We start from the raw sequence: 55,563 nt of genomic DNA, 5'->3' as shown, positions 1-55,563 counted from the left end.
AGCGGTCGGTCTCGGCGTCATAGACCATGGGCTCGGTCAGGCGGCCGGTGGCTTCCAGGTCGTAGTCCGACGCCTCGGCCCATTCCTTCAGCGTCTTCGCGGCTATGACCTCGGGCGTTGCGCGCCGCGCGGTGGCTTCGGCGGCGACGGCCTTGGCGCCGTTCTCGCAGAACTCGAAGGTGGAGCGGTGGTCGCGGTCGGGCCAGGCGCAGCCGGGGCAGTCGAAGCCGTCGGTCTGGTTGGCATGCAGCAGCGTCTTGGCGCCCTTCACGGCCACGCCCTGCTCGTTCAGGTGCTTGGCCACGCTCTTCAGCGCGCCCCAACCGCCGGCGGGGCCGTCGTACAGCTCGATCTTTTGTTCGCTCATGTCAGTGGTGCCCGGCCGCCCGAAGCCGCTGACGCACCCCCTCGGGGGGCAGTGAGCAGCGCGAACGTGGGGGCTGTAAGGTCATACACCAAGAAAAAGGCCCCGCGCCTTGCACAGGCAGCGGGGCTTGTCAGCCTAGCAGGACCAGATCAGTTGAAGAACTTGCCCACGTTGATCAGGGTCTTGTACACGCCCCAGGCCAGTGGGATGCCCACCGCGGCCCAGGCCAGCGCCACCACCGCGGGCGAAGTCGCGGCACTGGCGCCCGACCCCGAACCCACCTCGGCAGCCGCAGCGCGCTCGTGCGCCAGACGCTTTTCCTCGGCCAGCTCGGCCTCGGTCATGAAGTGCTTGTCGGCCACCGGACGGATCATCAGGTTGGCGATCAGGCCGACGACCAGCATGCCCACGAGGATGTACATGGTCTGGTTGTAGACCTGCTCGCGCGGCAGGCCCAGCTCCAGCTGGTAGTCGCGCATGTAGTTCACGACGACGGGGCCCAGGATGCCGGCCGTGGCCCAGGCCGTCAGCAGGCGGCCATGGATCGCACCCACCATCTGCGTGCCGAACAGGTCGGCGAGGAAGGCCGGCACGGTCGCAAAACCGCCGCCGTACATGCTCAGGATGACGCAGACCGCGCCGACGAAGGCGAGCTTGGAGCCGGCGGCAGCGCTGCTGGGGATGCTGGCATACATCAGCCCGCCAAGCAGGAAGAAGACGACATAGGTGACCTTGCGGCCGAGCTTGTCCGACAGGCTGGCCCAGAAGAAGCGGCCACCGATGTTGAACAGGCTCAGCAGCGCCGTGAAGCCGGCGGCCACAGCGGCGATCTTGGCCAGTTGCGCCTTGTCCAGCTCACCGAACTTGGCCGTCAGGCCGATCAGCGAACCGCCGAAGACTTCCTGCAGCATCGGGCTGGCCATGCCGATGACGCCGATGCCGGCCGACACGTTCATGCACAGCACGATCCAGACCAGCCAGAACTGCGGAATGCCCCAGACCTTTTTCACGTGCACGTGGCGCTGCGTGATCATGGCGTTGCTGCCCTGGGCGACCGGTGCGGTCCAACCGGCCGGCTTCCAGCCCGTGGGCGGCACGCGATAGCCGAATGCGCCGCCGATCATGAAGACGAAGTAGACGAGGGCCATGACGATGAAGGTCTGCGTCACGCCGACGTCGGTGGCCGTGGCGAAGGTCTTCATCAGTTCGGCCGCCAGCGGCGAGCCGATCATGGCGCCGCCGCCAAAGCCCATGATGGCCATGCCGGTGGCCAKGCCGCGCTTGTCCGGGAACCACTTGATCAGCGTACTGACCGGGCTGATGTAGCCCAGGCCCAGGCCGATGCCACCGATGACGCCGCTGCCCAGGATCATCAGCCAGAACTGGTGCAGATGAATGCCCAGCGCCGAGATCAACATGCCGCCGCACCAGCACAGGGCCGACACGACACCGGCCTTGCGCGGTCCGGCGCGTTCGAGCCAGCCACCCCAGATCGCCGCGGAGCAACCCAGGAAGACGAAGAACAGCGTGTACATCCAGCCCAGCGTCGAGACCTTCCAGTCGCAGCCACTGACGAAGAGTTCCTGGAAGAAACCCACGTCGGCGCCGCACTTGATCGCCTCCTTGATGCCCAGGGCCTTGGACAGCGGCAGCCAGAACACCGAGAAGCCATAGGCCATGCCGATGCACAGATGGATGGCGAGGGCCGCCGGCGGCACCAGCCAGCGGTTGAAGCCGACGCCGGCAATGGTTCTTTCCTTGTCGAGCCAGCCCGCACTCCGACCCGGACCGGGTACGGCATCCAATCCCACTGAAGACATGGTGTTCCCTTCGACGTTGATGTGAATCTCGTGCGCAACCACCATCAGCCCGCCCGAGGCGGCGCAGGATACGGGTTGCTTTGTGACGAGTCCGCCGTTGAAGTGGCGATCTAGGGAAAAACCTAGCGCGTCGTGCGGAAAATCCGGGCAGATGGCACGGTTGGATGGGCGGCTATCCTGCTGCGCCATGCGACGCGTATTGATCATTGACGACCACCCCGGCGTGGGCCAGGCGCTGGAACTGCTGCTGTCCCTGCACGACATCGAGGCCAGCATGGCCACCAGCCCCGAGGAGGGCCTGGCCCTGCTGGACAAGCGCGCCTTCGGCCTCGTCATCCAGGACATGAACTTCACGGCCGACACGACCTCGGGTGAGGAAGGCGAGCAGCTCTTTCGTGCCATCCGCGCGCGCCGCCCCGACCTCCCCGTCATCCTGCTGACGGCCTGGACACGGCTGGACGCGGCCGTGGCCCTCGTCAAGGCCGGCGCGGCCGACTACCTCGCCAAACCCTGGGACGACGCCAAGCTGATCGCGACCGTCGAGAACCTGCTGGAGCTGGGCGAGGCCAACCGCGAAATCGCGCAGCTGCGCGAGGCGCGGGCGGCCAGGCGCGCAGCGCTGGCACGGCGCTACGACCTCGCCGGCCTCGTGTTCGGCTCCGATGCGATGGCCAATTTGCTCGAACTGGCCGGCCAGATCGCCGCGGCACCGGTGCCGGTACTGATCACCGGGCCGAACGGCGCCGGCAAGGAACGCATTGCGGCCTTCGTGCACACCAATTCAAGCGCGCATGACGGTCCTTTCGTCGCGCTGAACTGCGGCGCCCTGCCGGCCGACCTCATCGAGGCCGAGCTGTTCGGCAGCGACAGCGGCGCCTACACCGGTGCGGCCAAGGCGCGCGTGGGCCGCTTCGAGGCGGCCGATGGCGGCACCCTCTTCCTCGACGAGATCGGCAACCTGCCGCTGGCCGGCCAGGTCAAGCTGCTGCGCGTGCTGGAGACGGGCCAGTTCGAGCGCCTGGGCTCGAGCAAGACGCGCCAGGTGCGGGTGCGCGTGCTGAGCGCGACGAATGCCGACCTGCGCGCCATGGTCAAGACCGGCGCCTTCCGCGAAGACCTGTTCTACCGCCTCAACCTCATCGAGCTGAAGCTGCCGCCCCTGGCCGAGCGCCGCGACGATGTGCTGCCGCTGGCTGAACACTTCCTGGCCGGCCGGGCGCGTTTGAGCGAGGCCGCGCGCGAGGCCCTGCTTGCCCACCGTTGGCCCGGCAATGTGCGCGAACTGAAGAACGCCGTCGAACGCGCGGCGCTGCTGTGCCAGGGCGGTGAGATCACGCCGGCCCTGCTGGGGCTGGAGGAAGCCAATGGCAATGGCGGGGGCGCCTGGCGCAACCTCGACGAGCCCAGCCGCGAGGCCGTCGTCGCGGCGCTGAACGCGGCAGGCGGCGTGGTCAGCCGCGCGGCCAGCCAGTTGGGTCTGTCGCGCCAGGCGCTGTACCGGCGGCTGGAGCGTTATGGGATAGACCTTTGATGCCGCTGTCGCTGCGCGCACGCGCACTGCTGGCACTCGGCGCGGCGGCGGTCGTGCCGCCCCTGGTCATCCTCGGCGTGCGCCGAGCGGGCCTGGATGCAGGCATCGCGCTGGCCGTGGCGGTGATCGTCATGCTGCCGCTGATCGGCTGGTTGGCGGCGTTCTGGCTGACGCCGCTGCTGCGGCTCACGCGCGCACTCGAAGGGGCCGTGCTGAGTTACCGGGACGGCGACTTCAGCCTCAATCTCGCGCCAGACGGCCCGCGTGAGCTGATCGAGCTGACGCAACTGCACGCCGAGCTCGGCCTGGCCCTGCGCGAGCAGCGCCAGCACCTGGCCCAGCGCGAGCTGCTGCTGGACACCGTCGTGCAGAACACGCCCGTCGCGCTGGTGCTGACGGCGCCGAGCGAGCGCATCGCCATTGCCAACCTGGCCGCACGCCAGTTGCTGGGCGACGGCCGCAGCCTGACCGGGCTGGACTTCACCACCGTCATCGCCCACCTGCCGGAGGCGCTGCGCGAGGCCCTCGCCGGCGACGGCGACCGGCTTTTCGCGGTGACGCTCCCCGATGGATCGGAGGAAACCTTCCACCACAGCACGCGCACATTCAGGCTGCAGGGCCAGCCGCATCGGCTGCGGCTGCTGCGGCGCATGACGCGGGAGCTGTCGCGGGCCGAAGTCGCGACGTGGAAGCGCGTCATCCGCGTGTTGAGCCACGAGCTGAACAACTCGCTGGCGCCGATCTCGTCGCTGGCCCACAGCGGCGCGGAGCTGGCGCGGCGCGGCAACACCGAGCGCCTGCTGCAGGTACTGGCCAGCATCGGCGAGCGCGCGGCACATCTGCATGTCTTCCTGAGCGGCTACGCGGCCTTCGCCAAGCTGCCGGCACCGCGCCGCGCCGCGGTGGACTGGTCGGCCTTTATCGCGCGGCTGGCGACGCTGGGCGAATTCCGCGTCGAGGGCGCGCCGCCCGATCAGCCCGGCTGGTTCGATGCGGCCCAGATCGAACAAGCCCTGCTCAACCTGATCAAGAACGCCCATGAGTCGGGCAGCGACCCCGACGAGATCCTGCTGCGCCTGGCCAGCCAGGGCGACGAGCTGCGCATCGAAGTGCTGGACCGCGGCCCCGGCATGAGCGAGGCGGTGCTGGCCCAGGCCTTGCTGCCCTTCTACTCCACCAAGCGCTCCGAACCCGGCTCCCAGGGCGGTACGGGCCTGGGGCTTGCGCTGGCACGGGAGATTGCCGAAGCCCACGACGGCCATATCGCGCTGGCCAACCGGGACGGTGGCGGGCTGCGCGTGACGATCCGGCTGCCAGGGCGCGCCGTCCTGTCGAATGGGGATGCCAAGACAAGCAATTAGTGACAGAGTGCACAACTTGTTTCAGCGGGCCACCGCCGGCTCGCTGCCTTGGGAGCCGTGCCATGTCTCTTCGTGCCTTGACCCTGCTGGGTCTCGCTTCCCTCGCCTGCACCGCCCAGGCGCAGTCGCAATACCGCGTCTTTGCCGAGGCCTACAGCGGCTACTACAACAGCATCCAGACAACCAGCCCCGTCTTTGGCCTGGACGCCGGCGGCAACCCGAACACCGTCTACGGCAGCGTCTATTACGGCTCCGACTACCGCAGCGGCGCCGCCTACGATCAAGCCACGCCCCTGCCCAATGTGACGGCCGGTGGCGTCTGGGCGGGTGACGCCAGCCAGGGCATGACGCCCGTCACCGCCAATGCCTACGGCATGACGGACTGGGGCAGCAACCACGCCAGCGCCTCGCTGGCCGGCTTCACGCCGGTGAGCCAGAGCTACGACGGCCAGTTCGTCGTCGGCGCGACCAGCTGGCCCATGCACGTGGAAAGCAACAACCTGACCTATGCGGTCGGGCGCTCGGCCTGGGAAGAGCTTTACCAGATCGGCGGCGGCACCGGCACGGGCACCTTCACCGGTACCATCCACATCGACGGCAGTCTCGCCGGCATCACGACGGGCAATGGCGGCGCGTCCATCGACTGGTCGCTGCGCTCCTTCTCCAACCAGGTCGTCGCGTCGGTCTACGCCTCCTACGACGCGGGCTCGGACCACTGGAACAAGAGCGTCTACAGCGACGGCCTGTGGACCTACACGGATGGCAACGGCACGCTGACGATCAACGAGGATGTCATCGGCAGCTACAGCTTCACCTATGGCACGGCGCTATACCTGAAGTCCGAGCTGAGCACGAGCATCAGCGGCAACGGTGCCGCGGACTTCTCCAACACCGTGCAGTTCACGGGCATGCAGTTGCCGCAGGGCTCGACGGTCTATGTGATGTCTGGCGCCGCTGCGGCGGACTACGGCATCAGCTTCGCCGGCAATGGCAGCGGCACGATCTGCCAGAACCTCGCCTGTGCGACCGGTGGCGGCTTGCCGATTCCCGAACCCGAGACCTATGCGCTGCTGCTGTCGGGCCTGAGCGTCATCGCCTGGGTGGCGCGTCGCCGCCGCTGAACTGAAGCCCCTCGCCCGCGGGTACGCGGTCGGGACCACGCTGCGGCTTGAGCCGCAGCGCTTCGGCAGGCACATCACGCCCACTGGGCGTGATGTGTCCGGCCTCAGCCCCCCAGGGGACGGCGATGTGCTTGCCGGCTCGACCGGCAAGCACATCGCCAACGGCGGGCCGGCTAGGTGAACTGGAGTCGGACACAAGCAGTCCCTGCGGACTGGTTGTGCCTACGGAAGGCCATGGGCCTCTGGCCCATGGCAGGCCCGGCGCTCGGCCCGCAAGCTTCATAGGTCAGATCAGCAGGGCCGCCAGGCCGCTGAAGCTGAAAAAGGCCAGGCCGGTCGACGCCAGGATGATGCGCGCGATGCGGCCGTTGTCTGCGCCGTAGCGCTCGGCCAGCAGCGACACATTGCTGGCGCTGGGCAGCGCGGCCGCCAGCGTCAGCGCAACCAGCTGCGGCCAGGCCAGCGGCGCCCCCAGCCAGCGCGCCGCGGCACCCAAGGCGAAGACCAGCGCCGGATGCAGCAGCAGCTTGATGGCGGCCACGGGCAGGTAAAGCGCCGCCGGCGTCACACGGCCGGCCTTGCGGTTGGCACGGCCCGAGCGGCTGAGCACCGCGCCAATGGAGAACAGCGCCACCGGCGAGGCCGCATCCCCCAGCATGGCAATGACCTTGGCCAGCGGCCCAGGCAACACCAGGCCGCTGACGCCCAAAGCCGCACCCAGGGCAATGGACCAGGGCAGCGGATTGGAAGCGGCCGCCTTCAGCGCCTGCACGAACGCCGCCCGGCCGGCATGCCCGCTGGCGCCAGCCTGGGCCAGGGCGATGCACAGCGAGCTCGTCACGAAGAGGTCGGCCAGGATGGTGCTGACGACAGCCCCGCCAGCGGCATTGCCCAGCAACGCGACGATCAGCGGCACGCCCATGAAGCCGGTGTTGGGGAAGGCCGCCACCAGGGCGCCAAAGGCCGCGTCCTTCATGCCCACTCGCTCGGACAGCGTCGTTGCCACCGTGAAGAAGACGATCAGCAGCGCCGAGCTGAGATAGACGCCGAGCAGGGCCGGGTTCAGCAGCTCCAGCAGCGGCGTGTCGCGCCCGAAGCGGAACAGCAGGCAGGGCAGCGCAAAGAAAAGCACGAACCCATTCAGGCCGGGAATGGCGCTGTCCGGCAGCAGACCGCGCTCGGCGGCCAGCCAGCCGCACAGCACCAGCGCGAAGAACGGAAAGGTCGTGGCGAGAACGGCAAGCATTGTCCGGGGGCGAGTATCCAGGGCCGTGAGCGAATGCGCGGACCGGCCCGCTTTGTAACAAAGGGGGATGGCAGCCCCCTGGGGTCACCCCTAATATGCCGCGCCATGCGCATGCCCAATCTCTCCCTGCCACCGCCAGCCGCCGCCGCGCCCCTGGACGAAGGGCAGGCGCTGGGCGTGTGGCGGCTGGAGAAACCGCTGGCCGACGGCGAGCAGGCCCATGCCGGCCAGTGGTACAGCGCCCACCATGCAATGGCCACGGAGCAGAAGGCGGCCGTCCTCGTGCTGGACCGCAGCGACCAGGGCGCCGGCGTCATGCTGCGCTACGCCGACCAGGCCGGTGACCTCGCCAAGCTGCAGCACCTCCACATCGCCGTGCCCAGCGACAGCGGCGTGACACCCGATGCCCACCCCTATCTGATCGTCGAGGGGGAGCATGGCGAGCCGGTGCTGCCGCAGTTGCACCAGTTGGGGCTGCGCCAGCGCGTCGAGTTGCTGGTGCAGCTCTGCGAAGCCCTGCGCTCGGCCCACCAGCAGGGCTGGCTGCTGGCCGAGATCGACCCCGCCATGATCTGGCTCGGCCCCGAAGGCGGCGTGCGCCTGATGGGCCTGGGCCTGACCAAGATTCCCGACCCGACCGACCCTTTCGACCGCGGCCTGAGCCTCGGCGCTTCGCCGGCCTTCGTGGCGCCCGAGCGCCGCAACGGCGAACCACCCACTCTCGCCAGCGAGATCTATGGCCTGGGCGCCCTGGCCCGCGTCTTCATCTGCGGCTGGGAGGACACACCCCGGGGCTTGGCGCCGCTGCGTGGCAGCGTGGCCGAGGCCTGGCCGCTGATGAAGTCGGCGCAGCAGATCAAGCTCGATGCCCTGCTGCGCGGCACCATGGCCGAATCGCCCGAGCTGCGCACGCGCGGCGCCGAGGGCCTCGCCGACGAACTGCGCGAGTGGCTGGGCCTCGCCCCCCCACGCAGCGCCGGCGGCGCTGCCGAACCCGGCCCCGCCGTCGAAGCCAAGGCTCGAGCCGCCTGGTGGAAGCGCTGGCTGTGGCTCGGCGCCGCGGCCGGTGTGGGCCTGCTCGCCATGGCGGCCCACGTTTCGGAGCCGTCTGCCCCCACGGCCGGCACCCGCGGTCTGCCCCAGGGTTGAGCTTTCCGGACGTTGGCTAGGGATGTCGCCGCAGCGGCCCCTCGGCCAACATGCGCGCCCTACCAATGCTGGAGCACCGCCATGGCCCGTTCTCTCCTTGCGCCTTTCGTCGCCGTCGCGCTGTCGCTGGCAACCTCGGCTGCGATGGCCGCCGGTTTCAACACCGATGCCGAAGGCTGGACCACCAGCAACGGTGGCGCCCAGGTCTGGATGGCCAGCGGCGGCAACGGCGGTGGCTGGCTCCAGGTCACCGACATCACGGACGACGACTTCCTGCTGAACGCGCCCACTGCCTGGTTGGGCAACTGGTCGGCCTTTGCCGGCGGCACGCTGTCCTTCGACGCCAGGAACATCAACGGCGATGCGCCGGACTGGGCGCCTTTCGGTGAAGTGACCATCATCGGGGCCGGCGGCGGCGTGGTGTTCGACATGGTGGCCGCGAACAACCCGCCGGCCGATGGTCAGTGGCATCACTACAGTTTCGTGCTGCCGTCCTGGCAGGTGCTGGCCAACGTGACCAGCCTGACGATCAAGGGCGAATTCCATGCTGGCGTCACCGAAGTGGTCGGCATCGACAACATCCAGGTCACGGCCGTGCCCGAGCCCACCCACGCGGCACTGCTGCTGGGCGGCCTGGGGCTGCTGGCGGCGCTACGGCGCAGGCGCTGAACCCGTTCAGCCGGCCCGGGTTGCCCGCGATGCACGGCCTTCGGGGCTCGGCAACAATGCGCGCTTCTCCGGAGGTTTCATGGCCCGCCCGCTGCTTGCGCCGTCATACGCGACCCGTTTTGTCCCGATCCCTGCCGGCTTGAACCGGCGGGCGTGCTGATGGCCGCGGTCGGGGCCGCCCCTGCCACCCAGGGCCTGATGGGCCTGGGCGAACTGCAGCTCAAGCTGCCCGCCACCAAGACCCAGTGGCTGGCCCTCGCGGCCGGCGTCGGCTTCGGCCTCGTGGGCGCCGAGCTGGCCTGGCACCACCCGCTGTCGGGGCCGCTCGCACTGGCTGCCTGGGGCGCCGCTGTGCTGCTGGCGGCGCTGTTCTGGGTCAAGACGCCCGTTCTTGTGCTCGCGCCGCTGCCGCTGGTCGGCCTGGCCCCCTGGACCGGCTGGATCAGCTTCGAGGAGATGGACCTGCTCGTCACCGCCTGCGGCTGCGGCGGTTATCTGGCCTATGCGCTGCAGCTGAACGCGCGCGACCGCGCGCCGGCCTGGCGCCACGGCCTCGTCTATTCGCCGGTCGTCGTCGTGCTGATGATGGCCCTGGCGCTGTCGGCGGCCTGGAGCATCAGGCGCGGTTTCGCCGACGCCGGTGGCTTCACCTTCGGCTGGTTCCATGGCTATCACGAGGCGATGAACTCGGTGCGCAACGCCAAGGCCATCTTCCTGGCGCTGGCCCTGCTGCCGCTGTGGACGGCCGCAGCCACCGCGCGTCCAAGAGGTTTCTCGCGCGGCCTGCTGCTCGGCCTGGTGCTGGCCCTGGCCGGCGCCAGTGCCGCCGCGCTGTGGGAGCGCCTGGCCTACCCCGGCGTGCTGGACTTCTCGACCGACTACCGCACCACGGCCCTCTTCTGGGAGATGCATGTCGGCGGCGCGGCCCTGGACGGCTTCCTGGTGCTGACCCTGCCCTTCGCTCTGCTGGCCCTGCTGCGCACGCGCTCGCCCTGGCGCTTTGCCATCGGCCTGGTCATCGCCCTGCTGGCGGCCTATGCCTGCCTCACCACTTTCTCGCGCGGCGTCTATCTGGCGTTGCCGCTGGCTCTCGTCCCCATGGTCATGCTGGCCGATGCCCAGCGCCGCCGCGCCGCAGCCTCGGGCCCGGAAAGCAGCCAGATCGACAGCACGCTGGGCGCTGTCGACGAGCCGCTGCCGCGCCTGGCCAAGGTCGGGGCGCTTGCCATGGCCGGCGCCTTCGCGCTGGCGGCCGCTCTGATATTCGGCAGCGGTGGCTACCGCGGCCTGCTGGCCCTGTTCTTTGTCATGGTCATCCTGCTGGCCATGCCGGCCAGCCTGTGGCTGCCCACCTTGAGCCAGCGGCTGACGGCGCTGATCATGGGCGGCCTGCTGGCCCTGTTGCTCGGTGGCGCGAGCTGGGCCTTGTCCATGGCCGTGCCGAAGGCGGCCTATGTGCTCAACGTCGTCGCGCTGCTGTGCTGCGCCGCGCTGCGCTGGCGCGACCAGCCGGGGCAGGCACGGCCCCTGTATGTGCTGCTGGTCGCGACGGCCTGGTTCTGGCTGCTGGCCACCATGGTCATCGTGGCCGACTACTGGAGCGGCACCACGGGCCGCTGGACGGCGCTGGCAGCAGGCCTGGCTCTGGCCGGCGTGTGGGCGGCCATGCTGGTGGAGCCGCGCCTGTGGCCCTTGCAGGGCAAGGACAGCCACGGCGCCGCGGGCTGGCGCAAGCGCGCCCTGCTGGTTGCCGGCCTGCTGATGGTGATGGCCATCGTCGCGGCCCTGGGCGGCGGCGCCTATCTGCGTGACCGGGTGGCCACCTGGAAGGAGGACGGCCAGACCCGCCTGACGCATTGGCGCGAGGGCCTGCACCTGCTGCACGGCGGCCGCCAGTGGCTGCTGGGCAAGGGCGCGGGGCGCTTTGTGCCGAGCAATTTCTACGAGGGCCCGGTCAGCAGCCAGGTGGGCGACTACCGGCTGCGCCACGACCCGACCGAGTCCTATCTGGCGCTGGCCGCCGGCAAGCATGCGCTGGGCCGCGGCGAACAGTTCCGCGTCAGCCAGCGCATCACCGCACCGGCGGCCGGGCCTGTTGCCATCACCCTGGTGCACCGCACGGCGGCCGACGCGAATCTGGTGCTGCAGATCTGCGAGAAGAACCTCATCTACCCGGACAACTGCCACAGCGTCGAGCCGATGCTCAAGCCGCTGCGGGCCGAGGCGCCGGCGGAAGGCGGCGCCGAAGCCACGGCGCCTGCCGCGGCAACAGCCGGCATGGGTGCCTGGCAGACCAGCGAATTCAAGCTCGGGCCGGTGCCAGCGCTGGGCGGCGACTGGTGGGCCCCGCGCTTCGTGACCTTCTCCATGGCGCTGGACACGCGCGCGGCGCGCGTCGACATCGCTCGCATCGCGATGCAGGACGCCCAGGGGCGCCAGCTGCTGGTCAATGGCGATTTCAACCGCGAGATGGCACGTTGGTTCTTCTCCAGCGACCGCCACCACCTGCCCTGGCATATCAAGAACGCGGCCCTGCACGTGCTGTTCGAGCAGGGCCTGGTGGGCCTGGCCCTGCTGGGTGGGGCCTACCTGCTGGTGCTGGTGCGCCTGAGCTTCGGCCGCGGTCGCGACCATCCGCTGGCGCCGGCTATCGTCGCCGCGCTGATCGGCTTAGGTACCGTGGGCGCTTTCGACAGCCTGCTGGACGTGCCCCGCGTCGGCTTCGTTTTCTTCACGCTGCTGCTACTGGGGCTGGGGCTGCGGGCCTTGCCAGGGGAAGGGGTAGCGCGAGTGGCATGATGTGCGCCCCTCGTCCAAGGTGTACCTTGGCCGGTCCCCCTACGGGACGGCGATGCTTGCGGCGTTGAACCGCAAGCACATCGCCAGCGCGGGCCGGCTTGGGAGCGGCCCGTCGCTCGGCCCGCAAGCAGAGCCGCCACCAAAGACATGTCATCCCCGCCCGCCGCTGGCCTCAATCCGGCCCAGCTCGAAGCCGTCTACCACCTGAGCGGTCCCTGCCTCGTTATCGCTGGCGCGGGCTCGGGCAAGACGCGCGTCATCACGACCAAGATCGCGCAGCTGCTGGTGTCCGGCTACCGGCCCAGCCAGATCGCCGCCATCACCTTCACGAACAAGGCTGCGCAGGAAATGCGCGAGCGGGCCAAGGCACTCGTCGGCAACAAGGCAGCCAAGGACCTGGCGATCTCGACCTTCCACTCACTGGGCGTGCGCCTGCTGCGCGAGGAGGGCTCGCGGGTCGGGCTGAAAGAGCAGTTCTCCATCCTCGACAGCGACGATGTGCTCAACGTGCTGAAGGACGCCGGTGGCACGACGGACGTGAACCAGGCGCGGCGCTGGCAGTGGACCATCTCGCTGTGGAAGAACCAGGGGCTGGACGCGGCCCAGGCAGCGCAGGTGGCCAAGGACGAGGATGAACGCTCGGCCGCCGCCGTCATGGTGCGCTACCAGGAGCGCTTGGCCGCCTACCAGGCGGTGGACTTCGACGACCTCATCACGCTGCCGCTGAAGCTGCTGACGACGCACGCCGAAGCGCGCGCGAAATGGCAGGACAAGCTCCGCTATGTGCTGGTGGACGAATACCAGGACACCAACGCCGTGCAGTACGAGCTGCTGAAGGCGCTGGTGGGCGAGCGCGGCATGTTCACGGCCGTGGGCGACGATGACCAGTCCATCTATGGCTGGCGCGGTGCGACCATCGAGAACCTGAAGCGCCTGCCGATCGACTACCCCAAGCTGAAGGTCATCCCGCTGGAGCAGAACTACCGCTCCACCGGCAGCATCCTGCGCGCGGCCAACAACGTCATCGCCGGCAACCCCAAGATCTTCGAGAAGAAGCTGTGGAGCGAGTTCGGCGACGGCGAGCCCATCGCGCTGCTGGAGGCTGACGGCGAGGAGCACGAGGCCGAGCGCGCCGTGGCGCGCATCCAGCAGCTGCGTGCCGATGGCAAGGGACCTCAATACCGCGACTTTGCGATCCTGTACCGCGCCAACCACCAGGCACGCATCTTCGAGCAGGCCCTGCGCCGCGCCCAGATCCCCTACAAGGTCTCGGGCGGCCAGAGCTTCTTCGACAAGGCCGAGATCAAGGACCTGTGTGCCTGGCTGCGCCTGCTGGTGAACCAGGACGACGACCCGGCCTTCCTGCGCGCCGTGACGACGCCCAAGCGCGGCATCGGCCACCAGACCTTGGGCGCCCTGGGCACCTTCTCGGCGCAGTGGAAGTGCAGCATGTTCGAGGCCCTCTTCTCCGAGAGCCTGGCCACTTCGCTGACCAAGCGCGCCCTGGACGGCCTGCACGAGTTCGGCCGCACTGTGAACGAGCTGCAATACAAGGCCAAACATACCGAAGGCCACACCGCGGCTCACGCCATGCTGACGGAGTGGCTCAAGGACATCGCCTACGAGGCCCACCTGCTCGACAACGAGGAGAACGAGAAGGTCGCGCAGGCGCGCTGGGGCAATGTGCTGGACTTCGTCGACTGGATCGCTAAGCGCTGCGGCGGCCAGCACAGCGAGGAAGGCGGCGTCAGCTTCACCGAACCCAAGCAGAGCGTGCTGGACGTGGCGCAGACCATCAGCGTCATCCTGTCGCTGGCCGAGCGCGGCGAAGACCAGGATCAGGTCACGCTGACCACGCTGCACGCATCCAAGGGCCTGGAATGGCCCCACGTCGTGCTGGCTGGTGTCAACGAAGGCCTGCTGCCTTTCAAGCGCGAGGAAGCCGAGCTGACGGCCGAGGCGCTGCAGGAGGAGAGGCGGCTGATGTACGTGGGCATCACGCGGGCGCGCACGACGCTGGCCGTGTCGACGTTGCGCCGGCGCAAAAAAGGCCGCGACACCGTCGTGGGCATTCCCAGCCGCTTCCTGGCCGAGATGAAGCTGCACGAGGGCAGCACCCGCGAGGATCCCCGGGAAAAGCTCAAGCGCATGCGCGAGGAACTGGCCGCCAAGGCTGCCGCTCGCGCATCTTCAGCAAGTCAAGACTGAAGCGCTCATTCGCGGGGGTACCCCCCGAGCGCGTGAAGTCTTCACAACCTCGCCACGGTAGGCTGCGAACAATGCGATCCAGCCCTTCTTTCCGGTGAGCCTGCACATGAAAGCCCTGGTCCTTGCTGCCGTCCTCGCTGCCCTGAGTTCCTCGACCCCGGCCGGCGCCACGCGCGAAGCGCGCCAACCCATCGTCGACACGACGACGGCCACCGTGATTGCCGATGCCGGCCGTCTCGGCTCGGCCAGCCTGACGTCGTTCAACGGCAACGCCCACTGGACGCCGGCCAACCGCCAGGCCGAAACCGAGTTCGACGCCCTGCCCGCCGAGGTCGACACGGGCTCGCTGCTGATCGTCCTGGGTGCTCTGGCCCTGGCAGTTGCGCGCCCCGTGAGCCGCGCCCTGCGTCGCCAGGAGCAACAGCGCCGTGCCGCGGCACTGGCCAGCACCCTCGCGCACACGCCGCGGTAAAACTGCCCCTCGCCCAGCCACGCCCTACTGAACGCAGGCGTGCCTGATCGGTCTTGCAGACCGCGCTGCGGCAGTGCCGCAGCTCTTCGGCAGGCACATCGCGCCCACCGGGCGCAATGTGTCCGGCCGAAGCCCCCGAGGGGACGGCGATGCTTGCGGCATCGAGCCGCAAGCACATCGCCCAAGCGGGCCGGCTCGGTGAACTGGAGTCGGACACAAGCAGTCCCTGCGGACTGCTTGTGCCTACGCAAGGCCATGGGCCTCTGGCCCATGGCAGGCCCAGCGCTCGGCCCGAAATACCTCAGTCCCCAACAACCGTTTTCAGTGAATTGCTTCACAGGCGGCACACCGGCCTGAGGGGGGTGGTTTCGCGAGTGTGAACTCTGCACCCGGCGCGGGGCAGAGCTGGCTAAAGAATCGCGGCCAGTCATCACACCGCCTGCCCCCGCCCATGAAACGCGCCCTGTCCCTGCTTGCCCTGATTGCCTTCGGCAGTTCCGCACTGGCCGCCCCCGCGCCAGTGAACCTGCTCGTCAACGGCAGCTTCGAGAGCACGGCCGTGGCCAACGGCAACTGGGTCAACGTGGTCACCACGCCGGGCTGGACCTGGCTCGGCGGGCCCGGCAGCGGTTTCGAAGTCCGCAACAACGTCGCCGGCACGGCCCAGGACGGCCGCAACTACCTCGAGCTCGACACCAACGGCAACACGCTGATCGGTCAATACCTCGACAACCTCAGCGCTGGCGCACGCTATGAACTGAGCTTCTGGTATGCACCGCGCGAGCTCCAGGCCGCGTCGACCAACGGCATGCAGGCGTTCTGGAACGGCGTGCAGCTCGGCGCCACCCTGAGCGGCCTCGGCGGCAGCGGCAATCAATGGACCGAGGTCAAGTTCAGCCTGACGGCACAGGCCGGCCGCAACCTGCTGAGCTTCGCATCCGTGGGCACCAGCGACGGCCTGGGCGGCAACCTCGACAACGTCAACCTGAACCGCATCCCCGAGCCCGGCAGCCTGGCGCTGACTTTCGCCGCGCTGGCGGGCTGCCTGCTGCTGCCGCGTACGCTGCGCCGCCAGGCCGAGGCGCGCCGCGCCACGGCGCTGGCCGCCGCGCTGACGGCCCCCACGCCGCGCCCGCGCTGAGCCGCTGCCGTCAGGCGGGCTGCACGCCGGCTCGGCCGTCTTGCACGGCGAAACGTGCCACCGTCCGGATGGCGCTGTCAGGCTGCAGGGCATCGTCCAGCGACCGAACCGCCGCCCGCAGCCCCGCCTTGTCGACCACGAAGGCCATGTAGCCACGCTGGTCGCTGCGGCCGTAGTGCAGGTGCGGGTTGTGCGGCAACACCTCGTCCAACCGCTGCTGCTTGCCACCCCAACTGGTGATGGAACTGCCGCAGAACTCGCTGGCGACGACGGGCGAGTCGGGGTCGTCGAAGTCGGCCTTCAGGTCTGCCACGACGTGCGAATGCACGTCGCCGCCCAGCACGACGACGTTGGGCACCTGGCGTTCGCGCACGGTCGCCAGCAGCCGGTTGCGGGCCGGCGCGTAGCCATCCCAACCGTCGGTCCAGTAAGTGGGCTCAGTCGCGTTCCAGTTCATGCGCGCCATCAACGTCTGCTGTGCGACGAGATTCCAGCGGCCCGGCGTGGTGTCCCAGCCCTCGGCCAGCCAGCGTTCCTGGGCCGCGCCCAGCAGCGTGCGTTTCGGGTCCAGCAGCTCCGGGCACTCCCGCAGCGGCAGCGTGTTGCTGCCGTATCTGCCGGCCTTGGTGCACAGCTGCGGGTCGCGGTACTGGCGGTCGTCCAGCGCATGGATGACGGCCAGCCGCCCCCAGGTGTGGCGGCCATGCATGCGCATCTCCACACCGCGCGGGCGCCAGGCCTTGGGCAGGGGCTGGTGCTCCCAGCAGGCCTGGTAGGCGGCGGCCCGGCGCGCCGGGAAGTCCTGCGCGATCTTCTCGCCGCGCAGCCCGGCGTAATCGTTCTCGACCTCGTGGTCGTCCCACACGTACAGCCAGGGCACGGCGGCATGCATGGCCTGCAGCGCGGGGTCGGACTTGTACTGCGCGTAGCGGCCGCGGTACTGGCCCAGCGTCACGGCAGCACCGCCTTCCACGGCCCGCACGCGGCCCGGTGCTGCGCCGTATTCATAGATGTAGTCGCCCAGGAACATGACCAGGTCCAGCTCCTCGGCCAGCATGTGGCGCCAGGCGGCGAAGAAGCCGTGGTCCCAGCGCTGGCAGCTGGCGATGGCAAAGCGCAGCGGCTCCAGCGCGTCCGCGGCCGGCGTGGTGCGYGTGCGGCCTGCCGGGCTGCGCTGGCCCAGSGCYTCGAAGCGGTACCAGTACCAGCGGCCSGGCTTGAGCCCTGCGGGCTCGGCGTGCACGCTGTGCGCCCAGGCGCCTTCAGCGATCTCGGTGCCCGAGGCGACGCGGCGCTGAAAGGCTTCATCCTCCGCAACCTCCCAGCGCACCTCGACGCGCGCCGGCAGGTCAGCGCCGGTCAGCCGGGTCCACAGCACCATGCCGTCAGGCGTCGGGTGACCGGATGCGATGCCCAGCGCGAAGCGCGGCGCCACGTCCGCTCGCGCATGGCGCAATAAGCCGGGCGCGAGGCCGGCGGCCAGGGACAGCTGCAGCAGGTGGCGGCGATGGGTGTCCATCGCCGCATTCTGGCTTGGTTAGATCGCCAAAGGATCCACGTCCACGGCCCAGCGCAGCACGGCCTTGTGCTCGCGCTTGAGCGCGATCAGCTCCGGCACCCAGCCGCGCAGGAAGGCCTGCAGCCGTGCGCGCTGCGTGGCCTCCACCAGCATCTGCATGCGCTCCACGTCGGCCACGCGCGCCACCGCATGCGGCACGGGCGGGTAGACCAGCACGCCGTCGTCATGCATCAGCTCCGCGGCGGCCGTCAGGAAGGCCTTGGCCGCCTCCACCGTGCGCGCCTCGGCGCGCAGCAGCGCCAGGTGGGCAAACGGCGGCAGGCTGGCGGAGCGGCGCTCGGCCAGTTGGTCGCTGGCGAAGCGCACATAGTCGTGGCGTGCCAGCGCCTGGTAGAGGGCATGGTCGCGGTGCCAGGTCTGCACCCACATCTCGGCCGGCGTCTCGCCAGATGCATCACGACCCGCACGGCCGCCCGCCTGCATCAGCAACGCGAACAGGCGCTCCGGCGCGCGGAAGTCGCTGCTGAAGAGAGCCCCATCCGGGTTCACCGCGGCGACGAAGCGGATGCGCCGGAAGTCGTGCCCCTTGGTGACCATCTGCGTGCCGACGAGGATGTCGACGTCGCCGTCATGCACGGCCTGCAGCTGCGCCTCCAGCTCGCCCTTGCGGCGCGTCGAGTCGGCGTCGATGCGCAGCACGCGCGCACCGGGCAGTGCCTCGCCGAGCTGCTCCTCCAGCTTCTCGGTGCCACGGCCAATGGGCGCGATGTCGTGGTTGCCGCAGTTGGGGCAGGCGCTTGGCACGCGCTCGGTGAAGCCGCAGTGGTGGCAGCGCAGCGTGCGGTCGCGCTTGTGGAAGACGCGCCAGGCGCTGCAGTGGGGGCAGTCGCTCTTCCACTGGCATTCGCCGCAATGCAGCACCGGTGCATAGCCGCGGCGGTTCAGGAAGACGAGGCTTTGCTCGCCGCGCTCCAGTCGTGCCTTCAGTTCGGCCAGCAGCGGCGCGGTCAGCGCGGTCGTCACGCCAGCGGTGGGCGGCAAGGCCTTCATGTCGAAGAGCCTGACGCGGGGCAGCGCGCCGCCGCCGATGCGGGCGGCCAGCGTCAGGCGCTCATAGCGGCCGCTTTCGGCGTGCTGCCAGCTCTCCAGCGACGGCGTGGCCGAGCCGAGCACGACAGGCACCTTGAGGTCATGCGCGCGCCAGATGGCCAGGTCGCGCGCCGAGTAGCGGGCGCCGTCCTGCTGCTTGTAGGAGGGATCGTGTTCCTCGTCGACGACGATCAGCCCCAGCTCGGGCAGCGACGCGAATACCGCCAGCCGCGTGCCCAGCACCAGCCGCGCGCGGCCGAGGTGGGCGGCCAGCCAGTTCTGCAGGCGCTGGGCCGGCGTCAGCGCGCTGTGCAGCGACACGATGGCCAGGGGCTGAGGCAGCAGCGCCGCGAAGCGTTCGGTAAAGCGGGCCTCCAGTTGCGGCGTCAGGTTGATCTCGGGCACCAGCACCAGCACCTGGCGGCCCGCCGCCAGCGCGGCTTCGGCGGCGCGCAGATAGACCTCGGTCTTGCCGCTGCCCGTCACGCCGAACAGCAGCAGCGGCTTGCGCTCGCCGCCGTCGATCTGGGCCGTGATGCGGGTGACGGCCTCGGCCTGCTCCGGCGCCAGCTCGGGCCGGACCGGTTCCGGCACGGCGACCGCCTTGGCGACCTTGCGGTCCAGCTTGCGCAAACGCGCAGCCAACTGATCAGGCGAAAGTTCACGCAACTGCGGCGGCAGCACCGCGCTGGCCAGTTCGCCTACGCTGCGCTGGTAATAGCCGGCGGCGAAATCCAGCAGCCGGCACCAGTCGGCGCCCAGCGGCGTCAACGCGTCAAAAACGGCGGCCACCGGCCGCAGGGTGACGTCTGGCGCCATGGTTTCGTCGCCCGGCCAGACGATGCCCAGCAGTTCACGCTTGCCCAGCGGCACCCGCACCAAAGTGCCTGATGCGAGCGCCTGCTCACTCGCGTAGTCAAGCGGGCCATTCAAGCCGCTGTGCTGAGGGGCGTCGACCGCCACGCGCACCGTTGCAGGGCCTTCAGCTTCAGCCATGCGCAGCTCCGCGCTTCTTGTGAAGCAGTGGCTCAGCAAGTGGCTGCAAGTACATGATTCTTAAAGGCTCTTGGGTTGCCCACAATTTCTGTGGATAAGTTTGTGAGCAAATCGCCCCGTGCGGGCCGATAGAGCGCCAGAGCGGGACGAACCGCCCCAAATCCGTTCGTCGGCGCCATTTGAGTGCTGCCTTGAAAATCAAGCACTTAGCACGAATTCGGGAAAACTCTTAGGTGCGCCGCACCAACGACAGTCCGCCTCCCTCGCCTCCCGAATTTTGGGGATAAGTCATCGCGGAACTGCAGATTTGACGGCCCTGTCAGGCTGCAGTTCGCAGGCGGCGCGAATGCTGGTGAACCTCGTCCACCAGGGCTTCGACGCTCTCGGGCGGGGTGAACTGGCTGATGCCATGGCCGAGGTTGAACACATGCCCATGGCCGGCAGCGGGCTTGCCGAAACTGTCCAGCACGGCGCGGGCCTGAGCGCGTACGGTTTCGGGTGGCGCGAACAGCACATTGGGGTCGAGGTTGCCCTGCAGCGCAACCCGATCGCCCACGCGGGCACGGGCGGCGCCAAGGTTCATCGTCCAGTCCAGGCCGACGACGTCGGCGCCGGCGTCGGCAATCTCGTCCAGCCACAGGCCGCCGCCCTTGGTGAACAGCAGGCGAGGAATGCGCACGCCGTCGTGCTCGGTCTTCACCTGGCTCAGCACCTGGCGCGAATAGGCCAGGCTGAACTGCTGGAAGGCGCCGTCGGCCAGCACGCCGCCCCAGGAGTCGAACAGCATGACGGCCTGGGCGCCGGCTTCGATCTGGGCGTTCAGATAGGCGGCCACCGAGCGGGCGTTCACGTCCAGGATGCGGTGCATCAGGTCGGGGCGCGAATACATCAGGCTCTTGACGAGGCGGTAGTCGTCGGAGCCCCCGCCTTCCACCATGTAGCAGGCCAGGGTCCAGGGGCTTCCGGAGAAGCCGATCAGCGGCACGCGGCCGTTCAAGGCCTCGCGGATGGACGTGACGGCGTCGAAGACATAGCGCAGCTTGTCCATGTCGGGTACTTCCAGCGCTGCCACCGCGGCCTCGTCGCGCACCTGCCTTGCGAATTTCGGGCCCTCGCCCTGCTGGAAGGACAGGCCCAGGCCCATCGCGTCGGGCACCGTCAGGATGTCGCTGAACAGGATGGCGGCGTCCAGCGGGAAGCGCTCCAGCGGCTGCAGCGTCACCTCGGTGGCGTAGTCGGTGTTGGTCGCCAGGCCCATGAAGCTGCCGGCCTTCTCGCGCGTGGCGCGGTACTCGGGCAGGTAGCGGCCGGCCTGGCGCATCAGCCAGATGGGGGTGTGCTCGGTGGGCTGGCGCAGGCAGGCACGCAGGAAGGTATCGTTTTGCAGGGGGGCGAACATGGCCAAATTATCCCTGCTGGCCCCGGCACGATCCGGCGCGTCGCGGGAGCGTCGTTTGCCCTTGTCTGCCATCCTCCCAGCAGCGAGATGCGCCCATGATTCGAATCCTCGTCACCGTGGCGGCCGCCGCCAGCCTGTCGGGCTGCGGCTACAACCAGTTCCAGACGCTGGACGAGCAGGTCAGCGCCAGCTGGGCCGAGGTGCTGAGCCAGTACCAGCGCCGCGCCGATCTCATCCCCAACGTCGTCAACACGGTCAAGGGCGAAGCCAACTTCGAGCAGGAAACGCTGACCCGCGTCGTCGAGGCGCGCGCCCGCGCGACCAGCGTGCAGGCCACGCCGGAGCTGGTCAACGACCCCGAGGCTTTGAAGAAGTTCCAGGCAGCCCAGGGTGAGCTGAGCAGCGCGCTGTCCCGGCTGCTGGTGGTCACCGAGAACTATCCSAACCTSAAGGCCAACCAGGGCTTCCAGGATCTGCGCGTGCAGCTCGAAGGCACCGAGAACCGCATCACCGTGGCGCGCAACCGCTACATCCAGACAGTGGCCAGCTACAACGTCCACACGCGCAGCTTCCCGAACAACCTGACGGCCATGCTGTTCGGCTACAAGGCCAAGCCCAACTTCACCGTGCAGAACGAGGCGGCCATCACGACGGCGCCGACGGTGGACTTCGGCACGACGGCCAGGCCGGTGGCACCGGCCGCGTCGAAGTAGCCGCGCGATGCGCTGGCTGACTGCCTTGCTGCTGCTGTTGGCGGCGCCGTGGGTCCAGGCCCAGGGCGTGCAGCCTGTGCCGGGACTGAATGCCCGCGTCATCGACCAGACCGCCACGCTCGACGCCGGGCAGCGCCAGGCACTCGAAGACCGGCTGGCCGCCTACGAGCGCGCGTCGGGGCCGCAGATCGTGGTGCTGATGGTGCCGACGACCGCGCCCGAGGACATCGCCGCCTATGCCCAGCGCGTCGCCGACCAGTGGAAGATCGGCCGCCGCGAAGTGGGTGACGGGCTGCTGATCGTCGTCGCCAAGAACGACCGCAAGATGCGCATCGAGGTGGCCAAGGCCCTCGAAGGCGCGGTGCCCGACCTGGCCGCGCGGCAGATCATCGACACGGCCATGAAGCCGGCCTTCCGCAATGGCGACTACGCCGGTGGCCTGCAGGCGGCCATCGAGAAACTGCAGGCGCGCATCAACGGCGAAGGCCTGCCAACCCCCGCTTCCGCGCCGCACGCCGGTGACAACGAGGGCTTTGGTTTCCAGGATCTCGGCATGCTCTTCTTTATCGGCGTGCCGGTTGTCGGCATGCTGCTGACCGGCCTGTTCGGCCGCAAGCTGGGCAGCCTGGCCACGGCAGGCGCCGCCGGCGCGGCGGGTTGGGCCTTTGGCGGCGGCCTCGTCGTGGCCGGCATAGCCGCGGTCGCGGCCCTGGTGCTCGTGGGCCTGTTCGGCATCGGCGCCGCTCGACGCAGCTCCGGCCTTGCCGGACTCAGCGGCCGCCGCGGCGGCATGCTGATCCCGCCCATCATCTTCGGCGGGGGTGGTGGCGGGGGTGGTGGCTTCGGTGGGGGCGGCGGCTTCTCTTCCGGCGGGGGCGGCAACTTCGGCGGCGGTGGCGCCTCGGGAGACTGGTGATGGCGCGCCTGTCACTCCAGCGTTTCATCCGCCATCGCCTCTGGGACGAGGACGATGCCCGCCGCGTGCTGCCACCCGAGGCGCTGGTGCGGCTTCAGCAGCGCGTGGCCGACAGCGAGCAGCGCCACAGCGGCGAGATCCGCGTCTGCGTCGAAGCCAGCCTGCCACTGAGCTACCTCTGGCGCGACGCGCCGGCGCGCGAACGGGCCGTCACGATGTTCGCCAAGCTGCGCGTCTGGGACACGGAGCACAACAACGGCGTGCTGATCTACCTGCTGCTGGCCGAGCACCGCATCGAGATCGTCGCCGACCGCGCGCTGGTGCGCCGCGTCGACGCCGGGCGCTGGCAGCAGTTGGTCCAGGCCATGAGCGAGGCCTTCCGCGCCGGCCGCTTCGAGCCGGGCCTGGTCGACGCCATCGCGGCCGTGGACGCGCTGCTTGTGGCGCACTTCCCGCGTGACGCGAGCGCCGCCACGCCGCGCCTGAACGAACTGCCGGACGAGCCGCTGCTGGGCTGAGCGGCCCGCGCCTGGCTACAGCAAGGCCAGGCTCTGCCGGCCGACCCAGGTATCGCCGGCTTGCAGCTCGATGGGGCGACCGATGCATGCCGCCTCCACGCACAGCATCTCCGACCAGCCTTCGGGGGGCATGTCGGCCAGCTTGGCGCAGCGCTCGGGGCCAGGGTTCCAGACCACGGCATCTTCGAAACCCTGCTGGCGGACGGCCACCTGGCGCCGGTCCTCGGTCACCAGCAGCGGACGGTCCTTGACACCGAAATAGATGCGGTCCAGGTCCAGCACGCCCTTTTCGCCGGTCAGCAGCAGATCCATGCGCTGCAACGCCTCGGCCTGCTTGATGCTGTCGAAATAGCGCAGGCCGGCCAGCCCTTCGACGCTGACGGCGTCCAGATCGGCCACGCGCAGATAGGTATGCAGCGCCGCTGTGAACTGCAGCGGTGCGTCGCCGAGGTTCTCGCAGGCGAGTTCGATGTCGAGAGTGCGGCCGCCGACGCGCACGCTCAACTCCAGCTCGAAGGCATGCGGCCAGATCGCACGCGTCGCGTCGCTGTCGCGCAGGCGCATGACGGCGAGCGCATCGTCCTTGCCCTGCTGCTGCTGGACCAGCTCCCACGGCAGCGTGCGCGCAAAGCCATGCTTGGGCAGCGGCCCGCGCTCGGCAAACTGCGGGAAACACACCGGCACACCGCCGCGGATGGCCTTGCCTGGCGTGAATTCGCTGCGCGGCGACAGATACAGCTGCTCACCGGCACCGGGCGGACGCCACGACAGCAGGTGGCCGCCGTGCAAGCTGAACTGGGCGCTCGCGCCATCGGGGCTTTGCAGGGTGAAACTGGACGGTTCGGAGCTCATGGCAGGCGGGGCGCGACGGGGCAAAGCTCTATCATCGCCGACTTGTTTTTTCGGGGCCGCCGCCCATGAACACAGCCAGCGCCCGCCCCTCCCAGAAACTGGCCTTCGTGCCCGAGACCCGCTTCGGCCTGTGGTTCCTGTCCACCGCGACCTGGCGCGTGCACGTGCTGGGCCGTGCGCTCAGCGACCTGCAGCGCATGGCGCCGGACGCGCCGCGCGGCGGCGTGATGCTGGACATCGGCACTGGCCAGGGCCACTCCCTGCCGGAGATGGCGGCACGCTTTGCGCCGGCCCAGATCCATGCACTCGACCCCGAGCCGGACTTCGAGGCCCGCTGCGCCGCGATGGTGAAAGCCTGCCCCGTGCCCGTCACCCTGCACGCGGCGCATGCCGAGCGCATTCCGCTGCCGGACGCGTCGGTGGACATCGTGCTGTGCCACCAGACCCTGCACCACATCGTCGACCAGAAAGCGGCCCTGGCCGAGGCGTTTCGCGTGCTTAAGCCCGGCGGCCTGCTGCTGCTGGCCGAGAGCACGCGCGCCTACATCCACAGCTGGATCATCCGGCTGCTGTTCCGCCACCCCATGCATGTGCAGCGCACGGCGGACGAGTTCATCGCCCTGGTGCGCGAGGCCGGCTTCCAGGTGGACGCGGACCGCATCAGCACGCCCTATCTGTGGTGGAGCCGCAGCGACCTGGGTGCGCGCGAATGGCTGGGCTTGGGCCAGCCGAAAAATCGCGAGGAAACGCTGCTGAACGCCGTGGCAAGAAAGCCAGCCCCTCGCCCAGCCTTGCACGGCTGAACGCCGACAAGTCCGGTCGGTCCCCCGAGGGGACGGCGATGCTTGCCGGCTCGACCGGCAAGCACATCGCCCTAGGCGGGCCGGCTTGGGAGCGGCCCGGCGCTCGGCCCGCAATGCGCAATCAGTCCAGCGGCGGCTCGGGCAGGATCCAGGCCAGCAGCGAAGTCCAGAAGCCCGGGATGCGGATCTGCACGCTCGGGTCGGTCAGCGCCCGCGCCCGCGCAGCGGCTTCCAAGGATTCGGCCGAGTCGTAGAACGGCGGATCGGCCAACACCAGCCCGGCCTTGTTGGCGCCATCGACGAGGATCTGCAGATACTCGTCGACATGGCTGCCGGTGAAGGGGTTGGCATCGTGGAAGGTCACGACCACCGGCCGCACGCCGTCCACCAGCGGCAGCTCGGTGATCCGCCGGCGCAGCTCGCGCATCTGGTGCTCGAAATGCGAGCGCCGGCGCAGGCTGGCATTGGGCCAGGGGATCTTGCCGTCGTTGGCGGACAGGTCCGTCATCACGACGCTGAGTCCATGGCGCTGATAGGCCGCGAAGGTGCGCGCGTCGTAGGCCCAATGCGGCGGGCGCACCAGCACCGGGGGGCGGCCGGCCAATTCCATATGCGCCGCCAAGCCCTGGCTGAGGCTGCCTTCGAGCAGCTCATCACTCAGCTTGGTGTGGCTGGTGTGGCCGGGCGTCGCGGTGTGAAAACCCAGCACATGGCCCTCCGCCAGCGTGCGGCGCATCAGCGCCTGGCCGCGCGGTGTCGCACCGCCGTTCACGGCGCCCGTCTGCACGAAGAACAGCGCCTTGATGCCCGGCTGGATGGCATTGCGCGCGAGGCCGTCGAGGATCTGGACCGTCGGGTTGTCGGTCTCCCGCGCGCTCGGGCCGTCGTCGAAAGTCAGCAAAAGGCGGATGGGCACCGGGGCGCTCACCGACACATGCTCGGCCAGCGGCGACGGGTCGGCCGCGGCATGGGTCGCGACGACCAACGCCAGGCTTGCAAATGCCGCTGCGAAGCGCCATCGCGCCATCCTGCCTCCGTACTGCTTTCGTGGGGCCAGCAGTTTATTCGCCGGCCCTGCGCGCCCGGCAGCGGCGCCACACTGCATTCATGGGACCTTCGATGCGCACAGGCAACTTGGGATTGCAGGCCACAGCCAGCACCACAGCGCCGATGGTCGTGACGGCCACGTCGCCCTCGGGGTCGTCGCTGAAGTCCAGCGCCCGCATCAGCGCAAAGTCCAGACCCTGTTCGCGCGCCTTGAGCCAGGCCTCCTTGAGCGTCCAGGCCTGCAGAAAGACCTGCGCGCGCGCCTCGACCGGCAAGGCGGCCAGGTCGGCGCGCTGCGCGGGGCTGTGCACCGTCTCGGCCAGGGCCAGGTGGTCGCGCGGCCGAACCAGGCTTTCCATATCGATGCCGATCGGCACCCCGGCCGCGGCGCAGGCGACTGTGCCGGCGCTATGGCTGATGGACACGAACACATCGCCACGGCCCGCCACGCGGCAGGCACCGCTGTCGGCCACCTCCAGTGCGGGCCGCTCATCCGACCCCAGCCAGCGCTGCACGGCGCGACGCGCCAGCCAGCGGCCAACCAGGAAGGTCCCGCGACGGGCTTCGGTACCCAGCGACTGCAGGCGGGCCTGCTCGGAGGGCGTCAGCCAGGCGCCCGGTGACGGCATGCCGACCCGCAGCTCAGGCTCGGCGGCGAGCAGGCAGAGCAGGGTCACCGCGAGCCGTGGTCAGTCACTCAACCTTGGCCAAGGTGCCGCGCAGCGCGACGCCAATGACGAAGGCACCGGCGTGGCACTCGAAATCGGTCGCACTCTTGTACTCCACCTTCCGGTAGTAGCTGACGATGTCGACCACCGCATTGGCGCCGTGGCGCTTGGCGCCATCCTGCAGATCGATCAACGCACTCAATGCGGCCCATTTGCAACCATAGTCGTCCGCCTTGCCGAAGCCGTTGGTCTTCGGATTGGCCACGTAGGTCGCGAGGCGTCTGCTGGCCTTCGGCGTCGCTTGACCGGCCAAATAGAACTTGAACGCCGGGTCCAGTTTTTCCTTGGCCTCGGGCAGTTCCAGCACATCGGCCAGCGGGATATGCAGCACGGTGTCGCGCGCGAAGGCTGGCGCCGACAGCAACGCAGCGGCGGCCAAGACCACAAGACGAAACTTCATGAGCACGCTCCTTGAACGGGGCTTTCGATGATGCCGTATCAAGGGCGCCGCACAGGTAGGCGGAAGCCGGCAAATGCGCGGCGCAGCCCTGCGATCACTGCGGCGCGGATGCCGCCTGATCGGCCGTGGCGGCGGCGGGCGCCTGAGGCGCGACGCCCTGCGCCAGCGCCTCGGGGCTCTTGTTGGTCGTCAGGATGACCTCCATGCGCACGCCACCCATGGCCTCGCAGGACTTGCGAGGCGCCTCGTTCCAGCGGATGGCGGTTGCCGTGACCACCGGGCGCACGACGCGCCAGGGCCAGAAGCCAAAACGCTGCGAACTGTTGTAGTCCACGAGGGCATCGGCCTTGTTCGCCAGGGCCTGCTGCACCAGGGCCGGCAGCAACTCCTTGACGCCGCCATAGGTGCCCTTGGCGACCTTGAGCTGTTGCAGTTTCTGGTGCGGCATGTCGGACGGCGCACCATTGTCGAAGACGCAGAGGTCTCGACCTTCCTGCGACAAGCTGGCGGCGATCCGCTTGCCGTCAGCCAACTCCTGTTCCGGCGAACCGGCTTGCGCCGCAGCGCTCGCCAAGATCATTGCAACGGTCAGAACGCTCTGCTTCATCAGGCCCTCCCAGGCGGGTTGTCGAAATCAAAGGCGGCGCAGGATCAACGAAGTGTTGATGCCGCCGAAGGCGAAATTGTTCGTCATCGCGAACTCGGTCTGCAGCACGCGGCCGCCGCTGAGCACGTAGTCGAGGTCGCCGCAGCGCGGGTCGACGCGCTTGAGGTTGATGGTGGGCGCGAACCAGTCGGCGTTCATCATCTCCAGCGTCATCCAGGCCTCCAGTGCACCGCAGGCGCCCAGGGTATGGCCCATATAGCTCTTCAGCGACGAGATCGCCACACCGGTGCCAAAGATGCTTTGCGTGCCCTGGCTCTCGGCCACGTCGCCCTGGTCGGTGCTGGTGCCATGGGCGTTGACGTAGGGGATGGCAGTGGCGGGCAGGCCGGCATCTTCCAGCGCCAGGCGCATGGCCTGAGCCATGGTGGAGGACTGTGGCTGCGTGACGTGGGTGCCGTCGCAGTTGGTGCCGTAGCCGACGATCTCGCCCAGCATCGTGGCGCCGCGCGCCTTGGCGTGCTCGTACTCTTCCAGCACGAAGGTGCAGGCGCCCTCGCCCAGCACCAAGCCGTCGCGCTCGGCGTCGAAGGGACGCGGCGTCAGGCGTGGCTGGTCGTTGTACTTGGTGCTGGTCGCGAACAGCGTGTCGAACACCGCCGCCTGCGTCGGGTCGAGCTCCTCCGCGCCGCCCGCGAGCATGGCGACCTGGCGGCCGCTCTGGATGGCCTCGTAGGCATAGCCCAGGCCCTGGCTGCCCGAGGTGCAGGCGCTGCTCGTCGTGATGATGCGGCCGGTGATGCCGAAGAACACCGCGATGTTGACGGTCGCGGTGTGCGACATCATCTTCACGTAGGTGTTGGCGTTGATGCCCTCGATGCTCTTGACCGTCATCATGCGGCCGAAGTCGCCGATGGCGCTGGGTGTGCCGCTGGAGCTGCCGAAGCTCACGCCCATGCGGCCGCTGGTCAGCAGCGGGTCGCCGATGAGGCCGGCCTGCTCCAGCGCCAGCTCGGCCGAGCGCGTGGCCATCTGGGCCACGCGGCCCATGCTGCGCATGGTCTTGCGGTTGTAGCGGTCGGCCGGCAGCTCGAAGGGTGCGCAGGGCACCCCGACCTGCGTGTTCAGGCCCTCGTAGGCGGCCCAGTCGGCCATGCGCTGGACCTTGTTGGTCTCGGCGCGCAGGCTGTCCATGACGGTTTCTGCGTCATGCCCCAGCGGCGACAACGCGCCGATGCCGGTGATGACGACTCTCTTGTTGCTCACCCGACCATCCCCCCATTCACGGAAATCACTTGCAGCATGTCTGCCCCTCGTCCGCCGAGTACGCCGGCCGATCCCCCGAGGGGATGCGGGCCGGCTAGGGAGCGGCCCGTCGCTCGGCCCGCCCTCATCCGACCATCCCTCCGTTGACCGAAATCACCTGCCGCGTGATGTAGGCGGCGTCCTCGCTCATCAAGAAGGCCACCAGGGCCGCCACTTCCTCGGGCCGGCCGACGCGCTGCGCCGGGATCAACTTCAGCGCGTGCTCCAGCACTTCGGCGTCGATCATGTCCGTCTCGATGAGGCCCGGTGCCACGCAGTTGACCGTGATCTTGCGGCTGGCCAGCTCGACGGCCAGCGCCTTGCTAGCGCCGATGATGCCGGCCTTGGCGGCACTGTAGTTGACCTGCCCGCGGTTGCCCATCAGGCCCGAGACCGAGGCCAGCGTGACGATGCGGCCGGGCTTGCGGCGGCGCACCAGCGGCATGGTCAGCGGCTGCAGCACGTTGTAGAAGGCGTCGAGGTTGGTGTGGATGACGGCGTCCCAGTCCTCACCGGTCAACGCCGGGAAGGCGCCGTCGCGGGCAATGCCGGCATTGCAGACGACGCCGTAATAGCAGCCATGGGCCTCCACGTCGGCCTCCAGCGCGGCGGCGGTGGCAGCGCGGTCGGCCACGTCGAAGGCGAGCACACGGGCGTTGCGGCCGAGTTCGCGGGCGGCCTGGGCCACGGCCTCGGCCTCGTCGCGGCGGCTGCGGCAATGGATGACGACGTCGTAGCCGTCGCGCGCCAGCCGCAGCGCGATGGCGCGGCCGATGCCGCGGCTGGAGCCGGTCACCAGCACGGTATGGGGAGTACTCATGGGGTCTGTCCGTTCAGGAAAGCCTCCGGGTCGTCGGGCCCGAAGACATTGAGACTGGCGCGCGCCACCTCGGCGCCATCGATGCTGATGACGCACTCAAACTGGCCCAGGCCGTTGTCGGCCTGGAAGAGGCGCTGCACCTGCACGCGCAGCACATCGCCGACGACGAAGGCCGCGCGGCTGCACTGGTAGCGGCGCGTGCCGAGCAGGAAGCCGATGCGGGCGGCCCCGCCTTCATCGGCATGGAGGTGGCGTTGATAGCCGGCCCATGCGGCGGCCGCCTGGGCCATGTATTCGACGCCGGCCGATGCGCTGAGCTGGCCACCCTGCACCAGCAGATGGTCGGCGCGCACGGTGGCCTCGGCCAGCAGCGACTCGGCATCGGCCTCGATGACGCGGTCGAGCCAGCTCATGGCGCCGCGGTGCGGCACGAGGTCGGCGATGGCGGGTTCAGTCTTCACGGGTCAACACCAGGGCGGCGTTGCTGCCGCCAAACGCAAAGGAATTGGACAACACGGCGCGCGGCGCGGCAGCCAGGCGCTCGCCCGGTGAAACCAGGCGGATGGCGGGCAGCGCGGCATCGCGCTCGCCGTCGAAATGGTGGGCCGGCAAGGCGCCGTCGCCCAGCAGGGTCAGCCAGCCGATGGCGGCCTCCAGCGCACCGGCGGCGCCCAGCGTGTGGCCGGTCAGCGGCTTGGTGGAACTGCAGGGCGTGTCCAGGCCGAAGACCCGCGCTACCGCTTCGCTCTCCATCGCATCGTTGTGCGGCGTGGCCGTGCCATGCAGGTTGAGGTAGCCGATGTCGGCGGGCGCCAGGCCCGCCATGTCCAGCGCTGCGCGCATCGCGGCCTCGGCGCCGCGCCCGCTGGGCTCGGGCGCGGAGATGTGGTGGGCGTCGCTGGTTTCGCCCCAGCCGGCCAGGCGCACGGCGGGGCCGGCGCCTTTTTCGCGCGTCATCAGGAAGAGCGCGCCGGCCTCGCCGATGTTGATGCCGCAGCGCTGCGCGCTCATGGGGTTGCAGCGCACGTCGCTGACGGCTTCGAGCGAGGCAAAGCCGGCGACGGTGAAGTCGCACAGGCTGTCGGCACCGCCGCAGACGACGGCATCCGCCATGCCGGCCTGCAGCAGCCGCGCCGCACTGGCCAGGGCCTTGCTGCTGGACGAGCAGGCCGTGGAGATGACATAGGCCGGGCCCAGCGTGCCGAGCTCTTCGGCCAGCAGCGCAGCGCCGGAGCCGATCTCCTGCTGGCGCACGTCGTGCCAGACCGGCAGTTCGCCGTGCTCGCGGTGGTGGCCCCAGGCGGCTTCGCTCTCGCCGACGCCGGAGGTGCTGGTGCCGAGCACGATGGCCACGCGCAGCGGGCCGAAACGCGCTATGGCCGCATCCACCGCGGCGCGAATGGGTTGCAGCGCGGTCAGCAGCAAGGCGTTGTTGCGGCTGCGCTGGGCGTTAGCGTCGGGCAGAGGCAGGGGTTGGCGCACGCGGCCCAGGTGCAGGGTGCGGCCGCGCCAGGCTTCGGATTCGACGCCGCTAGGCGTGCTGGCCCACAGCGACTCAGCCAGCGTGGCGGCGTCATGGCCGGCGGCGCAGACGACGCCGAGGGCGTTCAGATAGAAATTCATCAGCCCCCCTCCAGGGAGCGCGATTCAATGCGCAATTGGTAGTGCTCGGCCCGATTGTCGATTTCCACGCGGGCGCGGCCGTCGAGGTAGCGCACCGTGAGTCGCACCTCTCCGCCCTGGCGCAGCGTGCGCGCGTTGCCGCTCTCGTCCAGCGTCCAACCCGTGGGCAGCGCGGCCTGCAGTGCGGGCAGCGGCGCGAAGACCAGGGCGATGTCGCGCAGCACGCGCGCCGGGTCGACCGCCGCGGGCAGCATGGGGTGGCGCTGCACCTTCAACTCGCGGCCGTCCCAATGCATGGTCAGCACGCGCTGGCCGAAGGCGAGACCGGCGAGCTGCAGCTGCCGGGCGTCGACCTGCAGCAGCGTGTCGAGCTGGCGCTCGGTGACGGCGCCGTTCGCATCGCTGGGCGCTTCGGGTGCGTCCGTCACCGTCAGCCGCTGCGCCAGCGACAGCTCGGCGCCAAAAGCGGCTGGCGCCAACTGCAGCAGTGGCAGCGCGGCCGGTGGCGGCAGCGTCTGGCAGGCCGACAGCAACAGTGCCGCGAACAGGATCAGGGGGCGCACAACTGCTCCAGCGTGCGCATGCGCTCGGGGTGCGCGACGTAGGGGTTGGTCAGGTCCCAGGCATAGCCGGCCAGGATGGACGAGATCATGCGGCGGATGTCGGGGTTCTGGTCCTGGTGGAAGATGACGTCCTGGAAGCCGCCGCGGTACCAGCTCTCCACAAAGGCACGGAAGGCATCCACGCCGGCGCGCAGCGGCTTGGCGTAGTCCTTCTCCCAGTCCGCCGCTTCGCCGGCGCGTTCACGCAGCAGCGCCGTCACGGCCAGGTCGGCGGACTTCACGGCGATGGTCACGCCGCTGGAGAACACCGGGTCCAGGAACTCGCCCGCATTGCCCAGCAGCGCGAAGCCCGGGCCCCACAGCGACTTCACGTTGGCCGCATAACCCTGCAGCCGGTTGGCCGGCGTGTCCCAGACGGCGTCCTTCAGCAGCGCGGCCAGCGAGGGTGTCTCGGCGACGACGGCCTTCAGTCGCTCCGTCGCGTCCTCGGGGAAGCGGTCGAAGTACTCGGCCCGCGCGACGACGCCCAGCGAGCAGCGGCCGTTGCTGAAGGGGATGGTCCAGAACCACACGTCCACGTCGTCCGGATGCACGGTAACGAGGATCTTGGTGCGGTCAAACGTCGGGTCGCTGATGCGGTCCTGCACATGCGTGAAGGTGGCGGCGCGCACGGGGAAGCTTGAGGGCGTCTCCAGGTCCAGCAGGCGCGGCAGCGTGCGGCCGAAGCCGCTGGCGTCCAGCAGATGGCCGGCCTCCACGGTATAGGCCGCGCCGCCGTCCAGCGGCTGCACGTCCAGCTGCGGCCGCTGGCCCTCGCCGACGCGAACGGCAGTCACCTCGTGGCGGTAGCGCACATCGGCACCGGCCCTGGCGGCGCCGTTGGCAAGCACCTGGTCGAAGTGGGCGCGCTGCACCTGGTAGGTGGTACCCCAGCCGGGGGTGAACTTGTCGCGGAAGTCGAAGGCGGTGCGCTTCTCGCCGCGGCAGAAGGCCGCGCCGTTCTTGAACTGGAAGCCGGCCTCGACGACGTCCTGCAGCAGCCCCGCCTTCTCGATATAGGCCATGGACTGCGGCAGCAGGCTCTCGCCGATGGAAAAGCGCGGGAAGGTCTGGCGCTCCAGCACGGTCACGGCCAGGCCCTGGCGGCGCAGCAAGGCCGCAGCGACGGCGCCTGCAGGGCCTGCGCCGATGATGCAGACGTCAGTCGTTTCGAGGGTCATGGTCGTTGACGAAGAAAGGGGTGAGGAACCAGGCCAGGGCAATTCCCAGGCCCAGGGTCAGGCCGAAGGCCCGCAAGGCCGGCGTGCCGGACAGGGCCAACAACCCGAAGGACAGCCAGGTGCTGGCGGCCGCGAGTGTGATGGAGACGAAGCCGCGCAGGTCGCGCCGGCTGGGCTGGGCGAGCAGGAAGATGCCGTAGTCCACCCCCACGCCGAGCAGCAGCAGCAGGGCCAGCACGTGGAAGAGCTGCCAGGGCTGGCCGAGCAAGGCGGTGGCGGCCAGCGCCAGGCTGCCGGCCAGCAACGTCGGCACCAGAGCGCGCCACCAGGCAGCGCCCAGGCGCCAGGCCAGCAAGGCTGCGACGGCGCCCACCGCAATCGCCAGTACGCCGAGCATGCGGATGCGCTGACGGGCCAGCAGCTCGGAGACATCGGCCACTTTGTCGACCCAGCGCACCGTCGTGCCGTCGGCCAGGGCGGCAAGCTGCGGCAAGGATGCCCGCGACACGCCACGCAGCATCACGACGCTGTGCCAGCGGCCGTCGGTATCGCGGCCCAGCCACTGATGGCGCGCGGCCTCGCTGACGGGCGCCGCGCGCCAGGCCTCCACCGTCAGCACCGGCGCCGCAACGGCGTCGGGCTGCGGCACGGGCTGGCCCAGTTGCTCGGCCACCAGCAGCGACACCTCGGCCCAGCGGCGCTGCACCAGGGCCGCATCGGCGGCCTGACGCGCGGGCGACGGCACCCAATCGGAAACGGCCTGCCAGCCGCCGATGCCGGGCATGCCGGCGAGCTTGGCCTTCAAGGCTTCCTCGCGTTCGAGCAGGACTTCCTCGCTGCCCGCGCTGAGCAGGTAGAACTGCGCCGGGCTGGGCAGGTCCAGCCGCCGGCCGATGTCGATCTGCTCCTGCATCAGCGCGGGCGGCGTGTTCTGCAGCAGGCGGATGTCGTCGTTGGCCTGGCCGCGCCAGGCGGCAGCCGCCAACAGAGCGGCGATGACGACGCCGCCGATCAGGCCGCTGCGCCAGTTCAGCTGCGGCCAGCGCTGCCAAGCGCGGCCCAACGCGCGCGTCAGCGGCCGCACGGGCACGGGGCCGGCGTCCAGATGCGGGAACCACAGCCAGGTGCTGACAAAGGCGGCCGTCAGGCCGGCGGCCGAGAACAGCGCGACCTGCTGCAGCCCCGGGAAAGGCGTCGTCGCCAACAGGGCATAGCCGGCCAGCGTCGTGCTGAGGGCCAGCACCATGGTCGGCAGCTGCTCGCGCATCAAGGCGAAGCGCTGCGCCGGCGGCTGGGCGATGCGGCTGCTGTAGTGGCTGCTGGCGTAGTTCTCCGCCACGCCGACCAGGCTGGCGCCGAACACCAGCGTGATCAGGTGCAGCTCGCCAAACACCGCCAACGTCGCCGCCACGGCCACCAGCAGGCCGCTGCCCACCGACAGCAGCACCAGCAGGCGCGGCCGAATGCGGGCGAAAGCGAACCAGCTCAAGGCAAACACGCCGACGAGAGAGCCGATGCCGATGAGGTGCATCTCGCGCTGGGCCTGCGCGGCCGCGGCATGCGCGTGCAGGGGCACGCCGGCCGCGAGCACCTGGGCCTCGGGTACGGCGGCACGGGCATGGGCGAGGGCTTCGGCGATGCGCTCGTTGTCGCTCAGCGCGAAGGCGCTGGCGCCGCTGTCGATCAACGCCAGCATCCAGTCGCCCTGGGCATCGGCCAGGCGCAGCCGGCCATCGAGGGCGCGCACCTTGCTGCCCTGGGCACGCTCGGCCAGCCATGCCCCGAGGGTGTTGAAGGGGTCGTCGATCCAGCGGCCCACGCGTGGCAGGCCCATGGGCTGCATCAGGCTGGTCAATGCCAGTTGCGCCAGCGCTTCCGAAGGGGCGGTCTGCAGCGACTGGCGCTGGGCGTCGGTCAGCAGCGCGCCGCGTTGCGGGGCGAAGAAGCTCAGCCAGTCGGCCTGCTGGGCGTCGGAGACGCGGTGGCGCAGCTTGATGCCAGGCACCTCGGCCTGCAACTTGGCCATGAAGCGATCCATCGCCGCTTCGCTGCCTTTGGGCGCACGCAGCATGACGATGACGCGGCCCTCCCCTGCCTTGGCGAGCGCGGCCATCGCCTGCTCCACCTCGGGCCGGCGCTCGTCCTTGGGCAGCATGGCCAGCACATCGGTGTTGATGCGCACGCGACCCTTGTATGCAGCCACAGCCAGGGCTGCGGCCATCAGCAGCAGCGCGAGCGCCCACAGCCAGGGCGCCAAGCGGCTGGGCCGATCAACCAAGCTGTTTGGCCTCGTCGGCGCTGGGGGCAGCGGGCTCACGCACCTGCTCGTCGAAGCGCAGCGTCGTCGTGTCGCCCTGGGCCTCGGTCATGACGATGCGGCGCAGCTGGCGGTCGCCCTCCAGCTCGATGCGAGCGAAGAGCTGGGCCAGTGCGGTGGCCTTCGGCTTCAGCACGGCGCGCCAGCCCTTGTCACCCACCAGGCTGGCCTGCACCTCGAAGGCCTGCTGCAGCGCGCTCAGGTCACCGTCCAGCAGCGACAGCATCAGCTGGGTCACGACGCGGATGCCCGGCTCCTTGCTGGCGTCCAGCTGCAGGCCGCCACCGCCGGCAATGCGGTCCCGCGTCAGCACCAGTTGGCTCGCGAACGGCGCAGTCGTGCGCCAGATCAGGCCTTTGCCGCGCACCAACAGGTAGTCGCCCTGGCTCTTCAGCGGCTTGGCGAAGCCGGCAAGCTGCTTGTCCTGCTGGAAGCCGCCGCGCTGCACCGGGGTGCTGACGAGGCGCTGTTGGACTTGCGCGATGGTGTCGGCCAACGCGGGCAACGGGCATGCGGCAAGAAGAAAGAGACGGCGCTTCATGGCAGAGAAATGCCCAGACGTTCAAACAGGATGGGCGGGCTGGCGAACTGCATTTCCTTGTTGCGCATGTCCACGGCCACCATCAGCGTGTGGGCCTTGGTCAGGCGCTCGTTGGTGGCGAGGTCGCGCACCGTGTAGTCGATGCGCAGGCGATGCTCCCACTCGGTGATGCAGGCGCGCACGCCCAGGCGCATGCCGTATTCGGCGGGGCGCACGTATTTCAGCTGCAGATGGATGATGGGCCAGGCATAGCCGCTGGCACGCATCTGCGGGTAGTCGTAGTTGAAGCGCTGCAGCAGTGCGCAACGCGCCTGCTCCAGGTACTGCACATAGCGGCCGTGCCAGACGATCTCCATCGGGTCGAGATCGTGGAAGGCTGGCGTGATCTCGATCTCGTGGGCCAGGCGCGGGTCTTCACGCAGGCGCATGCAGGGCTCCGTGGGGCAAACGGATCTCGCGCAGCAACATCTGCAGCTCGACATCCAACGCGCGGTCTTCGTCGATCAGCGGCAGGCGTGCACAGAGCTGCTCGTACCAGGCCGACAGCGACGGGCTCAGCTGCAAGCCGCCCAGGCGCTGGCGCAGCCCCAGCCCCTGGCGGGCGCTGATGAGCAGGCCGGCGACGACCTGCTCGCTCAGGTCCAGAACGCGCAGCGCGTCGCGGGCCGCGATGCTGCCCATGCTGACCTTGTCCTGGTTGTGGCAYTCGGTGCWGCGGSTGAASACCGAGGCCGGCATGGTCTGCTTCAGGGCTTCGGCGGTCCAGGCGGAGACGCTGATCTGCAGTGCCTTCAGGCCATGGTTGATGGCGGCGCGCTCGCCCAGGGCACCGCTCAGATTCGACGGCAGGCCGTGGTTGAAGCGCGTATCCACCAGCAAAGCCAGCTGGCGGTCCAGCAGGTCGGCGACGTTGGCGACGGCCGTCTTCAGCGTGTCCATGGCCATGGCGATGTGGCCACCATAGAAATGGCCGCCGTGCAGCACGCGCTCCTCGACGGCGTCCACCAGCGGGTTGTCGTTGGCGCTGTTGAGCTCGTTCTCGATGAGCTGGCGCAGCCAGGGCAGCGCGTCTTCCAGCACGCCGATGACGTGGGGCGCGCAGCGCAGCGAGTAGCGGTCCTGCAGGCGCTGCTCATTGCGGCTGGGGCGGTCGCTGGCGAGGTCGGTGCGCAGCCGCGCGGCGACGCGCTGCTGGCCGGCATGCGGCTTGACGGCGAACAGGCGCTCGTCGAAGTGATGGGCATTGCCCGCGCTGGCGACGACATTGGCCGCCGTGATGCGCGTGGCCAGCAGCGACAGGCGCTCTGCGCGCTGGAAGGCCAGGCAGGCCAGCGCCGTCATGACGGCCGTGCCGTTCATGATGGCCAGGCCTTCCTTGGGGCGCAGCGTGTGCGGCTTGAGGCCGACGGCCGCAAGGGCCTCGGCCGCCGGCATCTGCCGGCCCTGGAACCACACCTCGCGCTCGCCGCACAGCACGGCGGCGACATAGCTCAGCGGCGTAAGGTCACCGCTCGCGCCGACCGAACCTTCGCTGGGGATCAAGGGCAGGATGTCGTGCTCGATCAGGGCGGCCAACTGTTGCAGCAAGGCGTAGCTCACGCCCGACACGCCCTGCGCCAGCGACTGCAGCCGCACGGCCAGCACGGCGCGCACCTGCTCGGGCGCCAGCATGGGGCCTGCGCCGATGCCGTGGTAGGTGTAGAGGTGGCGCGGCAGCTCGGCCACCAGGGCCGGCGGGATGCTGACGGTGCAGGAATCGCCATAGCCGGTGGTGACGCCGTAGACGACGCCGTCCTCGGCCAGCAGGCGGGCGATGAACTCGGCACCGGCGTCGATGTGGCGCACGAAATCAGGCGCGGTGCTCAGACGCGCGCGGGCCTCGCGGCGGGAGATGGCGGCGATGTCGTCCAGGCTCAGCGGGCGGCCATCGAAAACAATCTCAGGCAACGGCATGCGGGCTGTCCCAGAAAGCGTAGAAGTTGAACCAGTCATAGGGCGATTCGCGCAGGCGGCGCTGCAGAATCCGTGCGTAGCTCTGAGCGTATTGGGCCAGAGCCTCGCGGCGCCCCGCTCGCGGCAGGCTGACGTGCTCGGTCAGCACCTCGAAGCGGATCTCATAGCCGGCCCCCCGGTGCAGGCAGGTCAGCAGCACCAGCGGGCAGTGCAGCACGCCGGCCAGCACATAGGCGCCCACCGGCAGCGGCGCCGGCGCGCCGAGGAAGTCGACGCTGACGGTCTGGGCGGATTGGATGGGCACGCGGTCGCCGGCAATGGCGATCCAGCCGCCGGCGTCCACCAGCTCCTTGAGCTGCATGGCCATGGCCGGCCCGAAGTCGGTGACCTCCAGCAGGTTGACAGCGGAGCTCGGGTCCAGGCGCTTGAGGATGCGGTTGAAGGCCTGGGCGTGGCGGGTGTGCACCAGCACCGTCAGCTTCAGGTCCTGCTTGGTGCGGCCCACCATGCGGCACAGCTCCAGGCAGCCCATGTGGGCAGTGATGAAGATGCCGCCCTGGCCCCGGGCCACCATGGCGTCGACGAGAGAGAAGTCCTGCTCGCGCACGCACTCGGCCGGGTAGCGGCCGGCCATGGCCAGCAGCTTGTCGAGCATGGTCTCGGCAAAGCAGGCGACGTGGCGCAGCCCTTCGCGCCAATCGGGTTCACGCTTGAACACGCCCGGTTCGGCACGGTGCAGATGGCGCAGATAGTCCAGCGATGAGCGGCGCAGCGCCGGGCGCGTCAGCCAATGCAACACCACCACGGGAAACATGGCCCAGCGAACCAGGCGCCGGCCGAAGAGCTTGTGCACGCCGTACAGCAGCCAGATACCGCTGACGAAGGTYGTTTCACCCAACGACGCCCAGTGCTGAGCGCGCACTGTCATGGATTGCTCCGCAGCTTGCGCGCCAGCAGTAGCGGCGCGCGCCACAGCATGCCGAAGAAGAGCCGCGTGTGCATGGCCGAGATCAGCACGTTGTCGCGCCAGACGCGAAAGTGCGAGATGCCGCCGACCGGATAGTGCACGCGCGTGGGCTGGTTGATGACGGGCACGCCGGCCCACACGAGGCGCACGGCGATCTCGGTGTCGAAGTCCATGCGCCGGCCCATGGAGGCATGCGCGAGCTGCGGCAGCGTGGCGGCCAGCGGGTAGATGCGAAAGCCGCACATGGAGTCGCGCACCGAGAAGCTCAGCGTGTTGATCCAGACCCAGATGTGGGTGGCATAGCGCCCGTACAGCCGCGCGCGCGGCACGGACGCGTCGTAGATGGGGCAGCCGCAGATCAGCGCCTCAGGGTGCGCCTGGGCGGCGGCCACGAAGCGCGAGGCATCGAAGGCGTCATGCTGGCCGTCGGCATCGATCTGCAGGCCATGGGTGTAGCCCTGCTCGACCGCCAGGCGCATGCCGGCGATGACGGCCACGCCCTTGCCCTGGTTGTGCGGCAGGCGCAGCAGCTGGATGCCGTCCTGCCGCGCCAAGGCGTCGAGCTGCGCTGCCGTGGCGGCTGCGCTGCCATCGTCCACCAGCAGCACCGGCAGGCCCTGCTCGCGCAGCTTGGCCGCAACGCCACCGACCGTACCGCCATGGTTGTAAACAGGAATGACGGCGCAAACCTTCACACGCCGGCTCCGAAGCGCAGCTTGCCACTGGCGTGCGCGCCGCGCTCGCTGGTCAGCGCGAAACGCAGCTCGCTGCCGTCGGCATTGATGGTCAGCTCGAGGTCCACGGTGCCGCCGGGGCGGATGACCTGCTGGAACTTGAGCTGGTCCAGCCCGGCAAAGGCCGGCTGCAGTGCGAACAGCTCGCGTGCAAAGCGCTCTGCCCAATCCAGCTGCACCACGCCCGGCAGCACAGGCTGGCCCTCAAAGTGCCCTTCGAAGCCGGGATGGCGGGCCTCGATGTCGACGCGCAGCCGCACCGTCAGCGGATCACGCGAGAGCACCCGGGCGGGCGGGCGCATGGGGTCGAACAAGGCCTGCAATGCGGCCTGAGTGGTCTTGCCCTGGGTGTTGGCGGGGAATTCGCTGACGAGGCGCCAGCGGCGCGGGCGCACGGTGGACTCCAGCTGGGCGGCCAAGCGTTCGCGCAGCGGCGCGAGCCATGCAGCGCGGCCGGCCTGGTCGATGGCGCCCCAGGCCTCGGGCGTGGGCACCAACACGACGCCCAGCTCCTGGCGCGAGCCCGGCAGCAGCAGCGCGCGGGCTTCCAGCACTTGGCCGCTGGCCAGCAGCGCCTGCTCGACGGCGGCCAGCGACACACGCTTCTCCTCCACCTTGACGATGCGGTCCGCGCGGCCCAGCAGCACGAAGCCTTGGCCTTCAGCGCGGGCATGGTCGGCGGCCGTGTACCAGCCATCACCGCCGATATGGGCCGAACGCAGCTGCAACTGGCCGTCGTTCAGCTGCCATTCGACGCCGGGCAGTGCGCGCCAGGGCTCGGCATCGCCCGCGCCGGGCGGGCGCTGGCGCCAGGCCACGCCGCCGGTCTCGCTGCTGCCGTAGACCTCGATGGGCGTCTGACCCAGGCGCTCGGCGCAGGGGGCCAGCGCATCGGCTGGCAGCGGGCCGCCGGAGCTGAACACCGCCGCCAAGCGCTCGGGCAGGTCGCCGGTGACGGCGAGCTGCAGGCGCTTCAGGTGGGCCGGGCTGGCGATCAGCGCGATGCGGCCGGGCACGGCATGCAGGTCTTCCAGATAGGCCACGCGGTTCGCTGCCGTTTGGCGGCCGGCSGCCAGYGGCCACAGCACGCGGAACAGCAGSCCRTAGATRTGCTGGTGGCTGACGGTGGCGTGAACCGTGGCGCCGTCCAGGCGCGCACCGAACTCGGCTTCCAGCGCGCGCACCTCGTCGAACAACTGGTGCAGCTGCTTGGGGATGGCGCTGGGCTCGCCGCTGCTGCCGGAAKTGAAAACGACGAGCTGGGGGGCCTGCGGGTCCAGCGACTGCCAATCCGGCACGGGCGCATCGGCCACGGCAGCAGTGGCATCGCTGCGGCCAGGCCAGTCGCCGGCAAACGCCCCCACCTGCTCGGACAGACGCTGCGCCGTGGCCGGCAGCGCGTCACCGGGCCACCAGACGGTCTTGCGGGCATGCCAGGCGCCGAACAGCGCGGCGGTGGCGTGCAGGGTGTCTTCGAAATGCAGTGCGACGTCGCCCGTCGCCAGCGCCTGGAAATGCGCGAACCAGCCAGCGGCCTGGGCCAGGAACTCGGCCGACATGACAGCCCGGCCGGAACGCCAACCCACGGGCTGAGCGGCCCGCGCCGGGCTCAGGGCACCGGCAAGGCCGAGGCGCAGTTCACGCCACATGCTTGCCGGCTCGTACGCGGCGGCGCACCAGCCACTCGCCGCCCATCAGGGTGCCCATCAGCCCGTAAGTGATGAAGCCGTTGTACAGCGCCCAGGTCTGCTCGCTGGCCCACAGGGCCGTCGCCAGGCTGATGCTGCCGTTGACGATGAAGAAGCCGCACCAGACGATGGTGACGCGGCGCGTGTAGGCCACCCCGTGGGCGTCCAGCTCGGGGTCGTGCAGGCGCGCCAGGCGCTCGACGACGGTCTGGCCCTTGAACAGGCTGGCGCCGAAGAGCACCAGCATGGCCAGGTTCATCGCCACCGGGTAGATCTTCAGCGGCAACAGCTGGTTGGACCAGGCCGTCAACGCGGCCAGCACCAGGCCGGCCAGCGCGATCGCGAGGGCCTGCTGGCTGCGCGACGCGAGGTAGCGCGCCAGCGCCAGAGCGAGAAGCAGCAGCGCCAACACCCGGGGCTCGGCGTGTGCGAGACCCAGGTAGACGAGAACGGGATAGAGGGCGGTCAGCGCCACCCAGAGGATGTTGCGCACGCTGGGGCGAGAAACGGGATCAGGCGGCGCGCGGCAGCGCGGCCTCGTCTTCACCGGTGGTTTCTTCGGCCTGCTGCAGCAGCGCGGTCAGGGCGTTGACGACGTCCTGCAGCGTGCGCACCGATTTGAAGGCCTCGGGCTGCAGGCGCTTGCCCACCAGGGGCTTGAGCTTGACGATGAGGTCCACCGCGTCGATGGAGTCGATGTCCAGGTCGTCGTACAGCCGGGCTTCCGGGCGGATGCGCTCGGGCTCGATGTCGAAGGTCTCGACCAGGATGGCCGACAGGCGCGTGTAGATGTCGTGTTCGGTCATGGTGTGAACTCCCTGGCGATTCAGCCCTTGCGGCTCGTGGCCACGAAAGCTGCCAAAGCCCGGATGGAGCGGAAATGGCGGCGGGTTTCCTCCGAATCGGCCGACATGGTGACGCCATAGCGCTTTTGCAGCGCCAGGCCCAGCTCGAGCGCGTCGATGGAATCCAGGCCGAGGCCTTCGACGAAGAGCGGCTGCTCGGCGTCGATGTCGTCTGCGCTCATGTCCTCGAGATTCAAGGCGTCGATGAGCAAGGTCTTGATTTCAAGTTCCAGGCTCTGTTCCATCGCCTTTTCCCCCAGAAAAATAGTCCCGCAAGTATCCCGTGAGCCGTCTTGCAGCGAGCGGGAATTCTCCGTGAGCACCCTCTAGAAAGGGTGTCACGGCGATGTCGTCGCCCACATCCAGACTCAGGTGTAACGGCCGGTCGTGGGTTTTCCACCACGGCCAGCCTTTGCTCAATCCCAGCGGCTCGCAGCGAATGCGCACTGGCGTGATGGCCACGCCCGTGCGCAGGGCCAATTGGGCCGCACCGCGCTGCAACTGCAAAGCATGCCCGGGCCGGCTGCGCGTGCCTTCGGGAAAAATTACCAGATTGCTGCCCGCCTGGAGGCTGGCGTTGAAACCTTCCAACACCTCGCTGCCACGGTCGTTACGCAAATAGTTGCAGGCCCGCACCGGCCCCCAGGTGAAGGGGTTGTCGCCCAGCCCGGCACGCACGACGCAATCGGCATTGGGCGTGCGCGCGATCAGCGCCACCACGTCGATCAGCGTTGGGTGGTTGGCCAGCACCAGCAGGCCACGCCGCTGCAAGCGCTCGGCGCCCGTCCAGCGCACGCGCACCAGACCGAGCAGCGTCATCAGGCCGATAAAGCCGCGAAAGCTGGCCCCCACCAGCGCACGGGACCAGCGGATGCGGCGCACCGGGYTCCACACCAGCAGGTTGATCAGCGGGAAGGCGAGCACGCCCATCAGCAGGCCGCCAATGCCGAAGCAGGCGAAGCTCAGCCCCGTGGCCAGCACCCGCCAGGCGCGGGACCAGGCCCGGGACCAGTCGGGCAGCAGGCTATCGAGCGACGACATGGCGCCACTGCCAGTCCGCGGCGCCGTCCATCTGGTGCAGCTCGGCGGCGGGGTCGAGCAGCCACTGCAGCAGCTGCAGATTGGGCGACAGCGTGCTGGGCGACGCATTCGCCAGCGCGGCCTGGCGCGTCAGTTGCACGGCCGGCTCGCCGGCGCGCGCCACACGCAGACGCAGCGCAAAGGCATGCGGCGGGGCGATCAGGGCGTCCAGCCCGGTATGGGCATACAGCACCGGCAGCGGCGCGTCGAACACCGTCAGCAGCACGGCGGGCGCGCCGGCGGCCAGCAGCGCCTGGGCTTCGACCCAGCCGGCGGCGGCGCTGACCTCGCCCGCGGCCACCGCGCTGACATTGGCGGTGATGCCGCGCTGGATGGAGTACTGGGCGCCGATGGCGTTGTGCACCGAGTGGCTGAAGGCGGTGGGCGACAGGGCCTCGCCCTGGGCCAGCTCCTGCAGCATGGCGACCGAACGCGCCAGTTCACCCCAGCGGGAAGCGAACACCAGAGGCATGCTCGGCAGCGCTGCGGCATCGACATCCTGCTGGGCCCAGTAGGCCACCTGCAGGGCCGCACGCCCCAGCGGGTCGATGCGCCGCCGTGCCATCGCCGGCACTTCCGGCAGCGGCGGCGCGGCCGGTGTGTCGGAGGTAACCGGTTGCGGCTGACGCAGCCAGGCCCGCCAGTCGTCCTGGGATGCCAGACCCGGYGCCCACGCCGCCCACTGCTCGACGTGCAGGGCCAGGCCGTCCTGGGCGGCTACGGGGGCAGCGGTGGGCGTGGTCATGGGCGGGTCTGAAAGTAGAAAACCCGCCAAGAGGCGGGCTTGCGGTTGAGCCAGGGAATGCCCTTAGCTTTTCGCGCGGAACTTGCGCAGCGCTGCGACCTGAGCCGCCAGCGTGAGCAGTTCGTTCTGGATTGCAGCCTGGTCGAGTTCGCTCTTGGCGTTCTTCAGCGCTTCCTCGGCTTGCTTCTTGGCTTCGATGGCCTTGGCTTCGTCGAGGTCCTTGCCGCGGATGGCGGTGTCGGCCAGCACGGTCACGCGGTTCGGCTGCACTTCGAGAATGCCGCCGGCCACGAAGACGAACTCTTCGGTGCCATCAGGGCGCTCGATGCGCACGGCGCCCGGCTTGATGCGGGTGATCAGCGGCGTGTGCTTCGGCAGGATGCCGAGCTCGCCACTCTCGCCCGGCAGGGCGACGAACTTGGCCTCGCCGGAGAAGATCAGCTCTTCGGCGGAGACCACGTCGACGTGGAGGGTTGCCATGTTCAATCTTCCTTAGCTAACCATTGAAGAAGTCCTGCGGGAGACGGGACGCCGAGACGTCCCCGTCAACCTCACTGGATCTTCTTGGCCTTCTCGAAAGCTTCGTCGATGGTTCCCACCATGTAGAAAGCTTGCTCCGGCAGGTGGTCGCACTCACCAGCCACGATCATCTTGAAGCCGCGGATGGTTTCCTTCAGCGGCACGTACTTGCCGGGCGAGCCGGTGAAGACTTCGGCGACGTGGAAAGGCTGCGACAGGAAACGCTGGATCTTGCGGGCGCGGGCGACCGACAGCTTGTCTTCCGGCGACAGTTCGTCCATGCCCAGAATGGCGATGATGTCGCGCAGTTCCTTGTAGCGCTGCAGCACCTGCTGCACCGCACGGGTCGTCGTGTAGTGCTCTTCGCCGACGACGTTGGGGTCGATCTGGCGGCTGGTCGAGTCCAGCGGGTCCACGGCGGGGTAGATACCCAGCGAAGCGATGTCACGCGACAACACGACGGTGGCGTCCAAGTGGGCGAAGGTCGTGGCGGGCGACGGGTCGGTCAAGTCATCCGCAGGGACGTAGACGGCCTGGATGGAGGTGATCGAGCCGACCTTGGTCGACGTGATGCGTTCCTGCAGGCGGCCCATTTCCTCGGCCAGCGTTGGCTGGTAGCCCACGGCGGAAGGCATGCGGCCCAGCAGTGCGGACACTTCCGTGCCGGCCAGCGTGTAGCGGTAGATGTTGTCCACGAAGAACAGCACGTCCTTGCCTTCGTCGCGGAACGACTCGGCGATGGTCAGGCCGGTCAGTGCCACGCGCAGACGGTTGCCCGGGGGCTCGTTCATCTGGCCGTAGACCATGGCGACCTTGGAGTCTTCCAGCTTGTCCTGGACCACGACGCCGGAGTCCGACATCTCGTGATAGAAGTCGTTGCCCTCACGGGTGCGCTCACCCACGCCRGCGAACACGGACAGRCCSSTGTGCGCCTTGGCGATGTTGTTGATGAGYTCCATCATGTTGACGGTCTTGCCSACGCCGGCGCCRCCGAACAGGCCSACCTTGCCGCCCTTGGCGAACGGGCASATCARGTCGATSACCTTGATGCCGGTTTCCAGCAGGTCCTGCGACGGGCTCAGCTCGTCGTAGGCCGGGGCGGCGCGGTGGATGGAGGCGGTCAGCTCGGAAGAGACCGGGCCGCGCTCGTCGATGGGGTTGCCCAGCACGTCCATGATGCGGCCGAGGGTCGCCTTGCCGACCGGCACCTTGATGGTGTCGCCGGTGTTGAAGACTTCGGTGCCGCGGCGCAGGCCGTCGGACGAACCCAGCGCAATGGTGCGGACGACGCCGTCGCCCAGCTGCTGCTGGACTTCCAGCGTCAGTGCCGAGCCTTCCATCTTCAGCGCGTCGTACACCTTGGGCATGCGGTCGCGCGGGAATTCCACGTCGACGACGGCGCCAATGCACTGAACGATCTTGCCGACTGCTGCTTGAGTGTTAGCCATTTTTGCGTTCCTTCAATTCAATTCTTTGCGTGCCGGGTGACTCAACCGACCGCGGCTGCGCCGCTGACGATCTCGGACAACTCTTTGGTGATGGCTGCCTGGCGGGTCTTGTTGTAGACCAGCTTCAGCTCACCGATCAGCGTGCCGGCGTTGTCGGTCGCGGCCTTCATGGCCACCATGCGGGCGGACTGCTCGCTGGCCATGTTTTCGGCAACGGCCTGGAAGACCAGGGCTTCCGTGTAGCGCACCAGCAGTTCGTTGATGACGGTGGCGGCGTCCGGCTCGTAGATGTAGTCCCACGAGTGGCCGGCCTTGTCCGTTTCCATGTCGCTGGCCTTGAGCGGCAGCAGCTGGTGCACCTTCACCTCTTGCTTCATCGTGTTGATGAACTGCGTGTAGCAGAGGTAGACGGCGGACAGCTTGCCTTCGGCGTACTGGTCGAGCAGCACCTTGACCGGGCCGATGAGGGCCTCAATGTGGGGCTGGTCGCCGAGCTGCGTCGCGTGGGCCACAACCTTGGCGCCGATGCGGTTCATGAAGCCCAGGCCCTTGCCGCCGATGGCGACGACCTCGGCCTTCTGGCCCGCGGTTTCCAGTTCCTTGAGCTTGGCCGTGGCCGCGCGCAGCAGATTGGTGTTGAGACCACCGCACAGGCCCTTGTCCGTCGTGACGACGACCATGCCGACCGCCTTCACGCCCTCGTTCTTGACGAGGAAGGGATGGCGGTACTCGGGATTGGCCTTGGCGAGGCTGGCCGCGATGTTGCCGATCTTCTCGGCGTAGGGGCGAGCCGACCGCATCCGCTCCTGCGCCTTGCGCATCTTGGACGCGGCGACCATTTCCATCGCCTTGGTGATCTTCTTGGTGTTCTCGACCGACTTGATCTTGCCGCGGATTTCTTTGCTTGAAGCCATTCGAACTCCTAGTCAGTGCAGGGCTAAGTCGAAGCTCAGCCCCACGTGTTCCGTGGCTTAAGCGAAGGACTTCTTGAAAGCCGTGATGGCGGCGTTCAGTTCAGCTTCGGCATCCTTGTCCATCGCCTTGTCGGCTTCCAGCTTGGCAAGCAGGGCGGCGTGGCTGGTCTTCAGGTACTGGTGCAGGCCGTGTTCGAAGGCCAGGACCTTCTTCACTTCGATGCTGTCCATGAAGCCCTTGTTGGCGGCGTACAGCGAGGCGGCCATCAGCGAGATGGACAGCGGCGAGTACTGGGCCTGCTTGAGCAGTTCCGTCACGCGGGCACCGCGGTCCAGCTGCTTGCGGGTGGCTTCGTCCAGGTCGGAAGCGAACTGCGCGAACGCGGCCAGCTCACGGTACTGGGCCAGGTCGGTACGGATACCGCCGGACAGCGACTTGATCAGCTTGGTCTGGGCTGCACCACCGACGCGCGACACCGAGATACCGGCGTTGATGGCGGGGCGGATACCGGCGTTGAACAGGCTGGTTTCSAGGAAGATCTGGCCGTCGGTGATCGAGATCACGTTGGTCGGCACGAAGGCGGACACGTCGCCGGCTTGCGTCTCGATGATCGGCAGGGCCGTCAGCGAACCGGTCTTGCCCTTGACTTCACCCTTGGTGAAGGCTTCGACGTAGTCGGCGTTGACGCGGGCGGCGCGCTCCAGCAGGCGGCTGTGGAGGTAGAACACGTCGCCGGGGTAGGCTTCGCGGCCCGGCGGGCGGCGCAGCAGCAGCGAGACCTGGCGGTAGGCGACAGCCTGCTTGGACAGGTCGTCGTAAATGATCAGCGCGTCCTGGCCGCGGTCGCGGAAGTACTCGCCCATCGTGCAGCCCGAGTAGGCCGACACGTATTGCATCGCGGCGGACTCGGAAGCCGAGGCGGCGACGACGATGGTGTATTCCATCGCGCCGGCTTGCTCGAGCGAGCGCACCACGTTCTTGATCGACGACGCCTTCTGGCCGATGGCGACGTAGACGCAGGTCATGTTCTGACCCTTCTGGTTGATGATCGCGTCGATGGCGACGGCGGTCTTGCCCGTCTGACGGTCACCAATGATCAGTTCGCGCTGGCCGCGGCCGACCGGAACCATGGAGTCGATCGACTTCAGGCCGGTCTGCACGGGCTGGTCCACGCTCTTGCGCGCGATCACGCCCGGGGCGACCTTCTCGATGACGTCGGTCATCTTGGCGTTGATCGGGCCCTTGCCGTCGATCGGCTCGCCCAGCGCGTTGACGACGCGACCAATCAGCTCGGGGCCGACCGGCACTTCCAGGATGCGGCCCGTGCACTTGACAGTGTCGCCTTCCGAGATGTGCTCGTAGGCACCCAGAATCACGGCGCCGACGGAGTCGCGCTCGAGGTTCAGCGCGAGGCCGAAGGTCTGGCTGCCGTCCTTGGCGACCGGGAATTCGAGCATTTCGCCCTGCATCACGTCGGACAGGCCGTGGACGCGGACGATGCCGTCGGAAACGGACACGACGGTGCCCTGGTTGCGGATGTCCGTGCTGCCACCAAGACCCTCGATGCGGCTCTTGATCAGTTCGGAAATTTCAGCGGGATTCAGTTGCATGCTAGGTCTCCCAGGTGGCCGTTCCTTCGCCGGATCAAGGGCGGGGGTCAGACGCGGGGTAAATCGGAATGTCTTGCGGGTGTCCAGCTGCGGATCAGGCAGTCAGCGCAACTTTCATGCGCTCAAGGCGGGCCTTGACGGAGGTGTCCAGCACCTCGTCGCCGACGACGACGCGAACGCCGCCAATCAGGCCGGGCTCCAGCTGCACATGGGCTTCGAGCTTGCGGCCGAAGCGCTTCTCCAGCGACGTCTTGAGGTCGGCGAGCTGAGCGTCGCTGATCTCGTAGGCGCTGAAGATCTGCGCGTCGGACACGCCCGAAGCGGCGTTGGCCAGCACGTGGTACTGGGCCACGATCTCGGGCAGTGCAGCCAGGCGGCCGTTCTCGACGATGGCGCGCAGGAAGTTCTGCACACCGGCGGCGAGGTCTTGCTTGGCCGCGGCGGCGATGACCGCAACGACTTGCTCAACCTGGGCCTTAGGGTGATCGGCGAACTGGCGCAGATCGGCGTCCTGCGCCACCTGGGCCAGCGCGTCGAGCTGCCGGCCCCAAGAGCTCAGGTCTTGCGACTTGGCGACCTGGAACAGGGCTTCCGCGTAGGGGCGGGCGATGGTGGCGATCTCGGCCATTTACAGCTCCGTCTTCAGGCGAGCCAGCAGCTCGGCGTGAACGCCGGCGTTGACTTCCTTCTGCAGGATCTGCTCGGCGCCCTTGACGGCCAGTGCAGCGACTTGCTCGCGCAGGACTTCGCGAGCGCGGGAAACCTGCTGCTCGGCGTCGGCCTTGGCGGCGGCCAGGATCTTGGCGCCTTCTTCTTCGGCCTTGCCCTTGGCGGCGTCGACGATGGCAGCGGCGCGCTTCTCGGCGTCCGAGATCAGCTTGCCGGATTCAGCCTTGGTCTGAGCCAGTTCCTTGGCGATCTGCGCTTCGGCGCCGGCCAGTTCGGCCTTGGCCTTGTCGGCAGCGGACAGGCCAGCGGCGATCTTCGCGGCACGCTCGTCGAGCGCCTTGATGATCGGCGGCCACACATACTTCATCGTGAACCCGACCAGGATCAGGAACACGATCATCTGAACGATGAGCGATGCGTTAATAAACACCTTGGTGCCTCACAAAGTTTCGAGTGCGGAAACCGCCGGGGCAACCTTGGCCACGGCGGGTCGACAGCATCGAATTACTTGGCGCCAGCAGCCAGCGCAGTAGCGATCTGGCCCAGGAACGGGTTGGCGGTGGCGAACCACAGGGCGATACCCGTGCCGATGATGAAGGCCGCGTCGATCAGGCCGGCCAGCAGGAACATCTTGGTCTGCAGTTCGTTCATCAGCTCAGGCTGACGAGCGGCGGACTCAAGGTACTTGCTGCCCATGATGCCGATGCCGATACAAGCACCGAAGGCGCCCAGACCAATGATCAGACCAGCGGCGAGGGCAACAAAGCTAATGACTTCCACGATGACTCCTTGAGGGGAAAAAAGAGAGAAAGGGTTGAGGGAAAACTGCTTGGAAAAACTGGGGGACGGCTGCTGCGGGATCAGTGCGCGTCGTGGGCCTGGCCGATGTAGACCAGCGTCAGCATCATGAACACGAAGGCCTGCAACGTGATGATCAGGATGTGGAAGATCGCCCACACCGAGCCCGCGATGATGTGGCCGATGGCCAGGCCGATGCCGGTGGCCGACAGGCTCCAGGCGCCGCCCATCAGGGCGATCAGCATGAAGATCAGTTCGCCGGCATACATGTTGCCGAACAGTCGCATGCCGTGGGAGACCGTCTTGGCGACGAACTCGATCAGCTGCATGGCCAGGTTGACTGGGTACAGATAGACCTTGTCGCCGAACGGTGCCGCAACGAGCTCGTGAGCCCAGCCGCCGGCGCCCTTCATCTTGACGTTGTAGATGAGGCAGGTGATCAGCACGCCAAGGGACAGGCCCATGGTCATGGACAGATCCGCAGTCGGCACGACGCGCAGGTAAGCGTGGTGGTCACCGGTGAGGTTCTGCCAGATCCAGGGGAACAGATCCACCGGGAACAAGTCCATCGCATTCATCAGGAAGATCCAGACGAACACGGTCAGGGCCAGCGGCGCGACGAGCTTGCGGCTGTTGGCGTTGTGGACGATGCCCTTGGCCTGATCGGCAACGATCTCGACCAGGATTTCGACGGCGGCTTGAAAACGGCCCGGGACGCCCGAAGTAGCAGCCTTCGCGGCGCGCCACAGCAAGAAGCTGCCCACCAGACCCAGCAGCACGCTGAAGAAAATGGAGTCGAGGTTGACGACGGAGAAGTCGACGATGCCTTGCTGCTTGCCACTCTGCGCGTGGTTCAAGTGGTGAATGATGTATTCACCAGCGCTCGGGGCTGCTGTTTCGTGGCCTTCTGCTGCCATGTTTCGTTCTGCCTCGTCAGGTCAATCTGCGGCCACGCCACGCGAGCGCCAGCCAGTTCACTTTGATGCACACCGCGAGGGTGACCAGCAGGGCTGGCCAGCTCAGGCCCGGCACCACCTTTGGCGCCAGCACCAGCATCGCGATCGATGCACCGATTTTCAAAAATTCCCAACCCATGAACCCGGCAGCCGCACCGACCGCTGAATCCACGCGCTTTGTCATGCCCCGCGCCAGCAGCATGTTTGGCAGCACCACCGCCGCGACGCCATAGAGCGCCGAAACCATGGCCACACCGGACGCCGTCCACAGCCGGATCACGGCCACGCACAGCAAGCCTGCCACCAGCTGCATCCCCAGCACACGCCAGGGCGACAACATCGGCAACGCCGACTTCAGCGCTGCCGCCTGCTCAGGGCTCAGGGCCTTGACGGGCAGCTCCTCTTTGTCGTCGTCCCAGCCGCCGGCCGTCGAAACGGCGGGGGGCCAGGTCTTTCGGGGGCCGTTCTCGGTCATGGCGCCAGGGTCCTGGGGTGGGCGGCTCAACCCCCAAAACTACCAGGAGCTGATTGCACCGGGATGACGCACGGGCGCCACCCAACAAAGCCAGCCATTATATGTGACGAGTTACACCGGGGTAAATACGCCCCCAGGCCGACACAGGATTCAGGCGCTTGTCAGGGTCGCGGGCAAGCCCGGCACGTCGACGCGCAGTTGCAGCACGGCGCCAGCGAGCGGCTCGCGTTCCAGTTCGTCGGCGGGGCGCTTCTCGCGCGCCGTCGTGATGAAGAGGGTGCGCAAGTCAGCGCCGCCGAAGGTGGGCATGGTCGGGCAGGTCACCGGCAACTCGACACGCTGCACAACTTCGCCGGTCGGCGCAATGCGCAGCAGGCAGCCACCTTCAAACATCGCGGCCCAGTAGTGGCCTTCAGCATCCATCGCTGCACCGTCAGGGCGGCCTCCGTAGGCCTCGCCCGGCGTGCGCGGCTTGAATTCGGCGAAGACGCGCGGGGAAGACAGCGCGCCGGTCGCCACGTCGAAGTCCGCGACGTAGATGCGATGGGCCTTGGTATCGGACCAGTGCATGCGGTGGCCGTCGGGACTCCAGGCCAGACCGTTGGAGGTCGTCAGGCCAGGCACCTGGGATTCAAAGACCTTGCCGTCGAAGCGATACAGCGCCGCCTCGGGCTCGCGCGCATCCGAGATGCTGCCGATCCACAAACGCCCGGCAGGGTCGACCTTGCCGTCGTTGAAGCGCAGCCTTGCAGGGTCGTAGGGTGGCGGGCTGACGAGTTGCTGCGCACCGGTAGTCGTGTCCAGCGCCCACAGGCCGTCGCGCCGCGCGACGAGCAGGCCGCCGCCGGCGCGAGCCGCGATGCAGCCGGGCTCCGCCGCCTGCGGCCACACGTCCGGCGCGTCGACGCCCGCGCGCCAGCGCAGCACCTGACGGCCCGGAATGTCGACCGCATAGAGCTGCAGTTCGGTGGGATGCCAGAGCGGCGATTCGCCAAGCAGGCAGCGGTGCTCGCCGAGGGGCTGGATGTCGTGTTCGAGTGCCATGCCGGCACTCTAGGCGGTTATCCGAAGTAACTCGGCCGGAAGGCGCCGAGCTCGGCCTTCAGATAGTGGGCGCCGGGGATGGGGTTGAAGTAGAACGGCGGCACCTCGGCAAAGCCCAGGCTTTCGTAGAGCCCACGGGCGGCTTCCATGTCATCCAGCGTGTCGAGCAGCATGGACGAGTAGCCGGCCTCGGTGGCGCGGTCCATCAGCGCCTGCGCCAGGATGCGGCCCAGGCCAAAGCGGCGGAAGGCCGGTCGCACGAACAGGCGCTTCATCTCGCAGGCATTCGGGTAGTCGGCGTCGGGCAGGGGCCGGAAGGCGCCGCTGCCGGCTATTGCGCCATCGACCGTTGCCAGCAGCATCAGCCCGCCGGGTGGTGCATAGGCGCCGGGCAACGCGGCGAGTTCCTCTTCGAAACCCTGGAAGTCCAGATCGATGTCGAGGCTGTTGGCGTAGTCGCGCAGGACGAATCGAGCCTCCTGCCAGTCCTCGGGCGATTCAGGCGTGATGAGCTGTATGTCGGGGCCGGCCATAGGCGTCGCAGTTTAGCCAGCGGGATCAGGCTGCAAATCCCAAGACCACGCGGCGGGTCTTGGCGCTCTTCTTTTGGTGATCACTCACGTTCGCTGCGCACACAAGAGTGATCCCCGAAGAAATCAGCTCCGGCCCGAGGCCGACTCGGCAAAGCCGAGAACGACCCTGCGGGTCTTGGCTGATTTCTTCTCGATTTTGGTGACGACGACTTTGCCGATCTCGGCGGTATTGCCGACATGCGTGCCGCCACAAGGCTGCAGATCCACGCCCTGCACCTCCAGCACTCGAATACGCCCCAGCCCGCGTGGCGGCTGCACGCTCATCGAGCGAACGAGCCCTGGGTTTGCGTCCAATTCGTCTTCCGTGATCCAGCGGTGACCCACTGGACGGGCCTCTGCGACCARCCGATCGAGCCCGGCCTGGATGGCTTCCTTGTCGAAGGGCTCGTCGGTATGGAAGTCCAGCCGCGCATAGCCTTCGGTGATGGAGCAGCCGTCGACCGGATAAGGCAGCAGCGCGCACAGCAGATGCGTCGCTGTATGGAAACGCCGGTGAGCCTGGCGGCGCGCGGCGTCGACCTCGATGCGCACCGCCGTGCCGACGGTGGGCAGCTCACCGTCGATCAGGTGGACGATGGCCTCGGGGTGTTCCTTGCTCTTGCGCGTGTCGGTGACACGCCAGCGCTGCTCGCCCGCGATCAGCCAACCGGTGTCGCCGGCCTGGCCACCGCCGAGCGGGTAGCAGACGGTGCGGTCCAGCAGCACGCCGCCTTCGCCGTGAGCGGTGACGACGGCCTCGCAGGCCAGCAGCGTTGCGTCCTCGCGGAACAGGTCTTCGGTCTTCATCACCCGATCACTCCCAGTTCGACCTCGCCGAGCGGGGTGGCAAGGCGAGCCTTCAGGCCATCACGGGTCTCGAAGCCGAGCAGATGCACGCCCTGATCGGGCAGCGTGTCGGTCGGGTGGGCTTCGTCCCATTGGATGAGCATCGGCAACGCCTCGCGGCGCAGGCGGCGACCGTCCTCGCGCAGCGCGATGCGCCAGCGCAATGCGCCGCGTGAGGCGTCGACCGCCTCACCGGCGTCCACGCCCTCGCCGCGCCAATAGGCCAGCGCCGCGTCCAGGTTGGGGACGCGGGCGACCCAGTGGATGAGCCCCGGCCCCAGCGCCAACCGTTCGCGCAGTGAGGGCTGGTCGAGGTCGAACCAACGGGGCCGGCCTGGCGGTGGCGCCGCGGGGTCGATGGCGATGATTTCCAGGTAGCAGCGCGGGTGATTGGGGCCGCTGATCGACACCAGGCGGTTGTGCGTGCCCATCAACGCATGCTTGCCGCCAGGTTGCGGCGTGACGCCGAGCACTCGATCGCACCAGGCGACTCCATCTTCCAGCGTCGCGGCACCAACGACGAGATGGTCGAGTTCCATGCTCACAGCCTCACCTGGCCGTGGATCAGCGGCGTCACGTCGCCGCCAATCCAGGTGCCCTCGCCGTCGCGCTTCACATGCACGCGGCCGGCCCGACCGAGAGCGGCGCCTTGGGCGGCCACATAGCTGTCGCCCGCCAGACCGGACTCCTGCAACCACAACGCCACGCCGGCGTTGAGGCTGCCGGTGACCGGGTCTTCGGGGATGCCGAGGTCGGGCACAAAGGCGCGCACCTCGAACTGGCATTCACCGCCGGCCGGGTAGGCACCAACGACGCCGAGCTTGAGCCCCTGCATCGCGATGAAGTCCGGCTGCAGCGCCAGCACGCTGGCCGCGTCGCCCAGGCGAGCGGCCATCCAGCCGGGGCCGTTGTCGACCCAGACCAGGTCGAGCAAGGCTTCAGGCGTGATGTGCAGCGCGGCAATCGCCTGTGCACGCTCCTCCGCGCCCACGACACCACTGCGCTTCAACGGCGGCGCGGCAAAGGCCAGGCGGGCGCCGTCGCGCTTCACCCGCACCAGGCCGATGGCGCATTGCTGCACGACCTCGCCGGCCTTCTTCGCATCGCCGCCGCTGGCCAGGAAGGCATGGGCGCTGCCCAGCGTCGGGTGGCCCGCAAAGGGCAGCTCGCCGCCGGGCGTGAAGATGCGCACGCGGTAGTCGGCGCCCGGGTCGGTGGGCGGCAGCAGGAAGGTCGTCTCGGACAGATTGGTCCAGCGCGCGAAGTCGCTCATCTCGTCGTCGGACAGCCCCGCACCGTCGATGACGACAGCCAAGGCATTGCCCTTCAGCGGGACGGCGGTGAACACATCGACCTGGGCAAAGCGGCGCAACTGAGTCATGGCTTGATCATGGCTTGAGATAAAGACCGGGGCGGACGATTTCCATGCCGCGCTGCGGCTTGGCCAGTGGCGAGAAGCCGTGGCCGGCATAGACCGCATGGGCGTCGCGGGTGAAGAGCATGAAGCGGCGCAAGCCCTGCAGGTCGGCGTGGGCCAGCAGCGTCTCGATCATCCATTTCGCCAGGCCGTGGCCGCGGTGGGTATCGAGCACATAGACATCGCAGAGATAGGCGAAGGTCGTCCGGTCGGTCACGACGCGGGCAAAGCCGACCTGGCCGACCCCTTCTGCATGCAGCGCGATGCACAGTGAGTTGGCAATCGAGCGCTCGACCAAGGCCAGCGGAATGCCTTCGGACCAATAGGCCCCGACGAGGAAGGCGTGCGCCGCCCGGGCGTCAATGTCCTCGGGCGCAAAGCTGAGCCGGTAGCCATCGCGCTGCATCAGGGCGCGTGCTCCGCAA

At 68.7% G+C, this 55,563-nt stretch carries 58 protein-coding genes (2 of these 58 only partly in view); 13 read left to right on the top strand and 45 right to left on the bottom strand.

Going from position 1 to position 55,563, the window contains the following annotated elements:
* Positions 1-367, bottom strand: the 5' end (the start) of a protein-coding gene (locus tag ACXJKJ_RS05815) for an FdhF/YdeP family oxidoreductase (protein WP_457389436.1). 1,946 nt of this gene lie to the left of the window's left edge; 367 of the gene's 2,313 nt are visible here — the first part of the coding sequence; it begins with the start codon at positions 365-367; the stop codon falls past the left edge of the window.
* A 149-nt stretch (positions 368-516) separates the two neighbouring features.
* Positions 517-2,187: an OFA family MFS transporter gene (locus tag ACXJKJ_RS05810; RefSeq protein ID WP_457389435.1), complete on the bottom strand. Its 1,671-nt coding sequence runs from the start codon at positions 2,185-2,187 to the stop codon at positions 517-519.
* 187 nt (positions 2,188-2,374) lie between these two features.
* Between ACXJKJ_RS05810 and ACXJKJ_RS05805 the strand changes: the two genes are divergently transcribed.
* The 3 genes from ACXJKJ_RS05805 to ACXJKJ_RS05795 all read left to right on the top strand — a co-directional run bounded on the left by ACXJKJ_RS05805 (position 2,375) and on the right by ACXJKJ_RS05795 (position 6,200).
* Positions 2,375-3,718, top strand: coding sequence for a sigma-54-dependent transcriptional regulator (locus tag ACXJKJ_RS05805; protein ID WP_457389434.1), 1,344 nt, complete (start codon positions 2,375-2,377; stop codon positions 3,716-3,718).
* Entirely contained in the window at positions 3,718-5,079 is a 1,362-nt protein-coding gene (locus ACXJKJ_RS05800; protein ID WP_457389433.1) for a sensor histidine kinase, read from the top strand. Before ACXJKJ_RS05805 ends, ACXJKJ_RS05800 begins: the two co-directional genes overlap by 1 nt.
* 62 nt (positions 5,080-5,141) lie before the next feature.
* Complete coding sequence (locus ACXJKJ_RS05795; protein ID WP_457320808.1) at positions 5,142-6,200, top strand: PEP-CTERM sorting domain-containing protein; 1,059 nt, start codon at positions 5,142-5,144, stop codon at positions 6,198-6,200.
* 286 nt (positions 6,201-6,486) lie between these two features.
* On the opposite strand, the gene ACXJKJ_RS05790 is transcribed toward ACXJKJ_RS05795, so the two are convergent.
* Positions 6,487-7,446, bottom strand: a complete 960-nt coding sequence (locus tag ACXJKJ_RS05790; RefSeq protein WP_057298490.1) for an AEC family transporter — start codon at positions 7,444-7,446, stop codon at positions 6,487-6,489.
* A 105-nt stretch (positions 7,447-7,551) separates the two neighbouring features.
* Here ACXJKJ_RS05790 and ACXJKJ_RS05785 point away from each other — a divergent pair, with 105 nt between their 5' ends.
* The 6 genes from ACXJKJ_RS05785 (at position 7,552) to ACXJKJ_RS05760 (ending at position 15,884) form a co-directional block, all read left to right on the top strand.
* Positions 7,552-8,595, top strand: a complete 1,044-nt coding sequence (locus ACXJKJ_RS05785; RefSeq protein WP_457350538.1) for a hypothetical protein — start codon at positions 7,552-7,554, stop codon at positions 8,593-8,595.
* A gap of 81 nt (positions 8,596-8,676) precedes the next feature.
* Positions 8,677-9,264 (top strand): PEP-CTERM sorting domain-containing protein, encoded by a 588-nt coding sequence (locus ACXJKJ_RS05780; RefSeq protein WP_457320802.1) that lies wholly within the window; start codon positions 8,677-8,679, stop codon positions 9,262-9,264.
* A gap of 153 nt (positions 9,265-9,417) precedes the next feature.
* Positions 9,418-12,063, top strand: a complete 2,646-nt coding sequence (locus ACXJKJ_RS05775; RefSeq protein WP_457389432.1) for a hypothetical protein — start codon at positions 9,418-9,420, stop codon at positions 12,061-12,063.
* Positions 12,064-12,210: 147 nt separating this feature from the next.
* Positions 12,211-14,271 (top strand): ATP-dependent helicase, encoded by a 2,061-nt coding sequence (locus tag ACXJKJ_RS05770; RefSeq protein ID WP_457389430.1) that lies wholly within the window; start codon positions 12,211-12,213, stop codon positions 14,269-14,271.
* Between the two features lie 106 nt (positions 14,272-14,377).
* Positions 14,378-14,743, top strand: coding sequence for a hypothetical protein (locus ACXJKJ_RS05765; RefSeq protein WP_056205481.1), 366 nt, complete (start codon positions 14,378-14,380; stop codon positions 14,741-14,743).
* Between the two features lie 451 nt (positions 14,744-15,194).
* Positions 15,195-15,884 (top strand): hypothetical protein, encoded by a 690-nt coding sequence (locus ACXJKJ_RS05760; protein WP_457350543.1) that lies wholly within the window; start codon positions 15,195-15,197, stop codon positions 15,882-15,884.
* Positions 15,885-15,894: 10 nt separating this feature from the next.
* Here the strand turns inward: ACXJKJ_RS05760 and ACXJKJ_RS05755 are convergent, their stop codons facing one another.
* The 3 genes from ACXJKJ_RS05755 to hemE all read right to left on the bottom strand — a co-directional run bounded on the left by ACXJKJ_RS05755 (position 15,895) and on the right by hemE (position 20,887).
* Positions 15,895-17,403 carry an alkaline phosphatase D family protein gene (locus tag ACXJKJ_RS05755; RefSeq protein ID WP_457389429.1) on the bottom strand — a complete coding sequence of 503 codons (1,509 nt, stop codon included), beginning with the start codon at positions 17,401-17,403 and terminating at the stop codon, positions 15,895-15,897.
* Positions 17,404-17,421: 18 nt separating this feature from the next.
* Positions 17,422-19,488: a primosomal protein N' gene (locus ACXJKJ_RS05750; RefSeq protein WP_457321155.1), complete on the bottom strand. Its 2,067-nt coding sequence runs from the start codon at positions 19,486-19,488 to the stop codon at positions 17,422-17,424.
* A 319-nt stretch (positions 19,489-19,807) separates the two neighbouring features.
* Complete coding sequence (hemE, locus tag ACXJKJ_RS05745; RefSeq protein WP_457389428.1) at positions 19,808-20,887, bottom strand: uroporphyrinogen decarboxylase; 1,080 nt, start codon at positions 20,885-20,887, stop codon at positions 19,808-19,810.
* 95 nt (positions 20,888-20,982) lie between these two features.
* Between hemE and ACXJKJ_RS05740 the strand changes: the two genes are divergently transcribed.
* From ACXJKJ_RS05740 to ACXJKJ_RS05730, 3 genes are read left to right on the top strand one after another with little or no spacing between them, the layout of a single operon-like run.
* Complete coding sequence (locus ACXJKJ_RS05740) at positions 20,983-21,600, top strand: LemA family protein (RefSeq protein WP_457389427.1); 618 nt, start codon at positions 20,983-20,985, stop codon at positions 21,598-21,600.
* Between the two features lie 7 nt (positions 21,601-21,607).
* A complete protein-coding gene (locus tag ACXJKJ_RS05735; protein ID WP_457389426.1) occupies positions 21,608-22,516 on the top strand; it encodes a TPM domain-containing protein in 909 nt (302 codons plus the stop codon).
* Positions 22,516-23,034: a TPM domain-containing protein gene (locus tag ACXJKJ_RS05730; RefSeq protein ID WP_457389425.1), complete on the top strand. Its 519-nt coding sequence runs from the start codon at positions 22,516-22,518 to the stop codon at positions 23,032-23,034. Before ACXJKJ_RS05735 ends, ACXJKJ_RS05730 begins: the two co-directional genes overlap by 1 nt.
* 15 nt (positions 23,035-23,049) lie before the next feature.
* Here ACXJKJ_RS05730 and ACXJKJ_RS05725 read toward each other — a convergent pair whose 3' ends face one another.
* On the bottom strand, positions 23,050-23,886 hold the full coding sequence (locus ACXJKJ_RS05725) for a D-hexose-6-phosphate mutarotase (RefSeq protein ID WP_457389424.1): 837 nt from the start codon (positions 23,884-23,886) through the stop codon (positions 23,050-23,052).
* 65 nt (positions 23,887-23,951) lie between these two features.
* Here ACXJKJ_RS05725 and ACXJKJ_RS05720 point away from each other — a divergent pair, with 65 nt between their 5' ends.
* Positions 23,952-24,689: a class I SAM-dependent methyltransferase gene (locus ACXJKJ_RS05720; protein ID WP_056205497.1), complete on the top strand. Its 738-nt coding sequence runs from the start codon at positions 23,952-23,954 to the stop codon at positions 24,687-24,689.
* Positions 24,690-24,810: 121 nt separating this feature from the next.
* On the opposite strand, the gene ACXJKJ_RS05715 is transcribed toward ACXJKJ_RS05720, so the two are convergent.
* From ACXJKJ_RS05715 to ACXJKJ_RS05530, 38 genes are all read right to left on the bottom strand, one after another.
* Positions 24,811-25,716, bottom strand: coding sequence for a polysaccharide deacetylase family protein (locus ACXJKJ_RS05715; protein WP_457389423.1), 906 nt, complete (start codon positions 25,714-25,716; stop codon positions 24,811-24,813).
* 34 nt (positions 25,717-25,750) lie between these two features.
* Entirely contained in the window at positions 25,751-26,413 is a 663-nt protein-coding gene (locus tag ACXJKJ_RS05710; RefSeq protein ID WP_457389422.1) for a 4'-phosphopantetheinyl transferase family protein, read from the bottom strand.
* Positions 26,414-26,429: 16 nt separating this feature from the next.
* On the bottom strand, positions 26,430-26,864 hold the full coding sequence (locus tag ACXJKJ_RS05705; RefSeq protein ID WP_457389421.1) for an excinuclease ATPase subunit: 435 nt from the start codon (positions 26,862-26,864) through the stop codon (positions 26,430-26,432).
* Positions 26,865-26,958: 94 nt separating this feature from the next.
* The gene (locus tag ACXJKJ_RS05700; RefSeq protein WP_056205505.1) at positions 26,959-27,471 is read right to left on the bottom strand and encodes a hypothetical protein; all 513 of its coding nucleotides are present in this window, start codon (positions 27,469-27,471) and stop codon (positions 26,959-26,961) included.
* A gap of 27 nt (positions 27,472-27,498) precedes the next feature.
* Positions 27,499-28,734 carry a beta-ketoacyl-ACP synthase gene (locus ACXJKJ_RS05695; protein WP_457389420.1) on the bottom strand — a complete coding sequence of 412 codons (1,236 nt, stop codon included), beginning with the start codon at positions 28,732-28,734 and terminating at the stop codon, positions 27,499-27,501.
* 124 nt (positions 28,735-28,858) lie between these two features.
* Complete coding sequence (gene fabG, locus ACXJKJ_RS05690; protein ID WP_457389419.1) at positions 28,859-29,593, bottom strand: 3-oxoacyl-ACP reductase FabG; 735 nt, start codon at positions 29,591-29,593, stop codon at positions 28,859-28,861.
* Positions 29,590-30,054 carry an ApeP family dehydratase gene (locus ACXJKJ_RS05685; protein WP_457321177.1) on the bottom strand — a complete coding sequence of 155 codons (465 nt, stop codon included), beginning with the start codon at positions 30,052-30,054 and terminating at the stop codon, positions 29,590-29,592. The genes fabG and ACXJKJ_RS05685 overlap by 4 nt, the downstream gene beginning before the upstream one ends.
* Complete coding sequence (locus tag ACXJKJ_RS05680) at positions 30,044-31,216, bottom strand: beta-ketoacyl-ACP synthase (protein ID WP_457389418.1); 1,173 nt, start codon at positions 31,214-31,216, stop codon at positions 30,044-30,046. The genes ACXJKJ_RS05685 and ACXJKJ_RS05680 overlap by 11 nt, the downstream gene beginning before the upstream one ends.
* Positions 31,216-31,779 carry a DUF3261 domain-containing protein gene (locus ACXJKJ_RS05675; protein ID WP_457389417.1) on the bottom strand — a complete coding sequence of 188 codons (564 nt, stop codon included), beginning with the start codon at positions 31,777-31,779 and terminating at the stop codon, positions 31,216-31,218. The genes ACXJKJ_RS05680 and ACXJKJ_RS05675 overlap by 1 nt, the downstream gene beginning before the upstream one ends.
* On the bottom strand, positions 31,767-32,999 hold the full coding sequence (locus tag ACXJKJ_RS05670; RefSeq protein ID WP_457389416.1) for an NAD(P)/FAD-dependent oxidoreductase: 1,233 nt from the start codon (positions 32,997-32,999) through the stop codon (positions 31,767-31,769). Before ACXJKJ_RS05670 ends, ACXJKJ_RS05675 begins: the two co-directional genes overlap by 13 nt.
* Positions 32,980-35,277 (bottom strand): MMPL family transporter, encoded by a 2,298-nt coding sequence (locus ACXJKJ_RS05665; protein ID WP_457389415.1) that lies wholly within the window; start codon positions 35,275-35,277, stop codon positions 32,980-32,982. The genes ACXJKJ_RS05670 and ACXJKJ_RS05665 overlap by 20 nt, the downstream gene beginning before the upstream one ends.
* Entirely contained in the window at positions 35,270-35,857 is a 588-nt protein-coding gene (locus tag ACXJKJ_RS05660; protein ID WP_457389414.1) for a LolA family protein, read from the bottom strand. The genes ACXJKJ_RS05665 and ACXJKJ_RS05660 overlap by 8 nt, the downstream gene beginning before the upstream one ends.
* Positions 35,854-36,285 carry an acyl-CoA thioesterase gene (locus ACXJKJ_RS05655; RefSeq protein ID WP_457389413.1) on the bottom strand — a complete coding sequence of 144 codons (432 nt, stop codon included), beginning with the start codon at positions 36,283-36,285 and terminating at the stop codon, positions 35,854-35,856. Before ACXJKJ_RS05655 ends, ACXJKJ_RS05660 begins: the two co-directional genes overlap by 4 nt.
* Entirely contained in the window at positions 36,272-37,810 is a 1,539-nt protein-coding gene (locus ACXJKJ_RS05650) for an HAL/PAL/TAL family ammonia-lyase (protein WP_457389412.1), read from the bottom strand. Before ACXJKJ_RS05650 ends, ACXJKJ_RS05655 begins: the two co-directional genes overlap by 14 nt.
* Positions 37,797-38,738: an LpxL/LpxP family acyltransferase gene (locus ACXJKJ_RS05645; RefSeq protein WP_056205526.1), complete on the bottom strand. Its 942-nt coding sequence runs from the start codon at positions 38,736-38,738 to the stop codon at positions 37,797-37,799. The genes ACXJKJ_RS05650 and ACXJKJ_RS05645 overlap by 14 nt, the downstream gene beginning before the upstream one ends.
* Positions 38,735-39,472: a glycosyltransferase family 2 protein gene (locus tag ACXJKJ_RS05640; protein ID WP_457389411.1), complete on the bottom strand. Its 738-nt coding sequence runs from the start codon at positions 39,470-39,472 to the stop codon at positions 38,735-38,737. The genes ACXJKJ_RS05645 and ACXJKJ_RS05640 overlap by 4 nt, the downstream gene beginning before the upstream one ends.
* Complete coding sequence (locus tag ACXJKJ_RS05635; protein WP_457389410.1) at positions 39,469-41,160, bottom strand: AMP-binding protein; 1,692 nt, start codon at positions 41,158-41,160, stop codon at positions 39,469-39,471. The genes ACXJKJ_RS05640 and ACXJKJ_RS05635 overlap by 4 nt, the downstream gene beginning before the upstream one ends.
* Entirely contained in the window at positions 41,150-41,692 is a 543-nt protein-coding gene (locus ACXJKJ_RS05630; RefSeq protein WP_157282223.1) for a COG4648 family protein, read from the bottom strand. The genes ACXJKJ_RS05635 and ACXJKJ_RS05630 overlap by 11 nt, the downstream gene beginning before the upstream one ends.
* Before the next feature lie 19 nt (positions 41,693-41,711).
* Positions 41,712-42,005: an acyl carrier protein gene (locus ACXJKJ_RS05625; protein ID WP_056205534.1), complete on the bottom strand. Its 294-nt coding sequence runs from the start codon at positions 42,003-42,005 to the stop codon at positions 41,712-41,714.
* A 20-nt stretch (positions 42,006-42,025) separates the two neighbouring features.
* Complete coding sequence (locus tag ACXJKJ_RS05620) at positions 42,026-42,289, bottom strand: phosphopantetheine-binding protein (RefSeq protein ID WP_056205536.1); 264 nt, start codon at positions 42,287-42,289, stop codon at positions 42,026-42,028.
* Positions 42,267-43,085, bottom strand: coding sequence for a lysophospholipid acyltransferase family protein (locus ACXJKJ_RS05615; RefSeq protein ID WP_457389409.1), 819 nt, complete (start codon positions 43,083-43,085; stop codon positions 42,267-42,269). Before ACXJKJ_RS05615 ends, ACXJKJ_RS05620 begins: the two co-directional genes overlap by 23 nt.
* A complete protein-coding gene (locus tag ACXJKJ_RS05610) occupies positions 43,069-43,869 on the bottom strand; it encodes a beta-ketoacyl synthase chain length factor (RefSeq protein WP_457389408.1) in 801 nt (266 codons plus the stop codon). Before ACXJKJ_RS05610 ends, ACXJKJ_RS05615 begins: the two co-directional genes overlap by 17 nt.
* A gap of 63 nt (positions 43,870-43,932) precedes the next feature.
* Entirely contained in the window at positions 43,933-44,349 is a 417-nt protein-coding gene (locus ACXJKJ_RS05605) for a F0F1 ATP synthase subunit epsilon (protein WP_056205540.1), read from the bottom strand.
* 71 nt (positions 44,350-44,420) lie between these two features.
* Entirely contained in the window at positions 44,421-45,836 is a 1,416-nt protein-coding gene (gene atpD, locus ACXJKJ_RS05600) for a F0F1 ATP synthase subunit beta (protein WP_457389407.1), read from the bottom strand.
* Between the two features lie 41 nt (positions 45,837-45,877).
* On the bottom strand, positions 45,878-46,750 hold the full coding sequence (atpG, locus tag ACXJKJ_RS05595; RefSeq protein ID WP_457389406.1) for a F0F1 ATP synthase subunit gamma: 873 nt from the start codon (positions 46,748-46,750) through the stop codon (positions 45,878-45,880).
* 57 nt (positions 46,751-46,807) lie between these two features.
* Positions 46,808-48,361, bottom strand: coding sequence for a F0F1 ATP synthase subunit alpha (gene atpA / locus ACXJKJ_RS05590; RefSeq protein ID WP_457322012.1), 1,554 nt, complete (start codon positions 48,359-48,361; stop codon positions 46,808-46,810).
* Positions 48,362-48,455: 94 nt separating this feature from the next.
* Positions 48,456-48,989, bottom strand: coding sequence for a F0F1 ATP synthase subunit delta (locus tag ACXJKJ_RS05585; protein ID WP_457389405.1), 534 nt, complete (start codon positions 48,987-48,989; stop codon positions 48,456-48,458).
* Positions 48,990-49,460, bottom strand: a complete 471-nt coding sequence (locus ACXJKJ_RS05580) for a F0F1 ATP synthase subunit B (RefSeq protein WP_056205551.1) — start codon at positions 49,458-49,460, stop codon at positions 48,990-48,992.
* Positions 49,461-49,534: 74 nt separating this feature from the next.
* Complete coding sequence (gene atpE, locus ACXJKJ_RS05575) at positions 49,535-49,810, bottom strand: F0F1 ATP synthase subunit C (protein ID WP_056205553.1); 276 nt, start codon at positions 49,808-49,810, stop codon at positions 49,535-49,537.
* A gap of 80 nt (positions 49,811-49,890) precedes the next feature.
* Positions 49,891-50,745, bottom strand: a complete 855-nt coding sequence (gene atpB, locus ACXJKJ_RS05570; RefSeq protein WP_056205556.1) for a F0F1 ATP synthase subunit A — start codon at positions 50,743-50,745, stop codon at positions 49,891-49,893.
* A gap of 16 nt (positions 50,746-50,761) precedes the next feature.
* Positions 50,762-51,259 (bottom strand): ATP synthase subunit I, encoded by a 498-nt coding sequence (locus tag ACXJKJ_RS05565; RefSeq protein ID WP_056205558.1) that lies wholly within the window; start codon positions 51,257-51,259, stop codon positions 50,762-50,764.
* Positions 51,260-51,409: 150 nt separating this feature from the next.
* Entirely contained in the window at positions 51,410-52,303 is an 894-nt protein-coding gene (locus ACXJKJ_RS05560) for an SMP-30/gluconolactonase/LRE family protein (protein WP_457350591.1), read from the bottom strand.
* A gap of 17 nt (positions 52,304-52,320) precedes the next feature.
* Complete coding sequence (locus ACXJKJ_RS05555; RefSeq protein ID WP_056205562.1) at positions 52,321-52,836, bottom strand: GNAT family N-acetyltransferase; 516 nt, start codon at positions 52,834-52,836, stop codon at positions 52,321-52,323.
* 123 nt (positions 52,837-52,959) lie between these two features.
* Positions 52,960-53,682: an alanyl-tRNA editing protein gene (locus ACXJKJ_RS05550; RefSeq protein WP_457389404.1), complete on the bottom strand. Its 723-nt coding sequence runs from the start codon at positions 53,680-53,682 to the stop codon at positions 52,960-52,962.
* Positions 53,682-54,260 (bottom strand): VOC family protein, encoded by a 579-nt coding sequence (locus ACXJKJ_RS05545; RefSeq protein WP_457389403.1) that lies wholly within the window; start codon positions 54,258-54,260, stop codon positions 53,682-53,684. Before ACXJKJ_RS05545 ends, ACXJKJ_RS05550 begins: the two co-directional genes overlap by 1 nt.
* A 2-nt stretch (positions 54,261-54,262) precedes the next feature.
* Positions 54,263-55,102 (bottom strand): PhzF family phenazine biosynthesis protein, encoded by an 840-nt coding sequence (locus ACXJKJ_RS05540; protein ID WP_457389401.1) that lies wholly within the window; start codon positions 55,100-55,102, stop codon positions 54,263-54,265.
* Positions 55,103-55,109: 7 nt separating this feature from the next.
* A complete protein-coding gene (locus ACXJKJ_RS05535; protein WP_457350598.1) occupies positions 55,110-55,544 on the bottom strand; it encodes a GNAT family N-acetyltransferase in 435 nt (144 codons plus the stop codon).
* A protein-coding gene (locus tag ACXJKJ_RS05530) for an aminotransferase-like domain-containing protein (protein WP_457389400.1) crosses the window boundary here: on the bottom strand, positions 55,544-55,563 show its final stretch. The gene runs 1,189 nt beyond the window's last position; the window shows 20 of its 1,209 coding nt (coding positions 1,190-1,209); its start codon lies beyond the right edge, outside the window; the stop codon is at positions 55,544-55,546. The genes ACXJKJ_RS05535 and ACXJKJ_RS05530 overlap by 1 nt, the downstream gene beginning before the upstream one ends.

Source organism: Roseateles sp. P5_E1 (assembly GCF_054049335.1).
The sequence above is the reverse complement of the archived record's forward strand: the minus strand, read 5'-3'. Positions and strand labels throughout refer to the sequence as shown.

What these genes read in the sequence shown, in the direction of transcription:
- hemE (WP_457389428.1), bottom strand. Translation starts at nt 20,887, where the DNA reads ATGTTCGCCCCCCTGCAAAACGATACCTTCCTGCGTGCCTGCCTGCGC.
- ACXJKJ_RS05545 (WP_457389403.1), bottom strand. Translation starts at nt 54,260, where the DNA reads ATGGAACTCGACCATCTCGTCGTTGGTGCCGCGACGCTGGAAGATGGA.
- ACXJKJ_RS05750 (WP_457321155.1), bottom strand. Translation starts at nt 19,488, where the DNA reads ATGGCTGAAGCTGAAGGCCCTGCAACGGTGCGCGTGGCGGTCGACGCC.
- ACXJKJ_RS05535 (WP_457350598.1), bottom strand. Translation starts at nt 55,544, where the DNA reads ATGCAGCGCGATGGCTACCGGCTCAGCTTTGCGCCCGAGGACATTGAC.
- ACXJKJ_RS05585 (WP_457389405.1), bottom strand. Translation starts at nt 48,989, where the DNA reads ATGGCCGAGATCGCCACCATCGCCCGCCCCTACGCGGAAGCCCTGTTC.
- ACXJKJ_RS05735 (WP_457389426.1), top strand. Translation starts at nt 21,608, where the DNA reads ATGCGCTGGCTGACTGCCTTGCTGCTGCTGTTGGCGGCGCCGTGGGTC.
- ACXJKJ_RS05765 (WP_056205481.1), top strand. Translation starts at nt 14,378, where the DNA reads ATGAAAGCCCTGGTCCTTGCTGCCGTCCTCGCTGCCCTGAGTTCCTCG.
- atpB (WP_056205556.1), bottom strand. Translation starts at nt 50,745, where the DNA reads ATGGCAGCAGAAGGCCACGAAACAGCAGCCCCGAGCGCTGGTGAATAC.
- ACXJKJ_RS05805 (WP_457389434.1), top strand. Translation starts at nt 2,375, where the DNA reads ATGCGACGCGTATTGATCATTGACGACCACCCCGGCGTGGGCCAGGCG.
- ACXJKJ_RS05605 (WP_056205540.1), bottom strand. Translation starts at nt 44,349, where the DNA reads ATGGCAACCCTCCACGTCGACGTGGTCTCCGCCGAAGAGCTGATCTTC.
- ACXJKJ_RS05780 (WP_457320802.1), top strand. Translation starts at nt 8,677, where the DNA reads ATGGCCCGTTCTCTCCTTGCGCCTTTCGTCGCCGTCGCGCTGTCGCTG.
- ACXJKJ_RS05680 (WP_457389418.1), bottom strand. Translation starts at nt 31,216, where the DNA reads ATGAATTTCTATCTGAACGCCCTCGGCGTCGTCTGCGCCGCCGGCCAT.
- ACXJKJ_RS05620 (WP_056205536.1), bottom strand. Translation starts at nt 42,289, where the DNA reads ATGGAACAGAGCCTGGAACTTGAAATCAAGACCTTGCTCATCGACGCC.
- ACXJKJ_RS05540 (WP_457389401.1), bottom strand. Translation starts at nt 55,102, where the DNA reads ATGACTCAGTTGCGCCGCTTTGCCCAGGTCGATGTGTTCACCGCCGTC.
- ACXJKJ_RS05715 (WP_457389423.1), bottom strand. Translation starts at nt 25,716, where the DNA reads ATGGCGCGATGGCGCTTCGCAGCGGCATTTGCAAGCCTGGCGTTGGTC.
- ACXJKJ_RS05725 (WP_457389424.1), bottom strand. Translation starts at nt 23,886, where the DNA reads ATGAGCTCCGAACCGTCCAGTTTCACCCTGCAAAGCCCCGATGGCGCG.
- ACXJKJ_RS05670 (WP_457389416.1), bottom strand. Translation starts at nt 32,999, where the DNA reads ATGACCCTCGAAACGACTGACGTCTGCATCATCGGCGCAGGCCCTGCA.
- ACXJKJ_RS05770 (WP_457389430.1), top strand. Translation starts at nt 12,211, where the DNA reads ATGTCATCCCCGCCCGCCGCTGGCCTCAATCCGGCCCAGCTCGAAGCC.
- ACXJKJ_RS05660 (WP_457389414.1), bottom strand. Translation starts at nt 35,857, where the DNA reads ATGAAGCGCCGTCTCTTTCTTCTTGCCGCATGCCCGTTGCCCGCGTTG.
- ACXJKJ_RS05800 (WP_457389433.1), top strand. Translation starts at nt 3,718, where the DNA reads ATGCCGCTGTCGCTGCGCGCACGCGCACTGCTGGCACTCGGCGCGGCG.
- ACXJKJ_RS05730 (WP_457389425.1), top strand. Translation starts at nt 22,516, where the DNA reads ATGGCGCGCCTGTCACTCCAGCGTTTCATCCGCCATCGCCTCTGGGAC.
- ACXJKJ_RS05785 (WP_457350538.1), top strand. Translation starts at nt 7,552, where the DNA reads ATGCGCATGCCCAATCTCTCCCTGCCACCGCCAGCCGCCGCCGCGCCC.
- ACXJKJ_RS05700 (WP_056205505.1), bottom strand. Translation starts at nt 27,471, where the DNA reads ATGAAGCAGAGCGTTCTGACCGTTGCAATGATCTTGGCGAGCGCTGCG.
- ACXJKJ_RS05625 (WP_056205534.1), bottom strand. Translation starts at nt 42,005, where the DNA reads ATGACCGAACACGACATCTACACGCGCCTGTCGGCCATCCTGGTCGAG.
- ACXJKJ_RS05555 (WP_056205562.1), bottom strand. Translation starts at nt 52,836, where the DNA reads ATGGCCGGCCCCGACATACAGCTCATCACGCCTGAATCGCCCGAGGAC.
- ACXJKJ_RS05790 (WP_057298490.1), bottom strand. Translation starts at nt 7,446, where the DNA reads ATGCTTGCCGTTCTCGCCACGACCTTTCCGTTCTTCGCGCTGGTGCTG.
- ACXJKJ_RS05720 (WP_056205497.1), top strand. Translation starts at nt 23,952, where the DNA reads ATGAACACAGCCAGCGCCCGCCCCTCCCAGAAACTGGCCTTCGTGCCC.
- ACXJKJ_RS05565 (WP_056205558.1), bottom strand. Translation starts at nt 51,259, where the DNA reads ATGACCGAGAACGGCCCCCGAAAGACCTGGCCCCCCGCCGTTTCGACG.
- ACXJKJ_RS05655 (WP_457389413.1), bottom strand. Translation starts at nt 36,285, where the DNA reads ATGCGCCTGCGTGAAGACCCGCGCCTGGCCCACGAGATCGAGATCACG.
- fabG (WP_457389419.1), bottom strand. Translation starts at nt 29,593, where the DNA reads ATGAGTACTCCCCATACCGTGCTGGTGACCGGCTCCAGCCGCGGCATC.
- ACXJKJ_RS05795 (WP_457320808.1), top strand. Translation starts at nt 5,142, where the DNA reads ATGTCTCTTCGTGCCTTGACCCTGCTGGGTCTCGCTTCCCTCGCCTGC.
- ACXJKJ_RS05760 (WP_457350543.1), top strand. Translation starts at nt 15,195, where the DNA reads ATGAAACGCGCCCTGTCCCTGCTTGCCCTGATTGCCTTCGGCAGTTCC.
- ACXJKJ_RS05705 (WP_457389421.1), bottom strand. Translation starts at nt 26,864, where the DNA reads ATGAAGTTTCGTCTTGTGGTCTTGGCCGCCGCTGCGTTGCTGTCGGCG.
- atpG (WP_457389406.1), bottom strand. Translation starts at nt 46,750, where the DNA reads ATGGCTTCAAGCAAAGAAATCCGCGGCAAGATCAAGTCGGTCGAGAAC.
- ACXJKJ_RS05560 (WP_457350591.1), bottom strand. Translation starts at nt 52,303, where the DNA reads ATGGCACTCGAACACGACATCCAGCCCCTCGGCGAGCACCGCTGCCTG.